Raw genomic sequence first — 47,783 nt, forward strand, 5'->3', positions numbered from 1 at the left:
TCACGCTGTGGCGTTACGTCATTGCCTCGACCGTCATCATCGGCGGGCTTTTCGCCGTTCACTACTGGCTGCCGGCCGGCAAGCGCCGTTTCGTCTCGCTGGTGCCGGGCATCATCTTCACGCTGGCGGCATGGCTTATCGGCTCGACGATGTTTGCCACCTATCTCGACCATTTCTCGTCCTATGTGACGACCTATGCCGGTCTCGCCTCGATCATGATCGCGGTGGTTTTCCTCTACATCGTCTCGGCGATCTTCATCCTCGGCGGCGAGCTCAACGCCGCGATCAGCCGCTATCTGGAGGCGCGTGCCCGGGTGGGTTGACCGGCGGAATTGAAGAACGGAGGAATTGAAGGAATGAGGAATTGAGGAGTTGAAGAACTGAGGAATTGGAGAAAAAGGCGCCATATCCGGCGCCGTGCACTTCTTCTTCAATTCTTCAATTCCTCAGTTCTGCAATTCCTCAATTCCTCCCCTGGCCGGTCGCGCCGTTGCCAGGCCCACGCCAAAGGTGGTGATCGCCATGCCGGCGATCTGAAGTGCGTTGAGTTGTTCGTTGAACAGAGCCCAGGCGATGATGGCCGTCACCGCCGGCACAAGGTAGAACAACGACGCCACTTTCGACATCTCGCCGTCGCGGATCATCACCATCAACAGGAAGATTGCGCCGAGCGACAGCACCAGCACCAACCAGGCCATGGCGAAGATCAGTTCGCCGTTGATGACGACGGCGTGCGTTTCGAAGGCGAGCGCGGCCACGATCATCAGCGAGGCGCCGCCGATATATTGCCACATGGTGGCCGCGACGAGGTCGCCGCCGGAGGCAAAGCGCTTCTGCCAGATGGTTCCGGCGCTCATGCCGAGCACCGAGACCAGCGAGGCGGTCAGCGTCGCCACCGTTACGCCGCCGCCGAGCGCGCCGAGTTTTGGCCACAGCACAATGACGATGCCGACCAGGCCGATGCCAAGGCCAAGCCAGTGGCGCGGCAGGATGGCCTCGCCCAGGAACTTGCCGGCAAGCACTGCAGTGATCAGCGGCTGCAAGCCGACGATAAGGGCCGAAAATCCGGCCGGCATACCCCTGTGGATGGCCCAGAAGACGGCGCCGAGATAGACGCCATGCATCAGCACGCCGGCACCGGTGGCATGCAGCGCCTCCTCGCGGGTGGCTCGCTTCGAGCCCAGCACAAGCATCAGCACTGCCAGCAGGATGGCGGCTATGACGAAACGCGCCGCGAGGAAGGTGAATGGCTCCGCCCACGGCATGGCGTAGCGGGCGCCGATGAAGCCGGTTGCCCACAAGACAACGAAGGTGGCGGGGATGAACCGCTTGATGCTGTGCATTTTTCCGGAGACCGCCGTACTGGTGAGAATTGACCGTGGCGATGCTCTAACCCTGTTCAACCTGGCGCGCAAAACCAAACCGTTGATCCATACATCACCGGAATTCAACGGGTGAAGGGCTCAAAAAGGTGTCTCCCAAGGATTGCTGGGCTCAGAGCCCGATCGTCCGCCTGATGTCGTCTGGCGTCGTGCCGGCATCACGCAAGGCGGCAAGTCCGGTATCGCCAAGGCTCTTCGACAGTTTTCGGCCGTCCGGCCCTAGGACCAGCCGATGGTGGAAATAGGCGGGTGGCTGCAATCCCAGAATCTCCTGAAGCAGTCGCTGCACGCCGGTCGCGGAAAACAGGTCCTGTCCGCGCACGACATGGCTGACGCCTTGCAGCGCGTCGTCGACGATGACGGCGAGGTGGTAGCTGGTCGGGATGTCGCGGCGCGCCACGATCACGTCGCCCCAGTCCTGCGGACGGGCCTCGACCAGGTGCGTCGCGGATAGCGTCTCATCGCTGAATTCGGCCCATGCGAGGTCGTTGCCGGCACGCGCCATGGCGGCGCCGACGTCCAGCCGCCAGGCGAAGGGTGTATTCTCGGCAATCCGCCGCCTGCGTTCTTTCATCGGCAATGCCTTGTCGGCTGGCGGATAGAGCGGCACACCGTCGGGATCGCGCGGCCAGTCGCGCCCGCGCATTTCGCTGTCGGCGATGAAAGCCCTGATCTCGCCACGGCTCATGAAGGCGGGATAGACCAGTTCCTCGCGGATCAGGCGCTCGAGCACCGTCCGGTATTCCGCGAAATGCTCGGACTGGCGGCGCACCGGCTCTTGCCAGCCAAGCCCCAGCCATTTCAGGTCGGCAAGCATGCCCGCCTCGAACTCCGGCGTGCAGCGTGTGGTGTCGATATCCTCGATGCGCAGCAGCAGACGGCCGCCTGACGCCTTTGCGAGCTTCTGGTTGAGCAACGCCGAATAGGCGTGGCCCAGATGCAGTTCGCCATTGGGGCTGGGCGCGAAGCGGAATGTCAGGAGCGTCATGTCTCGGGCGGCAATCGGGTTGTGCTGCGGTTTTGGCGGTTGCTACTTTGCGGCACATTCGCGGACAAGGATACCATGCAGCGCATCGCGACACTGGATGACGTTGAACGGGGACTGGATGCGCTTTGCATCATCGATCCGCGCCTGGAAAAAGTGCGCGGCATGGCCGGCGAGGTGCCGCTCAGGCTTTCGGAGCCCGGGTTCAGGAGCCTCGCCTCGATCATCGTGTCGCAGCAAGTTTCCCGGGCGAGTGCCGATGCCATCTTCGGCCGGCTGACGAAACTGGTCGATCCGCTAACGCCGCGGGCTATCCTTGCCGCCGGCGAGGACATGTTCCGCGAGGCCGGCCTGTCGCGGCCCAAGCAGCGTGGTCTTGTCGCGGCCGCCCAAGCGGTGGCCGACGGCCTCGACCTGCATCATCTCTGTTCGCTCGACGCCGGGGAAGCGATCGCGGCAATGACAGCGGTGCCTGGTATCGGCCCCTGGACGGCGGAAGTGTATCTGTTGTTTGCCGCCGGACACCCCGATATTTTCCCGGCGCGTGACGTCGCCCTGCAGAGCGCCGTCGGCCACGCGCTCGGCATCGACCCGCGCCCGCCTGAGAAAGCACTGATCGCCTTGGCCGAATCATGGAGCCCGTGGCGAGGTGTCGCATCGCGGCTTTTCTGGTCCTATTATCGCGAAACCAGGGGCCGAGACGCCGCACCGCCGGCCTGAATCCGCAAAAAAGCATAAAAATCATGTGTTTTTGGCACGCCGCGCCCGCGACAATCCGCTTCACATCCCTGTCATGTCAGGCTTACAGTATCCGCGCCGAACGGTCGGGCTTTTGAAGCAGCACGTGACCCTTTCCGAAAGTCGAATTCGATTTTCGGGATCATGTGCGAACCAAGGAGGTCAACAAGGTGACGGTTGCCGTATCTCCGGATGGGCTTCCAGCGCTGGTGCTGAATGCGGATTACCGTCCGCTCAGCTATTACCCCTTGTCGCTCTGGTCCTGGCAGGACGCCATCAAGGCGGTATTCCTCGACCGGGTGAACATCGTCGCCGAATACGAGCATGCGGTGTCCTCGCCGACCTTCTCGATGAAGCTGCCGAGCGTGGTCAGCCTGAAGGCCTATGTGAAGCCGTCGAGGCACCCGGCGTTCACCCGCTTCAACGTCTTCCTGCGCGACCGCTTCCAGTGCCAGTATTGCGGCACGCCCGAGGACCTGACCTTCGACCACGTCATCCCCCGTCATCGCGGCGGCGCGACGACATGGGAGAACGTCGTCGCCGCCTGTTCGCCTTGCAATCTGAGGAAGGGCGGCATGATGCCGGCGCATGCCAAGATGTTTCCTCTGCAGAAGCCCTACCAGCCGACGGTGCATGATCTGCACAACAACGGCCGGCTGTTCCCGCCCAACCATCTGCATGAAAGCTGGATGGATTATCTCTACTGGGACGTCGAACTGGAGCCTTGAGTTTTCGACATTCGGATGGCTGGCCGCCCCGATTTTGGGGTCTGAGTAGCTACTGGCGTGTCTACCGAGCGCCGCATCGTGTCATGGGCGTTCAATCCTGAGCGGTCGGCCGGATGACGATGCTGCCCACATCCACGTCATCAGGTTGATCGATGGTGTATGCGATGCCCCGCGCGATCGCGGCAGGCGGGATGGCGATAGCCCCGATCCGCGCCGCCACGGTCTCCTTGACCGCCATGTCGGTGAACGAGTCGGCGAGATTGGTCGCGATCATACCAGGCGACACCTCGGTCACTCGCAGATGCGGTCCTGCTTCCTGCCGCAGGGTCTCGCTGACTGTCCGAACGGCATTCTTGGTCGCGGCATAGACACCCATCGTCGGCACGATCTTGATGCCGGCCGTCGATACCACGTTGATGACATGTCCGCTGCGCTGGCGTGCGAAGATCGGCAGCGCAGCGGCGATCCCGTACAGCGTGCCACGCAAGTTTACGTCGATCATCGCGTCCCAATCTTCGACCCTCAGGGCATCAAAGCGCGAAATAGGGCTGATACCGGCATTGTTGACTATGACATCCAGCCCGCCTTCACGGTCCACCGCGAGTCCCACGAGGGCCTCAAGATCGGCACGAACGGTCACGTCGGTGACCTTGTAGGCCACCTTGCCTCCGACCGCGGCAATATCCCGGGCGACCTCCGCCAGGGCGTCCTCGCGCCGTGCGCCGAGCACCACCGTCGCACCCGCTTCCGCTAGGAGAATTGCGGTCGCGCGGCCGATGCCGCTGCTCGCCCCGGTGATCGCCACCACTTTGCCAACAATGCTCATGTTCATCTCCTTTTCACCAGAGATGGGTAAAGCGCGCTGGACGTGCTATGCTTGAATGGCCATGAGTTTGTCGCAATCGTCTCGAACCTTCGATCCGCTATCGGATGTACTTACGGTGCTCGATGCGCGGGCGACCCGGAGGACGCGCTTGGAGGGCTCCGGCGACTGGGCGTTGGCGTTTCCCGCGCGAGAGCGCCTGAAATTCGTCGCTGTTCTGCGTGGGGTGAGCTGGCTCCTGCTGCCCAATGTTGCTCCCCAGCGGATCGAGGCGGGCGACTGCTGCTTGATCGGCTTCACTGAATATGTGGTTGCGAGCAATCCCGCCCTGATGCCGATCGACGGTTCGTCACTGTACGCCGAAGGAAATGACCTTGTGCGCCTGGGGGGTGACGACGCGGTGGCGCTCGGCGGTGGAATTTCTTTTACGCGCGGGAATGCTGCCTTTCTCCTCGATATGCTGCCGGCGTTCATGCACATCCCCAGCACGTCGACTGGAGCCGCGGCGATCACGGCGGTCCTGGGTCTGTTGGACGCGGAAGCAGGGCAGCCCGCGATGGGAAACGACGTCGTCACGGCCAGGTTGGCCGAAGTTCTTATGATCCAGGCGATCCGCACTTTCGCATCGGCTTCGGACACGACCCACGGTTGGCTTGCTGCGTTGGTGGATCCACGCATTGGCCGAGCGATCCAATGTTTTCATGCCGATATCGCACGGCCGTGGACCGTTGCCGATCTGGCCGGCGTGGCCGGGATGTCGCGGGCCGCCTTCTCGGCGGCCTTTACCCATCGCGTAGGACAGGCACCACTCGCCTATGTCCGCGGGTGGCGAATGACGCGCGCACGGGCCGCGCTGGCCGAACGTTATTCGAGCGTTAGCAAGGTGGCGGCGAGTGTCGGCTACACCTCTCAAAGCGCATTTGGCCACGCTTTTCGTCGAACCTTTGGTGCCGCACCACGACAGCACACGGCTTGAGGCGGGAGCCTATCTGGCAGACTTATCTCCGCTTATCTCCCGGTCCGCTATTGCCCTTGTCTCGACCAGGCCACGACGGCACTGACGTGTCAGTCGCGGGAAAATGCGCCGCGGAAGGCGACGGCGGCGAGGATCAAGCTGGCGATGGCGTTCCAGCCGGCCAGTGACAGGCCAAGGATGCGCAGCGCCGCCTTGTCGCAAGAGGGCGGCACGAACTTGTCGAGCGCGTCGAGCACGCCTTTGCCGCCGGTGTCGACCGGGCCGGCGCCCGCCGTGCAATCGGCCGGACCCTGCCACCAGCCCCATTCGACGCCGGAGTGATAGACGCCAAGATAAAGGCCGTAGAGCATCAGGAGGCCGCCGAAGGCCAGCAGGCCGCGCGTCACCCATGCCGGTGCGCGCAGCATCGATGCGATCACCGCCAGCACCATCAAGGGCACGCCGATGTAGTATGGCGTGCGCTGTTCCAGACAGAGATGGCAGGGGATGTAGCCGCCAATGTGCTGGAAGCCGAGCGCCGAGCCAACGGTCGCGGCCATCGCGACCGCGAGAAACAGGGCAGCGCGTGTCCGCTGGCGTCCGGTATCGGCATTCATGGTCGCTGTCATGGTTCTATCGTCCGTTGTGTTCGCCGCCCGCAGGTCCGCCTGCCGCTTTCGCGAAACCGTTACGCGATTCGAGAGAGATGCTTCAGAGGGCGTATTTGATCAGGATATAGAGCAAAATCAGGGCAACCGCGGCGGCGCCGGCGATCAGGCCCAGTCGCTTTTCGATGAATTCGCGGATTGGCTCGCCATAGCGGCGCAAAAGCCACGCCAGGAGCAGGAAGCGGCCGCCACGCGCGATAATGGCCAGCACGATGAACAGCGCCAGGTTGACGCCCAGGGCGCCGGACAGGATCGTCACCACCTTGATCGGCGGCAGATGCGCCGCACCCGAGGTGACCAGCATCAGGGCGATGAACTCGATGCTTACGCCCGCGGAGGAGCGCAACTGTTCGAACTCGTCATACTTGCCGTAGAATTCGAGGATAGGCCGCGCCACCGCGTCATAGGCGTAGTGGCCGATGAACCAGCCCGCAATGCCGCCCAGCACCGAAGCGACGGTGGCGATGAAGGCATAGCGATAGGCCCGGTCCGGCCGCGACAATGCCATCGGCAGATAGAGCACATCGGCCGGCACCAGGAATACCGAGCTTTCGACGAAAGCGATGAAGGCCAGCCACCATTCGGCGGATTTGCGGGCCGCCAGTGACAAGGTCCAGTCGTACAGTCCGCGAAGCATCGGCTCTCCTAGTGGATGTCGTGCGTGCTGCGGTTCTCGGATACCGGCATGCATGAGACAAGGGCCTAAAGCGCCGCAGCCATCGCTTTCGCCGACATTTGAACGCGAGCCTGTCTAGAAAGATTTTCCGTGCCGCACAATGGCGGCGCTGTTTACGAAATCGTAAGGCGCGGGTTCAAGCGCGCCGACATCGGCAAATCTGCAACAGGCCAGTTGACGAACAGGCCTCCGACCGTATAGTCCGCGCCCATCCAGGCCGCCCGGCCTGAGCCCCTATGGCGGAATTGGTAGACGCGCTCGACTCAAAATCGAGTTCCGCAAGGAGTGCTGGTTCGATCCCGGCTAGGGGCACCATTCCATGTTCAGCTGCTGATTCGCCTTTGCTTGCCCGCGGATGGTCCAGGCGAACCCGGTGAGACCATGGCTGTTGACAGCAGGCGCAGGCGGTATTTCGCCGAATCTCATGCTTGCGGCTCATCCGGGACAAATTCAGAGCAGCAGGCTGGCGCCGTTGCGGCAACCTGCTCCCGCTATGTGATGTTCCATTCGGTCGTCATGATGTTTGGGGTCGAAATGCTGCCGAGACAACTTCGATCAGAGCGCTCTGCGAAGTATCCATCGAGAGGCCAGGAAATTGAGACTCGTCGTGATGGCGAGGGTGGCGAGGTATGCGGCCAGCGCGTTTTCGAGGATGTCTCGTAGAAAATGAAGGCTTGCCAATCCGATCAGGAACACGACGACCACCAGGCCGCCCATCGCCAGCCGGTCCGCAAGGGCGGTGCGGCCGCCTGGGAAAACGCGTTTCGGATAGAGCACCATGACGAACAACAGACCTGTCAGCCAGGCAATGGCATAGGAAAGACCTGAAGGCAGGACAGCGAGGGCGGCAAAATAGATGAGGCTGGTGAAGGCTGTGTTGAGACCACCGGCGACGAGGAAGCGGACAGCGTCTGCGCGCATTCGGTCAACGGCCGTCCTGTCCGACCACGCTGAGGAAATCCGTATAGTCCCTGATGTAGTCGCCCGCATCATAGTGATGCGAAGCCATGACCAGCAGGACCGTGTCCGGCTGGAATTTGTACTGGATTCCCCAGATGCCCGGCGGCATGTAGAGCCCGATCGACGGTTCGGCCAGAGAAACCTCTTTTCTGTCATGGCCGTTGTCGAGGACAACGGAAAGCCGCCCATGGGCCGCGATCAGGAATTGATGGCATTCGCGATGCGCGTGCTCGCCCCTGACCTTGTCGGAAGGCACACCGTAGACCAAGAAGGAGCGCGCCGGTTTGAAGGGCAGGTTCGAACCGAACTCCAGCGGTGCGATCTCGCCGCGCAGGTCGCCAAAATGCGGCAGCCTCCAGAGTTCGCTGCCGCCGATGCCAAGCGGCATTCTTTCGCCGGGCGTATCGGGGAATGTCTGCGTCACTGTCGGCTGGATTTGCGGACCGGTCTGGTAGCCGATGATGATGGCTGGATTTCCGACCACCACGGCATTGGCGGGAACATTCTTGGTCACCACCGCGCCGGCGCCGATCATCGCCTGACGTCCGATGACTATGCCTGGCAGGATGGTCGCATTGGCGCCTATTGACGCGCCGTCCTCCACCGTCGTCAGAAGAAATGCCTCGGGATACTCTTTCGAGCGCGGGAAACGATCGTTGGTGAATGTCGCGTTTGGACCGACGAACACGCGGTTCCCAAGGCGGAGGCCGTCCCACAATTGAACGCCGCTTTTTATGGTCACGTCATTACCGATCACCACGTCATTCTCGATGAAGACATGATCACAGATGTTGCAGTCCGCACCGATCACGGCGCCCTTCAGAACATGGGCAAACGCCCAGATGCGTGTTCCCTGGCCGATATGCGGACTTTCGCAGATGCCCTGCTCATGAACAAAAAATGCCTTGTCGGTCATTTCGATGTCCCCTCGACGACGCGGCTGATCACTCGCAGGGGCCGTGACTTGGTGTTTTCAACCGCCCGCCAGAGATAGCAGCCCAGAATGCCCTGGACCATCAGACTGGCCGATCCGAAGCCCACGATCAGCAGCACCAGCGTTGTGTAGCCGGCCGCGTCAATGTTGCCGAGCAACCGCGCCATGACGGTAACGGCTGCAAACAGCAGGCTGAGCAGGCAGCCCGCGAAGCCCACCCAAAGGGTCAGAATTATCGGGAAATCGGAGAACGAAAAGATGCTGTCCATCATGTATCTGAACCGACGGGCCATGCTCCACGCACTCGTCCCATGCTCCCGTTCGCGGCGGCGATAGGGCACGAATTCCCGCCTGAAGCCGACCCAGAACAATTGCACGACAAGCGAGCTGTTGGGCTCCTCGATGGACAGGATCGCTTCCAGCACCTGGCGGTTGCAGGCAAAGATATCGACCCCACCGCTCGGCATGCTGGGCAGGACGAGCCTGCGGTAGGCCGCCCAGAACGCTTTCGACAAAAACCGCGTTACCGGCGGATCATTGCGGCCCGTCCTGCGCCCGAATACGACGTCGGCGCCATCCTTCTCCAGGATCGAGAAGAACTCCACGATCAGTTCCGGCGGCTCTTGCAGGTCGGCGGCCATGGCGGCGACATGCTCGCCAGAAGCATGTTCGAGACCTGTTCGAATGGCGGTGAAAGAGCCGAAATTCCGGCTGTGAAAGATGATTTTATAGTCGAAGCCGGAGGTCTTCAGCGCATTGAGAAGCAAAGGCCCCGATTCATCCGGCGACCCATCGATGACAAAGACGAACTCGATATCGCCCGCATACCTGGCGTGAAAATTGGCGACCGCCTGCATCAGGGAGGGGATATTCGCCTGATTGCGGTAGATCGGAAAAACGATCGTGCGTGTCGTCACATTGCCTCCCATTGGGCGAGTGCCAGACAGACTTGGCCGACCTCGTCATTCGTCATGTCGGGATAGCATGGCACGGTGCAGAGACGGTTGACGCTGGCCCGTGTGACCACCAGATCTTCGGTTCGTTTCATCGGCAGTCCTGCCCAGCCGACCTGATCGCAGTCAAGGACGGGGTAATGGACCTCGGTATCGACGCCATGCTCCTTCATGAAAATCCTGAACGCATCGCGCTCGTCGCACAAGGCGACGGCAAGATGCGCGACCGCGCCGTCACCGCCTTCCACGAATTGCAGCCGCCGCCTGGCCGCCGACTTGTAGCGGCCCAGAATAGCACGGCGTCGTTCGTTTCTATCGCCCAGATCACGCAGAAAGACATCAAGAACGGCCGCCTGGACCTCATCCATGCGGGAATTCCGGCCATGGGGTACGCCGACATGATATTTTGCCACCCAGCCATATTGCTGCAGCCGCCGCACCTGTTCGGCGATCGTCGGGTCCGACGTCAGAACGGCGCCTCCGTCACCCGTCGCGCCAAGGTTCTTGGTTGGGTAGAAGCTGAAAGTGGACACGTCCGCGAGCGAACCCGCCACGCGCCCGCCGATGCGTGCGCCATGTGCCTGCGCACAATCCTCCACGATCGGAATATGTGAGAGGCCGGCCTCGGCAAGTGCGCTTTTGAGGGCGCCGACATCGACGACGCCGCCATAAAGATGCGTGACGACGATGGCGGCGGTGTCCGTGCTGGCCGCGGCCAGCACCGATGAAACGCTGATCAACTGGCTGGCTGCATCGATGTCGACATAGTGGGGGACAAGGTCGTTGTGCCAGCAGGCGCAACTTGCGTAGCCGCCGGCATTGGCAGCCGTGATGACTTCGCGTCCCCGAGCGCCATTGCGCCCGACAGCCGCGGCCAAGGCCAGTTCGAGAGCGTCCGTTCCGTTGGCCACAAGGACGCAATCCGAGACGCCGATGAAACCTGCGAAGTTGGCGGCGAATTTCTTGCCCATCGCGCCATTGAGCCACCATCCGGAGCGCAGTGTGCTTGTTACTTCACGTTCAATTTCGACCTGGTATCGTTGATACAGCCGCTTGAGGTCGTTCATCGGGACGGAATCTTGTTTCGTCATCGGCGACTCAATGGCTGAATCTGTTTTTCACTTCGAGAGTGGTCGCTGGACACAACTCTTGGCAAGCTGAATTAATGCTGCTGCCGAGAACCGCGACCTTCATTGCGGAACGCGATACGCCGGCTGTGGGACAAGCTGATTGAACGCAGCCGAGCTCGTCTCGACGGACCCCTACCGCCGCCGCAGCAAGCTCTTCATCCGGTTGCGCAGCAGGCGCGCCATGTTGCGGGTCTCGCGGTAGAGATGCAGTTGCGAGGCGGCCTGGCGGGCGAGACGGTCGGCATCCCTGGTCAACCCGATCACCAATGTGCCGACCGGCTTGCGCTCGCTCCATAGCCGGCTCATCACCGGGTGATCGGGCACGGCGCAGGAATCGGTCATCATGATGTTGGGGTCGTCGAGATGCTGCCTGGTGACTTCGATCATCAGCAGCGTGCCGGGCGAATAGACGGCCAGCGTCTCGTCATAGGCGGTCTTCCAGGTGTAGGCGACGCCGGCCTCGACGAAGACGATCAGGCAAGCGATGGTGCGGCCGTCCAGCGTCAGCGAATGGATGCGGCACATGTCCTGTTCGGCCAGCCGGTGCACCGCCTCGCGGGCAAAGGCGGCGCGGAAGCGGTCGATCGCCATGGCGGTGCGCTCGCGGCCTTTCCAGCCGGACGCTTCCAGCGTCAGGAAGTGCTCGATGGCGTGACGGATCTCCTCGGGGCCGCGTGCCACGACATGTTCGAGCTTGCCGAGATCGCCGAGGCGCCGCTTCAGGCGGCGGAACTCGCGGTAATGGTGCGCGCTCAGCGAAGCCTTCAGATAATCGTCGCCGTCGAGTTCGCTCTCCAGCACGGGGCGTGAGATCTGGCCCGTGGTGACCAGCATCAGGCCGCGCGTCTCGGCCACGGTGCCGATCAGGCTCGCCACCGGACCGTCGAGCCTGATGTCAGGCAGGACCAGGACTTTCGGCAGCTTCAGATGCGGGCGCGACAGCATCGAGAAGAAATCCTCGACCACGCCGACCGGATCGTCGCGGTCGATCAGCGGCGTGCCGAGCGGGCCGAACGGGCTCGACCATGTGCGCATGACCGGCACGCCGAGCGGCACCACCGGCCGTTCCACCGAGATCGGCACCAGCAGGCGCAGCCGGTTGCGGTATTCATCACCGTCGCGGATCACGGCAAGACGCACCTCGCGGTCTTCCAGGCGGGGCATGGCCGGCGCCAGGAAGCGCGGGTTGAAGAAGACGTTCGGCTCGATCGTGCGGGCGCAGAGATAGTCCAGTTCCTCGACCAGGTCGAAGCCGGCCGATGCCGGGTAGATGGCGAGTTTGCGCTCGGGCCGGTTGTTGGCGAGGATCTCGATATGGGCGGGATCAGCGTCGCGCGCCAGCCCGGCAAGGCCGGACACCATGGCGCCGGCGGGGCCGCCGCTGGTTTCCTCGAGCAAGGGGATGGCGGCCATCAGGCGGCTCCTTTGGCTGGCACGAAGATCGCCATGACGATGCCGAGCTTGCGCCAGACCGTGAAGGACAGCGCGCTGGCCTCGAAGATCATGGCAAAGGCGGTGGCCATGGCCGCGCCCCACAAGCCAAAAAGCGGGATCAGCACCACGTTGAGCCCGATGTTGAAGGCCAGGGTCATGGCATAGACGGCGGCGCAGACATTCTGGTTGCCGCTCATGGTGAGCAGGCTTTCGCAGGGACCCACGGCGGCCCGCGCCACGACGCCGAAGACAAGCAGGAACAGGAGCGGATAGCCAGAGGTGAATTCCGGGCCGAACAGCACCAGCATCGGTTCGCCCAGCGCCAGCACCAGGAACGCCATCAGCAGCGAGGGCCAGAAGGTCCACGATACCGTCTCGCGGGCGAAGGCGGCAAGTTTTTCCGGCTCGCCATGGGTGAACTGCGCGTAGCGCTGGGCGACGCCGGCCTTGACCGCGAAATAGACGAAATGCACCAGCGCCAGCGTCTTGACCGTGGCGAAATAGACGGCGACGTCGTTGGGATCCATATAGGCGCCGACCATCAGCACATCGGCATTGGTGAGCAGGAAGAAGAAGCTCTCGACCAGGAAGATCGGCAGCGAGACGATGAACCATTGTGCGAAATGCACTTTCATCGGGCCGGCCGGAATCTGCCTTTCCATGCGCTGGGTGACGCCGATCAACTGAGACAGCGTGGTGACGTAGGTGGCCGCGATCGAGGCGAAGATCGCCGTCCGCGCGTCGGGGGCGTAGCCTGCCCAAAGCATCAGCGCCATGAACAGCAGGATCAGCACCGGCCGTATCAGGTAGGTCGGCGACAGCGCAAACAATGCCCATGAATTGGCACGCGCCAGCCCCTGCAGCAAATCCGACAGCGCAATCATCGGCAGACAGATGACACCGAGGATGAACGGTATCATGTAGTAGTTTTCAATCCAGGGTGCGGCCAGCCAGACACCGAGGGCGCCAAGGCCCGCGATCAGTGTCGAGGCGATCAGCACGAACAGACGGCTGGCCACGACGATGCCGCGCAATTCGTCCATCAGGCCGCGCTCGCGGTATTCGGGAATGAAGCGGATGACCGATGTGTGAAAGCCGAGGCAGGCGAGGTTGCCGACGATGACCATCGTCACCCAGACCAGGACGAAAATGCCGTACTCGAACGAGCCCATCCAGCGCGCCATCAGCACCTGGCTGATGAAGGCGATGACGGCGCTGACGATGCGGATGGAGAAGGCGATGACCGACATGCGGCCGGCTTCGCCGCGCTCATCGGCGGTGAACAGCACGGCGTCGATGCGGTCAAGCAGCGGCCCCACGCGCAGCGCCAAACGCTGCGGCAAGAACCGCCCAGCAGTCGTGGCCGCGGAAAAGCGCACCCCGATTTCTCTCCGTTTTCCGCCTCTTTTCACGCTTTGGTGTAGCGAAGACACCTTAAGAAAGCGTGGGTGGGGGCGCTTCCTTCTCCCCGTTCAAGGGGAGAAGGTGCCGGCAGGCGGATGAGGGGCGGCGCCGGCTTTGGAGTTTGCACTGTGGATGCGGGAAGAAGAAAAGCCATCCGCAAAACGAATCGGCACGCCGGGAGCGGGCGAGGCATTGTTTTTGGTCGCAGACAAACGCCAATCTCGAACGTCAGCGCTGCCCCTCATCCGCCCTTCGGGCACCTTCTCCCCGTATAGTGACGGGGAGAAGGCAAGAGCGCGCTCTTACGCAAACGCGCCGTGGCAGTGCTTGTATTTCTTGCCGGAGCCGCAGGGGCAGGCTTCGTTGCGGCCGACCTTGCCCCAGGTGGCCTGGTTGTTGGGGTCGCGATCCTCGGGAGCGACGATGGCGTTGCTTTCCTGGCGCACCAGAAGAGCCGTTTCGCCGCCTTCGAAATCATTCTCGCCGGTGGTGCCGTCAATATGCGTGCCGAACATGTCGGGCGCTTCCGGCGGCGGGGCTTCGGCGGCCTGGCGGACCAGTTCGACGCGCATCAGCTGCGCGGTGACGGCCTGGCGCAGATTGCCAAGCATGGCCTGGAACAGCTCGAACGCCTCGCCCTTGTATTCCTGCAGCGGATCGCGCTGGGCATAGCCGCGGAAGCCGACGACCGAGCGCAGGTGATCGAGATTGACGATGTGCTCGCGCCACAAATGGTCGAGCGTCTGCAGCACCACGGAGCGCTCGACATAGGTCATCACCTCGGGGCCGAAACGGTCGGCGCGTTCTTGTGCCGCGGCTTCGGCGGCTTGAGAGATGCGCTCGCGGATGTCGTCCTCGGCGATGCCTTCTTCCTTCACCCAGTCCTCGATCGGCAGGTCGAGGTTGAGGAATTCGGCGACCTCGGCCTTCAGGCCCGCGATGTCCCATTGTTCGGCATAGGCGTTTTCGGGAATGGCCTTGGCTACGACCTCGTCGATGACGCCTTCGCGCATCTCGGCAATGGTTTCCGATAGGCCTTCGCCGTCCATCAGTTCGATGCGCTGCTCGAACACCACCTTGCGCTGGTCGTTGGAGACGTCGTCATATTTCAACAGGTTCTTGCGGATGTCGAAGTTGCGGGCCTCGACCTTCTTCTGCGCCTTTTCCAGCGCCTTGTTGATCCAGGGATGGATGATGGCCTCGTCTTCCTTGAGGCCGAGCTTCTGCAGCATGCCGTCCATGCGCTCGGAACCGAAGATGCGCATCAGATCGTCCTGCAGCGACAGGAAGAATTTCGAGCGGCCCGGGTCGCCCTGGCGGCCGGAACGGCCTCTGAGCTGATTGTCGATGCGGCGTGACTCATGGCGCTCGGTGGCGAGCACGTAGAGGCCGCCGGCGGCCAGCGCCCTTTCCTTCAGGCGCTCGATGTCGGCATAAATCTCCTTTTCCCGCGCCTCGCGCTCGGGACCCTCCGGCATGTCGCCCAGTTCGTCGGCGATGCGCATCTCGGCATTGCCGCCGAGCTTGATGTCGGTGCCGCGGCCGGCCATGTTAGTGGCGATGGTGATGGCGCCGGGCTTGCCAGCCTGGGCGACGATCGCCGCCTCGCGCTCGTGGTGGCGGGCGTTCAGCACTTCGAAATCCTTGAAGCCTTCCTTGCGCAGGCGCTCGGCCAACTGCTCGGACTTTTCGATCGAGGTGGTGCCGACCAACGTCGGCTGGCCCTTGGCGCTGGCTTCGCGGATCTCCCTGACGATCGCCTTGTACTTCTCCTCGACCGTCCGGTAGACCTCGTCGTCCTCGTCCTTGCGGATAACGGGCAGGTTGGTCGGGATCTCGGTGACTTCTAGGCCGTAGATGTTGCCGAATTCCTCGGCTTCGGTCAGCGCCGTGCCGGTCATGCCGGAAAGCTTCTTGTAGAGGCGGAAGTAGTTCTGGAAGGTGACGGAGGCCAGCGTCTGGTTCTCCGGCTGGATCGCCACATGTTCCTTGGCTTCGAGCGCCTGGTGCAGGCCTTCCGAATAGCGGCGGCCGGGCATCATGCGGCCGGTGAACTCGTCGATGATGACGATCTCGCCGTTGCGCACGATGTAGTCCTTGTCGCGCTGGAACAGCCGGTGCGCCTTCAGCGCGTTGTTGACGTGATGGACGATGGCGACGTTCTCGACGTCGTACAGCGACTCGCCCTTGAGCAGGTCGGCATCGCGCAGCATACTCTCGAGCTTCTCGGTGCCTTCCTCGGTGAAGATCGAGGTCTTCTGCTTCTCATCGATCTCGTAATCCTGCGGCTGCAGCTTGATGATGAAGGTGTCGATGGTGTTGTACATTTCCGAACGGTCCTCTAGCGGACCGGAAATGATCAGCGGCGTGCGCGCCTCGTCGACCAGGATGGAATCGACCTCGTCGACGATCGCGTAATTGTGACCGCGCTGCACCATCTGGGCGCGCTCGTACTTCATGTTGTCGCGCAGATAGTCGAAGCCGAGCTCGTTGTTGGTGGCGTAGGTGACGTCGGAGGCGTAGGCGACGCGACGCTCCTCGTCCGACAGGCCGTGGACGATGACGCCGACCGACAGGCCGAGGAATTTGTAGACGCGGCCCATCCATTCGGAGTCGCGGGTGGCGAGGTAGTCGTTGACGGTGACGACATGGACGCCGTTGCCGGCGAGTGCATTGAGATAGACCGGCAGCGTCGCGACCAGGGTCTTGCCCTCGCCGGTGCGCATCTCGGCAATGCCGCCATTGTGCAGCACCATGCCGCCGATCAGCTGGACGTCGAAGGGACGCATGCCAAGCACACGGCGCGCCGCCTCGCGGGCGGTCGCGAAGGCTGGGATCAGCAGATCGTCAAGGCTGGCGCCGTTGGCGATGTCCTGGCGGAATTTTTCCGTGCGGCCGGCAAGCTCGGCGTCGGAGAGCGCCCGCATCTCGTTTTCCATGGCGTTGATCGCCTCGACACGGGGGCGGGTCGATTTGACCCGACGGTCGTTGGAGGAACCGAAAACCTTACGGGCGAGACCGCCGAGACTGACCATCCAATGGTCCTTTCGATAGAATTCTCAATCTTGAGACAGGCGCCGGCCGGCCCCATCACATCCACGTGAACGCACCGCTTGAATGCGGGCAAACACAAAAAGCGCCCGGAAAACGGTTCTGGACGCCAAGTCGATGGACAGATAAGAGGGGGCTCAACTGATGTCAACGCCGCGCTGGCCCTGCCGGTCGCGCCAAATTCCGCCATAATCTGGCTGATCTGGAAGCCGCCCTCCTTACAATCCCTCACCGGAGTCATCCTTATGTCCTTGTTGTTCAGCCGTGCGTCGCTTGCCAGCCTTGGCCTGGCCCTCGGCCTGTCGGCTCTTTGCCTGTCGCCATCGATGGCGCAGGAGACCGCTCCCGCACCGGCCGCCCCGGCGGATGCGGCCGCACCGGCCGCGGCGCCGGTCGATCCGAACACCGTGATCGCCACCGTCAACGGCCAGCCCTTGACCGAAGCCGATCTGATGCTTGCCGAGGGCGAGCTGTCGCAGCAGTTCGCGCAGTTGCCGCCTGAACAGCGCCGCGCCGCCGCCCTTTCGGCGGCGATCGAAATCCGTGTCATGGCCGCCAAGGCCGTTACCGACGGTCTTGACAAGGATCCCGATTTCCAGCGCCGCATGGCCTTCCTGCAGCAGCGCGCGCTGCATGGCGAGATGGTCGAAAAGGGCGTCGTCGACAAGGTCACCGATGCCGAGGTTCGCGCCCGCTACGACCAAGAAATCGCCAACACCCCGCCGGTCAACGAGGTGCATGCCCGTCACATCCTCGTGAAGACCAAGGAAGAGGCCGAGGCGATCATCAAGCAGCTCGACGGCGGCGCCGACTTCCAGAAGCTCGCCAACGAACACACCTCGGATCCGAGCGGCAAGTCCAATGGCGGCGACCTCGGCTGGTTCGGGCCTGGCCAGATGGTGCCGGAGTTCGACAAGGCGGCCTTCGCGCTCGATGTCGGCAAGTACACCGAGCAGCCGGTGCAGTCGCAGTTTGGCTGGCACGTCATCAAGCTCGAGGACAAGCGCGCCAAGCAGCCGCCGGCCTTCGACGACGTCAAGGACCAGGCCAAGCAGGCCGTCATCCGCGACAAGTATTTCGCGCTGGTCAAATCGCTGCGCGCCGGTGCCAAGGTCGAGATCCCCGACGCCAACCTCAAGAAGGCCGTCGATACGCTGGAAAGCGCCAAGTAAGCCCGAACAGCTTCGAAAAGGGCGCGGCAGCCGGAAGGTGCCGCGCCCTTTTTGTTGGCACGTGCCAGCGGGCGCCTATCTGCCGGGCGCTGCTATGCCTTGCAGGAGATAGCGGACCACCTTGCGGATCGTCGCTTCGGGCTCGTCGAGCCGGTTGGTCAGGAGATGCCGCCACGCGTAGGAAGCCAGGAGGTCGGCGACCACGGCCGGATCGATATCGCTGGCGATTTCGCCCCTTGCCTTGGCACGTTCGATGATCTGGGTGGTGTGGGCGCGGCGTCCGCTGGCGTAACCGGCAAGAGCCTCGGCCGCGGTCTCATCCGACTGCGCCTCGGCGATCAGCGACCTGAACACGCTTCCCGACGATGTCTCGCGCCAGTGGAAGAACAGGTTCTCCAGGAAGCCGACGAGATCTTCTTCCAGTTTTCCCGTATCGGGAACGTCGACGCGTTTCTGGCGCTGGTAGACTTCCAGCAGCAGCGCCGCCTTGCTCGGCCACCAGCGATAGATGGTCGGCTTGCCGGCGCGCGCTCGCCGCGCCACCGCCTCGATCGAAAAGCCGGCATAGCCGGCCTCGACGAGCACGGCCTCGGCTGCCTCCAGAATGGCGTCCGCACTGTCGGGATTGCGCCGCGCCCCGATCGATCTGCGCGCCGTATCCGCCGCCTCGGCCATTCCTGTCGTCCTCGTTCAATTCGCCGGCATGATAAGTGATCCGGTGATGAAACGAAACGATCCGTTTTTGGATGCAGAGGCGCCGTCATCAGGCGGTGGTCGTCACATCGGCTGCGACGTCTCGGACACGATGCGCCATCCCTTATCGGTCTTGATCAATTCCAGCGTCACCCGCGCCTTGCCGGCCACGCGCGCCGCCGACTTGTCCTTTGGCGTGTAGTCGTAGCTCATGGCAAAGACGGCCTGGGCGCTGCCCTCGCCGTGCGGTGTAACCTCCAGGCTGCCGGGGTCGAGGCCAAGCGACCAGGAAGCCCATTGCGCGAACCAGTCGCTTTTCACCTTCACAAGGGTCTCGGCATCGTAAGGCGTGCCGAAGATGGTGGCGGATGCGCCATAGAGCCGCTTGACGGCCGCGCGCATGTCCTTGACGTCCGGCGACAGGTAGTCGTCGCGCAGGAACTTCTCGATCGCGCTTTTGTCGTCGCCGACCGAACGCTCGAGCGCAGCCACTTGCGTCGAGGGCGCGGGCGCGGCCGTCGGTTCCGGGGCCTTCACCGGCCGTTCGCCCGGCACGAATTCGAAACGCTCGAGCAGCGATCCCTGTTCCCAGGGTCGCTGGGCCTCGCGGGTTTGCGAAACCACGTCGCGGCGCACCGCGATCATCATGTCGTTGATGCTCTGGCCGGGTTCGGCGATATGGCGCAGCAGGGCCTGGGCGAAGGGCGAGTTGCGCTCGCTGCCGTCCATGGCGACAGCACCTGGCGCGGTCGAAAAGGCGATGAAGGAACCGCGCGTCGAATCGAACTGCGCCAGACCCGCCAGCGCCGTCGCCGAGCGGGTGGTGGCGGTGCGGCTCAGGCTGCGGGCAAACGGGTTGTTGCGGCAGGCATCGAGGAAGACCAGGCTGACCTTGGTCTGCTGTTCCATGATGTCGAGGACTTCGTCGATCGGCACGGCTTCGAGCTGCAGCTTCACCGGCATGTCGAGCCTGGCGTCGACCGGCACGATGTAATTGCGGCCGTCGACCTGAAGGCCGTGGCCGGCATAGTAGAAAAGCCCGACGCCGGCACCTTCGAGCGCGTCGGAGAACTCGCCGATGCTGCGTTCAAGCTCGCGCTTGCCGAGGTCGTTGCCTTCGATGACCTCGAAGCCGATGGAACGCAGCTTGTCGGCGGTGTCGAGCGCGTCGTTGACCGGATTGGCCAGCGTGCCGGCCTCGGCATAGGTACCGTTGCCGATGACGAGCGCGACGCGCCGCCCCGGCTCGGCGTCGGCGCGCAGCAGCAGAAGTCCGAGAAATGCCCAAGCGAGGATCGCAAGCCTGCCCATGGGGAAGATCATAGCGCCACGGACCCCGGCGATGCCAACGGATTTGAAATGCAAGCTTAATCCTGACCGGGTTTGTCCCTGGCCGGAGCGACGAAACGCGCTTGCGCCCGCGCGCCGTATCGGGCAAACCGGCCTTCCCCTTGCGATTTTCCCGCCCGAGGTCTCCATGTCCACGACGATTTCGCCGCTCGCGCCGAAGAAATACCCCAAAATGCCGGAAATCGAAGGGGTGCGCATCGCCACCGCCGAAGCGGGGATAAAGTACAAGAACCGCACCGATCTGCTGGCCATGGTGTTCGACGCCGGTACCGCGGTCGCCGGCGTGTTCACCAAGTCGAAATGCCCCTCGGCGCCGGTCGATTTCTGCCGCCAGAACCTTGGCGCCGGCCAGGCGCGGGTGCTGGTCGTCAATTCCGGCAACGCCAACGCCTTCACCGGCAAGAAGGGCCGCGAGTCCACCGCGATGACGGGCGAAGCGGCGGCGAAGGCCGCGGGCTGCACGCCAGGTGAGGTTTTCCTGGCTTCGACCGGCGTCATCGGCGAGCCGCTCGACACATCCAAGTTCAGCCATCTGCTCGCCGGGCTGGTCAGCGATGGCAAGCCGAACCTGTGGACCGAGGCTGCAAGGGCCATCATGACCACGGACACCTATCCGAAAGTGGCGACGCAGACGGTGAAGCTCGGCGACGCAGATGTCACCATCAACGGCATTTCCAAGGGTGCCGGCATGATCGCGCCAGACATGGCGACGATGCTCTCCTTCATCGCCACCGACGCGCCGATCGCGGCACCGGTCCTGCAGGACCTTTTGTCGCGCGGCACTGCCAAGACATTTAACGCGGTGACCGTCGACAGCGACACCTCGACCAGCGACACGCTGTTGTTGTTCGCCACCGGCAAGGCGGCAAAGCGCGGCGCGCCTGAAATCACCGATCCCAGGGATGCCCGCCTTGGTCAGTTCCGCCGGGCGCTCGGCAAGGTGCTGAAGTCGCTGGCGCTGCAAGTGGTGCGTGACGGCGAGGGCGCGCGCAAGCAGGTCGAAGTCACCGTCACCGGGGCCAAGTCGGCCCGCTCGGCCAAGCGCATCGCGCTGTCGATCGCCAATTCGCCGCTGGTCAAGACAGCGGTCGCCGGCGAGGACGCCAATTGGGGCCGCGTCGTCATGGCCGTCGGCAAGGCCGGCGAGCCCGCCGACCGCGACCGGCTGTCGATCTGGTTCGGCGACAACCGGCTGGCGCATGAGGGCGAGCGCGACCCGGCCTACTCGGAGGAAGCGACCTCGGCCTACATGAAGCGCGATGACATCCGCATCCGCGCCGATATCGGCATCGGCCGCGGCAAGGCGACGGTGTGGACCTGCGATCTCACCAAGGAATATGTCGCCATCAACGGCGACTACAGGAGCTGATCGCGTTGGTTTCGCGTCATCCGGCAAGCATGCTCGCGACCGTGCGCCGCTACGAGGCGGCCGGCTTTCGCGCCTGGCCCGCGGCCGCCGTCCATTATGACGGCACGTGGGTGGTGCGCCTGACCGCGGGACATCCGGCCAAGCGGCTGAACTCGGTCAATCCACTCGATCCCGGCGACATCCAGCACATCGCCGACCGCATTGGCCGCGCCAGCCGCCGCTTCGACGCCTATGGCCGGCCATTGACGTTCCGCATGTCGCCACTGTCGGGCCCCGATCTTGCCGGCCATCTCGACAGGGAAGGCTGGAGCCGGTTCGACGAATCGCTCGTCATGCGGCTGCAGTTGGCGGACGCGCGGCTCGACGACGCCATGGACCAGATTCCGCTCAAGGACATCAGCCGCTTCATCGGCGCATTGCTCAAGGTCAGCGGCTCGGACATATCGCTGCGGCCGGGCCTGTCGGAGATCATCGGCGCTATCCAGCCCGAAGCCGGGCTGTTCGCGCTCGAGGATGGGGCGGAGCCGCTGGCGACGTTGATCTGCGTGCATGACGGCGATCTTGCCGGCCTGTTCGAGGTCGCCACCGACAAGGCGGCGCGCAACAAGGGGCACGGCCGCAACCTGATCCTGTCGGCGTTGAAATGGGCGCGGCTGCGCGGCGCGCGGGAGGCCTGGCTGCAGGTCGAGGCCGGCAACGCGCCGGCGCTGGCGCTCTACCGCGCGCTCGGCTTCGAGGAAGTCTACCGCTACCACTACCGCCGGCCGCCCGGCCATGAATGATCTGACATCCAGCGGCAAGCGCCTGCTCCTGGTCGCCGCTTGCGCGCTGGTCGATGCCGATGGCCGCGTGCTGCTGGCGCAGCGGCCTGAAGGCAAGCAGCTTGCCGGCCTGTGGGAGTTTCCCGGCGGCAAGGTCGAGCCTGGCGAGACGCCGGAACAATGCCTCATCCGTGAACTGCATGAGGAGATCGGCATCGAAACCGAGATCCCATGCCTGGCGCCACTGACCTTTGCGAGCCATTCCTATGACGATTTCCATCTCTTGATGCCGCTGTTTGTCTGCCGCCGCTTCCGCGGCATCGCCCAGCCGAGGGAAGGGCAGGCGCTGAAATGGGTGCGGCCGAAACAGATGCGCGACTATCCGATGCCGCCGGCCGATGCGCCGTTGATCCCGTTCCTGATCGATCTCCTCTGACGATCGAAGGCTGATTGGACCACGGTCCATCAGCCAGCGTTAATGGAAGATTTATCTCATCATGAAAAATTGATGCATGGCCGTTTTTCGGGTGGCCGCCACAATTTCGCTGGGGAGCGAGGAATGAGCCTGGACAGGGAGTGGGATTCGATCCGGCCCGAGCGCGGTTTTCGTGCCGCCGATGCCGGCATGGGCGTGCTGCGGGTCGCGCTGCTGTTCGGATCGGCCGCGGTGGCGTTGGCACTGATCGCGACCCCGTTCCTCGACAGCCAGACGCGTTCGCAGACGACTCGCGATGGTTTTCCCGGCCTCGACATGACGGCTACCGGTTCGATCAGCCACCGCAGCACCTATACAGTGCGCCGCAGCGTGCTGCAGGCCGACCCCGGCGCGGTCTGCATTATCCGCTCCGATGGCAAAAGCAGTGGCGACTGCTGACAAGGTTAAGACATTGCCGAATGGCGGCGATTTCATCCCCTGTTAAGCCTTTGCCGTTAACCTTTCTTAACAGATCGGCCGTAAGATCGTGGCAAGGGGGAAATGAGGTGATGAAAACAGTGCTGCTGCGCTTTCTGAAGGACGAAAACGGCGCCACGGCCGTCGAATACGGCCTGATTGTCTGCGTACTGTCGCTGACGATCATCGGCGGTATCGGCCAGGTCTTCAACTCGATCACCTGGCTGTTCAGCGACAACGGCAGCAGGCTTGCGAACGCTTTCGCGCACTAGAGCCTGCGAACAGGTCAATGCCCTTCAGGCCCCTCCAGTATAGTCTTTAGCGAAACCTTGGCCGAACCGGGCTTCAGCGGCTTTTGCTGCGACGCGTCGGGCGCCCAGCCGGACATCCAGACAATCGAAAAGCTTGCCCTGACGCGACCGTCGGGGTCGGAGAAGCGTTCGGCGTAGATTTCCGCGGCGCGGGCAAACAGTCTGCGCGAGCCCGGCCGCCGGCTGCGGTCGGCAAGCGCGCTGGTTTCGCCCATGGAACGCAGGTCGGCCATAAGCGCAAACAGATTGGCATAGCGCACCGTCACCGTCTCGACGTCGGCGACCGGCAACGCGAAACCGGCGCGCTGCAGCAGTGCGCCAGCATCGCGCACATCGGTGAACGGGATGACGCGCGGGCTGGCGCCACCGTAGATATCGGTCTCCGCGGCAAGCAGGCTTTCGCGCAGTTCCGACAGGGTGCCGGCGCCCGCGAAGGCGCCGAGGAAAAGTCCGTCCGGCCGCAGGGCGCGGCGGATCTGGATCAGCATGCCCGGGATGTCGTTCATGGTTTGCAGCGACAAAAGCGACACCACCAGATCGAGACCCTGCGGCTCGAACGGCACGGTCTCGAGCGGTGCAATCACGCCGGCGGCACCATTCAGGAAAGCCGCGTCCGTCTCGACACGGGCGATATCGGCTACCTTGCCGCTCTGCGCAAGGACATCGGCCGCGGCCGAGGTCTGGCAAAACAGCACCGCCGCCTTGGCGAACCTGCGCTCGACGGCACCCAGCCGGTCGGCAAGATCCTCGGCGGCGCGATGCATGAGGAAGTCGGCACCGTCAACCGGATGGATGAGCGCGCGCCGCTTGTGCGCCAGCCACAGAGAGGTATCCATTATAGGCTGCAAGGGATGGTCCTTGTATGTCCGCGCCCTGATATGGTTCGTATGGTGGGCGACGAGAAACCAACCACGTGGCCGATCCGATGCCCAAGATCAAGTCCGACGAGATCAGGAAGCTGGCCGGGTCGGCAGCCTGGTCGGCTCTGGGCTGGCCGGCGCGCATCCTGTTTCCGCCGGTCTGCGCCGGTTGCCGCCGGCAAGTCTCGCAGCCCGGTGTGCTGTGCGGCGCCTGCTGGCCGAAGCTGCGGCTGTTGGAGCGGCCCTGGTGCCCGGTGATGGGCACGCCGTTCACCCATCACATGGGGGATGGTTTTCTGTCGGCGGAGGCGATCGCCGATCCGCCGCCCTTCGAACGGGCGCGGGCAGCGGTCGCCTATTCCGGCGTGGCCCGCCAGATGGTGCAAGGGCTGAAATACCAGGACCGCACCGATCTCGCTCCCTGGATGGCGCGCTGGATGGTTCGCGTGGGCGCCGACCTTATCGCCGACGCGGATGTGGTGGTGCCTGTGCCGCTGCATTGGCGCCGTTTTTTCAGGCGGCGGTTCAACCAGTCGGCGGAACTGGCGCGCTCGGTTTGCGAGCTCAGCGGGCTGTCTTTCGCGCCTTCCGCCATGCGTCGTGTCAAACTCACCCGCCAGCAGGTCGGGCTGGAGCGGCAGGAGCGCGAGGAGAACGTGCGCGCCGCCTTTCGCGTGCCCGCCGAGGCGGAGATTGAGATTGCAGGCCGCAGGGTGCTTCTGATCGATGATGTCTACACCACCGGCGCCACCGTGCGTGCCGCCACCAAGGCGCTGAAAAAGGGAGGCGCTGCCGCCGTCGACGTGCTGACCTTTGCCCGCGTGTTGCCTGGGGACTTCCGGGCGGACGAGTCCACGACTATATAAGTCGGCAACGGAAACGGAATTCGTCATGGTCGATGTCACGATCTATACGCGCATGATGTGCGGCTACTGCACGGCGGCCAAGCGGCTGCTGGAGCGCAAGGGTGTCGCCTATACCGAGCACGACGCCTCGTTTTCGCCGGAGCTGCGCCAGGAAATGATGTCGCGCGCCCACGGGCGCACCACCTTTCCGCAGATTTTCATCGGCGACACGCATGTCGGCGGTTGCGACGACCTCCATGATCTGGAGGCGGAGGGTCGACTGGACAAACTGCTCGCCAACGGCTCGTCGATTTGAGGTGTGACAATGGGTGTTTTCAAGGCAGCGGCAATCCAGATGCGTTCAGGCGAGAGCCCCGAGCGCAATGCGGTCGATCTCGAACGATTGGTGCGTGAGGCCGCGGCCCAAGGCGCAACCTACATCCAGACGCCGGAAATGACCGGAGCGCTGATCCGCGACAGGCAAGCGCGCGCCGCTTCCTTCACCTCCGAAGACAAGGACATCATCGTCGCGACCGCGCGCAGGCTGGCGCGCGAACTCGGCGTGTTCCTGCATATCGGCTCGACCGCTATCCTGCGCGCCGACGGCAAGCTCGCCAACCGCGCGCTCCTGTTCGGCCCCGATGGCGTGACGCTCGCCAGCTACGACAAGATCCACATGTTCGACGTCGATCTCGACAATGGCGAGAGCTGGCGTGAATCGGCCGCCTACGAGCCTGGCACGGAGGCCGTCGTCACCGGGGTCGGCGGCGCGAAGCTCGGCTTCGCCGTCTGCTACGACCTGCGCTTTCCGCAACTGTTCCGCGCCGAGGCGATGGCCGGCGCCGACCTGCTTTCCGTGCCTGCCGCCTTCACCCGCCAGACCGGCGAGGCGCATTGGCACGTGTTGCTCAGGGCACGCGCCATCGAGAACGGCGCCTTCGTCGTTGCCGCCGCGCAAGGTGGCCTGCACGAGGATGGCCGCGAGACCTATGGGCATTCTCTGATCGTCGATCCCTGGGGCCGCATCATCGCGGAAGCCGCGCATGACGAGCCTGGGGTGATCGTCGCCGAGATCGACCCGGCGCAATCGCTTGCGGCGCGCAAGAAGATCCCCAATTTGAAGAATGCGCGGGATTTCACAATCAATGCCGGCGAGGTTGACGCGCCACGTCTCAGGGGTGCCGCCTCTTGATCCGCTTTTCCCTGATCTGCGAAAACGAGCACGAGTTCGAGGGCTGGTTTCGCAGCAATGACGATTTCGACACCCAGAAGAAGCGCGGCTTCGTCGATTGCCCCAGCTGCGGTTCGCACAAGGTCGAGAAAGCGCTGATGGCGCCCGCCGTGTCCACGGCCCGCAAGCAGGAAACCATAGCGCTTGCCATGGGCGAGGCGCAGAAGCAGGCGCTGGCGCAACTGAAGGCGATGGCCGAGAAAGTGCGCGAGAACGCCGACTATGTCGGCGACAAGTTCGCCGAGGAAGCGCGAAAGATCCACTTCGGCGAAACCGATGCGCGCGGCATCTATGGCGAGGCGACGCTGGAAGAGGCCAAGGGCCTTGCCGAGGACGGCGTCGATTTCATGCCGATTCCAGTGTTTCCGGACGACCGGAACTGAGCACTTAGCTCACGCTGCTGATCAGTTTTTCCAGCAGACGCGAAAGTGTTTCTCTTTCGGTCAGCGTCAGGCCGGACAGGATCTGATGCTCGTTCGCCACATGGGCGGTGACAGCCTCGTCGATCAGCGCAAGGCCCTTGTCGCTCAGCCGCACGATGATGCCGCGCCGGTCGTTGGGGTGTGGCGCGCGCTGGATCAGGCCGGATGTTTCGAGCCGATCCAGTCTGTTGGTCATGGCCCCGGAGGTCACCATCGTCGCCTCGTAAAGCGCCGTCGGCGTCAGCGCGTAAGGCGAGCCTGAGCGGCGCAGCGTCGCCAGCACATCGAACTCTCCCGCCTGCAATCCGAAACGGGCAAAGAGCGGCGCAAGGCGGTCGCGGGCGATCAGCGAGGAGACCTCATTCAAGCGCCCGATCACGGCCATCGGTGATACGTCTAGGTCCGGCCGCTCCCACTTCCACTGCTCGATGGCTTTCCCTGCACGGTCCATCTATCTCACCGTAATGTATCTTGACGTTAAGAATCTTTCCATTATCTTATCCCAAGATGCAATGCCGGCCAAGGGCCGTGCGGACAGGGATCGATCATGAAACTTCTCTGGGATTCGGCGCTCGGCCTGCTGATCGTCACCGGGGGGCTGCTTGGCCTGACGCTGCCTTTCGGCAAGCTCGCCACGGCGGCCGGCGTGCCGGCCATGGTCTGGGCCTTCGTCATCTCGCTCGGCGCCGGCGGCGTGCTTCTCGTCGTATTGCTGCTGCGCGGCCAGCGCATCCGGCTCACGGCGCACAAGCTTCGCTATTTCTTCGTCACCGCCGCAGTGTCTTATGCCGTGCCAAACCTTTTGATGTTCTCGGCCATACCGCATCTGGGCGCCGGCTACACCGGCATCATGTTCACGCTGTCGCCCGTCGTCACGCTGGTGTTGTCGATCCTGCTCGGCGTGCGGCGGCCCAACATGCTGGGCATATCAGGCATCGCCGTCGGTTTCGTCGGCGCGGTCATGGTGGCGGTGACGCGTGGCGAGGCCGGCCAGCCGGCCGATGTCTTCTGGGTCATCATGGGCCTGCTCATTCCCGTCAGCCTTGCCGCCGGCAACATCTATCGCACCATCGACTGGCCGGAAGGAACCGGTCCTATCGAACTCGCGGTCGGCAGCCATCTGGCGTCCGCGGCGATGCTGCTCGTCGGCATCCTGACCTTGCTTGGAGGCAAGGCCTTCGCCCAGCTCGGCACCGTGCCGCTCATCCTCGTGGCACAGATGGCCTCGGCATCGGCGATGTTTGCTTTCTTCTTCCGGCTGCAGGCGGTGGGCGGTCCGGTCTATCTCAGCCAGATCGGCTATGTCGCTGCGGCCGTCGGGCTGTTTGCCGGTACGATCTTCCTTGGCGAGCACTATCAACTGCTGACCTGGGTCGGCGCGGTCATCATCACCGCCGGCGTGTTCATCACCACCAAGGCGCAGAGCCAGACCGCTACGAGGGCGCAGAGCCAGGCCGCCTAAGTTTCTTTAGCCCCGCCGCCGGCTCCGGCAGTGGGTATCGGCGGCGGCTGAGGCTGAGGATTTGGCTGATCAGACCGATCCCTTTTCCGCCAGCACCATGTAGTTGACGTCCATGTCCTTCGACCGCGCCCAGCGGTCGGCAAGCGGATTGTAGGTGACGCCGGTGCGGTCGATGATGGTCAGGCCGGCGCCGTCCAGCGCCTTTTCCAGCTCCTCCGGGCGCACCAGCTTGCCGAACTGATGAGTGCCGCGCGGCAGCCAGCGCAACACATACTCGGCGCCGATGATGGCGAGGCCGAGCGCCTTCAGCGTGCGGTTGATGGTGGCCACGAACATGATGCCGCCGGGCTTGACCATCTCGCCGCATTTGGCGACGAACAGGTCGATGTCGGCGACATGTTCGACCACTTCCATGTTGAGGACGACATCGAATTTTTCGCCGGCCTCGGCGAGATCTTCCGCCGTCGTGGCGCGATAGTCGATGCTCACATTGCCCTCGGCGGCATGCAGTTTCGCCACTTCGATGTTCGTTTCGGAGGCGTCCGCTCCGATCACCTCGGCGCCGAGCCGCGCCATCGGCTCGCACAAAAGGCCACCGCCGCAGCCAATGTCGAGGATACGCAGGCCTTCGAACGGCCGCGCCGCGCGCGGGTCGCGACCGAAGCGCGCCGCGATCTGGTCGCGGATATAGGAAAGCCGGACCGGATTGAATTTGTGCAGCGGACGAAACTTGCCGTTCGGGTTCCACCATTCGGCGGCAAGGGCGGAAAAGCGTTCCACTTCTCCGGCATCGATCGTCGATCGTCGGGGCTCAGGCATAGGTTGGTCTCCTCGGACGCTACGAAGTCGGGCGTGAGGCATCGAATGTCAAGGCAACAATTTTCAATGCTGACAAAGTGACTGGCCGACGAAAGGCCAGCCTATTTCGAGTCCAGCACGTCGCGCAGCTTGGCCGCCAGCTGCTCGATGGTGAACGGCTTGGCCAGGAAGTGCACGTCATGGTCGAGCACGCCGTTGTGGACCACGGCGTTCCTGGTGAAGCCGGTGGTGAAGACGACTTTCAATCCGGGCTGGCGCGCGAGCGCTTCTTCGGCGAGCTTGCGACCATTCATCACCGGCATGACGATGTCGGTGAAAAGCAGGGCGATGCCGGGTGTCGCGGCGAGCTTCTCAAGGGCCTCCGGTCCACCTGCCGCATGGATGACGGTGTAGCCGAGTTCGCGCATGACGTCGGTCGTGGCAGCCCGCACGCGGGCGTCGTCCTCGACGACGAGGATCGTCTCGGTGACTTTGGCGGCGCTCTTGCCGCGCCCGGTGGGCGATGCCGGCTCCTCTGGTCCGAAAAACCGGGGCAGATAGATCTTGATCGTCGTGCCTTCGCCGGGCTCGGAGTAGATCTTGACGTGACCGCCCGACTGTTTGACGAAGCCGAACACCTGGCTCAGCCCAAGTCCCGTGCCCTTGTTGGCCGGCTTCGTCGTGAAGAAGGGCTCGAAGGCCTTGGCGATGACCTCGGGCGACATGCCCGCACCGGTGTCGGTTACCGCGATCATCACATATTGGCCAGGCGCGAGCTCGGCATGCGTCGATGCATAAGCCTCGTCGAGGTGGCTGTTGACGGTCTCGATGGTCAGCTTGCCGTCATTATCCATGGCATCGCGGGCATTGACGGCCAGATTGAGGATCGCGTTCTCGAGCTGGTTGGGATCGGCGTGGATTTTCCACAGGCCACCCGCCAGCACGGTTTCGATGCGGATGCCTTCACCCAGGGCCCGGCGCAGAAGATCGGACATGCCGGTCAACAGCCGGTTGGTGGCGACAACCTGCGGCGCCAAAGGCTGCAGGCGGGAGAAGGCAAGCAAGCGGGAGGTCAGATTGGCGGCACGGCTGGCCGCGTCCGTCGCGGCCTCGACAAGCTTTTCAATGTCATGTTCGCCCCGTTTCAGCTTGCGCTGGGCAAGGTTCATCGCGCTGAGGATGACCGCCAGCATGTTGTTGAAGTCGTGAGCGATCCCACCGGTCAACTGCCCGACGGCTTCCATCTTCTGCATCTGGCGCATCTGGGATTCGGCATTTTCCCGCGTCTGGATCTCGTTGCCGAGCTCGATGTTCTTGCGCATCAGCTCTTCCTGGACGACGAGCACATCGCGGAAGCGGCGGCGGGATTGACGGATGGTGCAGACGCCAAGCAGGAAAATCGCCAGCAACGCAGCCAGCGAGCCGATGCGCAACCAGGCCTCGACCCGGTCGGTTTGCTCGTCTCGCGCGGCCACGGCGGCGGCGCCAATACGCCGGATCGTGTCCATGCTGGCCCGGATTTCGTCCATGGCCGCCTTGCCCTGGCCGCTGCGGACCAGTTGCAGGGCCTTTGCCGCATCGCCTCGATCATAGAGGGCGATCGTCTGGGACAACTCAGCCTGCTCTTGCGAAAGCGCTTCCTTGATGTGGCTGATCTGCTGGACGATCTGGTCGTCGGGAGTGGCCGCGCTCTCGATCCGCGCCAATTGTCCCGGAATTGCCTCGACGGCCTTCCGATAAGGCTCCAGATAGGATTTTTCACCGGTCAACAGGTAGCCGCGCTGACTACCCTCGGCGTCTTGCGCCAGTGAAAGCAGCCCGGAAAGCTGCTCCTGGTATTCGATTGTTTCGCGCGCGGCGGCACGATTGGCCCTTTGGCTCTCGACGAGCACGGCTCGGGCGCCGACGATCAGCGCCAGCGCGGCGAAGCCGGCGACAATCGGGAGCGGTTGCAATCGCATGGCGCGCCGAAGACGAGCAATCATCAGTTATGCCGAACCAAAGGAATTCCCCGCAAGCAGCATTTGGTAAGCGGCGCCGGCCTGGAAGGCAATATTCCGTGTTGCTGCGGTCAGCCTTGCGAAACCTTCCTCATTTGGCTAAGGAGGCCGCGCATCCAGCAGCCGGCGCCAGCCGGGCGCTTTTCTTCCGTTTTCGGCTCCGGGCCGGCTCCAGTCAAAGGCATTTCGCTTCCATGGCGCGTATCGTGATGAAATTCGGCGGAACCTCCGTCGCCGACATCGCCCGCATCCGCAACGTGGCGCGTCACGTCAAACGCGAAGTCGATGCCGGCCACGAGGTGGCGGTGGTGGTTTCGGCGATGGCCGGCAAGACCAATGAACTGGTCGGCTGGACGCGCGAGGCCTCGCCAATGCACGACGCACGCGAATATGACGCGGTCGTCGCTTCCGGCGAACAGGTCACGGCCGGCCTGCTTGCCATCACCTTGCAGAACATGGGCGTGCACGCGCGTTCCTGGCAGGGCTGGCAGATCCCGATCAAGACCGACAACGCGCATGGCGCGGCGCGCATCCTCGACATCGACGGCGCCTTCCTGGTCAAGCGCTTCGGCGAGGGGCAGGTGGCGGTCGTCGCCGGCTTCCAGGGCATCGGACCGGACAACCGCATCGCAACGCTTGGCCGCGGCGGCTCCGACACCAGCGCCGTGGCGATCGCCGCCGCGGTCAAGGCTGACCGCTGCGACATCTACACCGACGTCGACGGGGTCTACACCACCGACCCGCGCATCGAGCCGAAGGCGCGCCGGCTGGCCAAGATCTCCTTCGAGGAAATGCTTGAAATGGCCTCGCTCGGCGCCAAGGTTCTACAGGTGCGTTCGGTCGAGCTTGCCATGGTGCACAGGGTGCGTACCTTCGTGCGGTCGTCCTTCGACGATCCCGATGCGCCCGGAATGGGGGATTTGCTCAATCCTCCGGGAACGCTCATTTGCGACGAGGAAGAGATCGTGGAACAGCAGGTCGTCACCGGAATTGCCTACGCCAAGGACGAGGCGCAGATTTCGCTGCGCCGTGTCGGCGACCGGCCAGGCGTCGCCGCCGGCATCTTCGGCCCGCTGGCCGAGGCCAACATCAATGTCGACATGATCGTCCAGAACATCTCCGAGGACGGCAAGCTGACCGACATGACCTTCACCGTGCCGTCGGGCGATGTCGACAAGGCGCTGGCCGTGCTCGACCGGCTGAAGGCCGAGATCGGCTACGATGTCGTGCAGTCGGAAGCCGGCATGTCGAAGGTTTCGGTCATCGGCATCGGCATGAGGAGCCATGCGGGTGTTGCCGCCACCGCCTTCAAGGCGCTGGCCGACAAGGCGATCAACATCCGCGCCATCACCACCTCCGAGATCAAGATTTCGATACTGATCGACGGTCCTTATACCGAACTGGCGGTTCGCACTTTGCATTCCGTCTACGGTCTGGATAAGCAGTAGCAAGACTGAATCAGTTGTTGCGCGCATGCCGGCCGCGGCGGAAACTGCGGCGGCAAGTGTTTCATTGGAGAAGAAGCCGCGATGCGTGACCAGGCCAGCGGCCCGCGCGTTTTGCTGAAACGGCTCCGCGAGCTCATGCAGGAGCCGCTGGAGCCGCAGGAGCGGCTTGACCGCATCGTGCGCGACATCGCCTCCAACATGGTCGCCGAAGTGTGCTCGCTCTATGTGCTGCGCGCCGATTCGGTGCTCGAACTCTACGCCACCGAAGGCCTGAACCCGAACGCTGTCCACCTGGCGCAACTGCGGCTGGGACAAGGCCTGGTTGGTACGATCGCGGCGAGTGCCAGGCCACTCAACCTGTCCAACGCACAGGAACATCCGGCCTTCGCCTACCTGCCGGAGACCGGGGAGGAGATCTACAATTCCTTCCTCGGCGTCCCGGTGCTTAGGGCAGGGCGTACGCTCGGCGTCCTGGTTGTCCAGAACAAGACCATGCGCCACTACCGCGACGACGAGGTCGAGGCGCTGGAAACCACCGCCATGGTCATCGCCGAGATGATCGCCACCGGCGATCTGGCGCGGCTGACCCGGCCGGGCCTCGAACTCGACCTGCGCCGGCCCGTCAGCTTCACCGGCCTGTCCTTCAACGACGGCGTCGGGCTTGGCCATGTCGTGCTGCACGAGCCGCGCATCGTCGTCACCAATCTGTTCAACGAGGACAGCGAGGAAGAGGTCCGCCGGCTCGAAGCCTCGCTCGGTTCGCTCAGGCTCTCGATCGACGACATGCTGGAGCGCCGCGATGTCGCCTTCGAGGGCGAGCATCGCCAGGTGCTGGAAGCCTATCGCATGTTCGCCAATGACCGCGGTTGGGTACGCCGGCTGGAAGAGGCGATCCGCAACGGCCTGACAGCGGAAGCGGCGGTGGAAAAGGTGCAGAGCGACATGCGTGCCCGCATGCTGCACATGACCGATCCCTACCTGCGCGAGCGGATGAGCGATTTCGACGATCTCGCCAACCGGCTGCTGCGCCAGCTGATGGGGCGTGGACCGGAAGATGTCGCGGCCTCGCTGCCGAAGGACGCCATCATCGTCGCCCGCTCGATGGGCGCTGCCGAACTGCTCGACTATCCGCGTGACAAGCTGCGTGGCCTGGTGCTCGAGGATGGCGCGGCGACCAGCCACGTCGTCATCGTCGCGCGCGCCATGGGTATTCCGGTCGCCGGCCAGATGAAGGGCGCCGTTTCCATGGCGGAAAACGGCGACCCCATCATCGTCGACGGCGAGGAAGGCGCGATCCATCTGCGGCCGCAGTCCGATCTCGAAGCCGCCTATGCCGAAAAGGTGCGGTTCCGGGCGCGTCGGCAGGAAGTCTACCGTGAACTGCGCAAGAAGCCGTCGACGACCAGGGACGGTGTCCAGGTCGATCTCTTGATGAATGCCGGGCTTGCCGTCGATCTGCCGCAGCTCGCCGAGGCGGGCGCCGCCGGCATCGGCCTGTTCCGCACCGAACTGCAGTTCATGGTCGCCTCGACCTTTCCGCGCGCCGAGGCCCAGGAGAAACTATACCGCGACGTGTTAGAGGCGGCGCGTGGCAAGCCTGTCACCTTCCGCACCATCGATATTGGTGGCGACAAGGTGCTGCCCTATTTCAAGGGCGCGATCCAGGAGGAGAACCCCGCGCTCGGCTGGCGGGCCATCCGGCTGACGCTTGACCGGCCCGGCTTGCTGCGCACCCAGATCCGCGCCTTGCTCAAGGCCAGTGGCGGGCGTGAACTCAAGTTGATGCTGCCGATGGTGACCGAGCTTGGCGAAATCGCCCAGGCGCGCGAAATCATCGACCGCGAGGTGCGGCATCTCTCACGCTTCGCCCACCACCTGCCGACCAGTCTCAAGCTGGGCGCCATGCTGGAAGTGCCGTCGCTTCTGTTCCAGCTCGACGAACTAATGAAGGCGGTCGACTTCGTCTCGGTCGGGTCGAACGACCTGTTCCAGTTCGTCATGGCGGTCGACCGCGGCAATACGCAACTGGCCAATCGCTTCGACACGCTCTCGGCGCCATTCCTGCGCGTGCTCAAGCAGATCGCCGACGCCGGCGCACGCAATCATACGCCCGTCACCCTGTGCGGTGAACTCGCCGGCAAGCCGATCTCGGCGATGGCGCTGATCGGCCTCGGTTTCCGCTCGATCTCGATGTCGCCAGCCTCGATCGGCCCGGTCAAGGCGATGCTGACGGAGCTGCCGCTGGAGGAGCTGAAGGCTTTCTTCGACGACAATCTGATGGCGCCGGCGCAAGGGCTGCCGATGCGGGCGTTGCTGCAGGCCTTCGCCGACGACCGCTCGATCCCGTTGTAGCACCCGCATCATGGTCAATTTGCCCCGCGATCGTATGGATCAAGTCGTTAAGCGTTTCGAGATGCTCGAAGCGCAGATGTCGGCCGGACCGGCGCCGGATGCCTATGTGAAGATGGCATCGGAATATGCCGAGTTGCAGGACATGGTGGCCAAGGTCAGGGAATTGCGCTCGGCCGAGCATGAGCAGGCCGACCTCGAAGCGATGCTCGCCGACAAGGGCACAGACGCCGAGATGCGGGCGCTCGCCGAAGCCGATCTGCCTGGAGTGGAAGATCGCATCGAGGCGCTGCAGAAGGACATCCAGATCCTGCTTCTGCCCAGGGATGCCGCCGACGACAAGAACGCCATCCTCGAAATCCGCGCCGGCACCGGTGGCGATGAGGCGGCGCTCTTCGCCGGCGACCTGTTTCGCATGTATGAGCGCTACGCCGCCGAACGCGGCTGGCGGTTCGAAACGGTATCGGCGAGCGACGGCGATGCCGGCGGCTTCAAGGAAATCATCGCCACGATCTCGGGCAAGGGTGTGTTCGCCCATCTGAAATTCGAGTCCGGGGTGCATCGCGTCCAGCGTGTGCCTGCAACCGAGGCCAGCGGGCGCATCCACACGTCCGCCGCCACCGTCGCCGTGCTGCCGGAAGCGGAAGAGGTCGACATCGACATCAGGGCCGAGGACATCCGCATCGACACGATGCGTGCCTCGGGCTCCGGCGGCCAGCACGTCAACACCACCGATTCGGCGGTCCGCATCACCCATCTGCCGACCGGTATCATGGTGGTGCAGGCGGAGAAGTCGCAGCACCAGAATCGGGCCAAGGCCATGCAGATCCTGCGGGCCCGGCTCTATGACATGGAGCGCAGCAAGGCGGATGAGGAGCGTTCCGAATCGCGCAAGTCGCAGGTCGGCTCCGGTGACCGCTCGGAGCGCATCCGCACCTACAATTTTCCGCAAGGCCGCGTCACCGACCACCGCATCAACCTGACGCTCTACAAGCTCGACCGGGTGATGATGGGTGAACTCGACGAAATCGTCGAGGCGCTGATCGCCGATCACCAATCGAAGCTGCTGGCCGATATCGGCCTCGATGGCTGAGCATTCGCCCGAGGCGCTGGGGCCGCTGCTGCGGAAAGCGCGGGCCAGGCTTGCCGCGGCCGGTGTCGATGATCCCGCGCTCGATGCGCGGCTGATCGTCGAGCACTATTCCGGCACGACGCGTACGCAGGCCATCGCCGACCCCGAACGCATGATCGAAGCAAACGCCATCGCCGCGATCGATGACGCTCTGAGACGGCGAGCCGGTGGCGAGCCGGTGCATCGCATCCTGGGCTATCGCGAATTCTACGGTTTGCGCCTGATGCTGTCACCGGAGACGCTGGAACCGCGGCCGGACACCGAAACACTGGTCGAGGCGGTGCTGCCCTTCGTCAAGGCGGTGGCCGCACGGGAGGGGGTATGCCGCATCCTCGACCTCGGCACCGGCACGGGCGCCATCGCCTTGGCGCTGCTGAGCGTCGTGCCGGCGGCGACCGCCACCGGAGTCGACATTTCCGCCGGCGCGCTGGCAATGGCGGCCTGCAATGCCGTGCAGTTCGGGCTCGGCGGCCGGTTCACGACGGTTCAGTCGGACTGGTTCGAAAAAGTTTCCGGCCGATACCATGTAATTGCCGCAAACCCTCCCTATATACCTTCGCAAGACATTGGAAATCTGCAGGACGAAGTCCGCGATTTCGACCCGCGCCTGGCCTTGGATGGCGGCGTGGATGGGTTGAACCCCTACAGGATCATCGCCGCCGAGGCGGCAAGGTTTCTGGAAGCCGAAGGCAGGATTGCGGTCGAGATCGGCCACACGCAAAGCAACGACGTCAACGATATATTTGGCGCGGAGGGTTACGCGGGCGGCGAGCTGTTTAGCGATCTCGGCGGAAACGACAGGGTTCTTGTTTTTCAACGCGCAACACCTTGACGCAGTGCGAAAAAACCGCTTGGCAATGCCGGGGAATGCAGCTAGGGTCGCCTTACCGGATGAGACGAAGCAGGCAGTGCTCTTAGCGATTCGGTTTCCTTGGAAATAGCTGCCTTCTTGCGCAAACGACGCCCAAGCTTCGTGCGGGAATCGTCCGGCAAGTGATGTAACCGGAACAGGATGGCACGTGGCGCCAACGCAATCGATGCGGGCGAACGCCGGTGAAGAAACGAAACGGCTGGCCGCATGAGCGCCTCCGTTCGTGAAGAGTTTTTCGAAATTTCACTATGAAGAGAGTCTAATGAGGCCACAACAGCAGAACAGGCGCATGCGCGGTCGCAACAACAATGGCGGCGGCGGTGGCAATAACAATAACAATAACAACAACCGCAAGGGACCAAATCCCCTGACGCGCAACTACGAGAGCAACGGCCCGGACGTGAAGATCCGTGGCTCGGCTCAGCAGATCGCCGAAAAATACGCCACCTTGGCCCGCGATGCGCAAAGTTCCGGCGACCGGGTCATGGCGGAGAACTATCTCCAGCACGCCGAGCACTACAATCGCATCATTGCCGCCGCGCAGGCACAGATGCCGATCCAGAACGTCCAGCAGAACCGCGACGAGTTCGACGAGGACGGCGACGAGGATCGCGACGAGTTCGACAATGCTGGCAACAGCGGGGCCGGCAACAGTGGGGCGTCCAATAGCACCGGCAATGCTGGTTCCGATCCACAGATTCCCGTGGTCAACCACGGCGCTGGCCCGCAGCCGGTGATCGAGGGCATGCCGGCCGAGGTTGCGCTAAACCGGGACGGTCGCGACAATCGTGACAATAGCGGGCGCGACAATGGCGGGCGTGACAATGGCGGGCGCAACAACAGCGGCCGCGACAACAACAATGGCGGGCGCCATCGCGATCGTCGCCCTAACGGCGGCTACGGCCAGAACGGCCAGCGCGACTATGCTTCGGCCGAACAAGGCGGCCAGCAGCAGCGCAACGAGGCCTCGGGACAGACTGAAGTGCAGGCAGAGCCCGCTTCGCCGTCCGAGACCGTGGCGGCAGCCGAGCCGGCTCCACGGTTCGAGAATTTCTCACCGGCAGGTCTGGCCGCTCAAGCCGAACTCAACGAGGCGGCCGAGAGCGGTGCTGCTCGCCGCCCACGGCGTCCGCGCCGTCCGCGCACCAATCCCGACCAGGTCGAGGGTGGCGGCGACAATGCGGATGCGGGCGAGACGGCCGCGGCTCCGGTCGACGGCGGCAGCGCCGAACCCGTGATCACCGACATCGACAACTGATCGAACGGCACCGCAAGACATTGAACGGCGGGGAGAAATCCCCGCCGTTTTCGTTTGGGCTGACGTGGAATATTATCGATTGACAGACATCAATGCGTCTTGAGACAGCATGCCCCATGCACCATATCTCGGCTGAACGGGATCCGGCTCGAATGGGCGGGTCCGTCACCGCAATCTGATCCTGTGCCGCAAAGCGGGCTGGTGATGGAAGGAGACAGATATGAACCTTGAGAAATACTCAGAGCGCGTGCGCGGCTTTATCCAGTCCGCGCAGACGATGGCGCTCTCCCGCAACCATCAGCAATTCACCCCCGAACACATTCTGAATGTCCTCGTCGACGATGACGAGGGCTTGGCCGCGTCGCTGATCGAGCGTGCCGGCGGCAATGTCCGCGACGTCAAGCTCGGCGTCGAGACGGCGCTCGAGGCGATGCCCAAGGTGGAGGGTGGCAATGGCCAGCTCTATCTGGCTCAGCCGCTGGCCAAGGTGTTCTCGACCGCCGAGGACCTGGCCAAGAAGGCCGGTGACAGTTTTGTCACCGTCGAGCGGCTGCTGCAGGCGCTTACCATGGAGAAATCGGCAAAGACGGCCGAAATCCTGGCCAAGGCCGGCGTCACCGCGCAGGCGCTGAACCAGGTCATAAACGACGTCCGCAAGGGGCGCACCGCCGATTCGGCCAGTGCCGAACAGGGCTATGACGCGTTGAAGAAGTACGCGCGCGATCTGACCGCCGACGCACGCGCGGGCAAGCTCGATCCGGTCATCGGCCGCGACGACGAGATCCGCCGCACCATCCAGGTGCTGTCACGCCGCACCAAGAACAACCCGGTGCTGATCGGCGAGCCGGGCGTCGGCAAGACGGCGATCGCCGAAGGCTTGGCGTTGCGCATCGTCAATGGCGACGTGCCGGAATCGCTGAAGGACAAGCAGTTGATGGCGCTCGACATGGGCGCGTTGATTGCCGGCGCCAAATATCGCGGCGAGTTCGAGGAGCGGCTGAAGGCAGTGCTCTCCGAAGTCACCTCGGCCAGTGGCAATATCATCCTGTTCATCGACGAGATGCACACGCTGGTCGGCGCCGGCAAGGCCGATGGCGCCATGGATGCGTCGAACCTGCTGAAGCCGGCGCTGGCGCGCGGCGAACTGCACTGCGTCGGCGCGACCACGCTCGATGAATACCGCAAGCATGTCGAAAAGGATCCAGCCCTTGCCCGCCGTTTCCAGCCCGTCTTCGTCGACGAGCCGACGGTGGAGGACACGGTTTCGATCCTGCGCGGCCTGAAGGAGAAATATGAGCAGCACCACAAGGTGCGTATCTCCGATTCGGCGCTGGTGGCGGCGGCGACGCTGTCCAACCGCTACATCGCCGACCGCTTCCTGCCGGACAAGGCGATCGACCTGGTCGACGAAGCCGCCTCGCGGCTCAGGATGCAGGTCGATTCCAAGCCTGAGGCGCTGGATGAGATCGACCGCCGCATCATGCAGCTCAAGATCGAACGCGAGGCGCTGAAGGTCGAGACGGACGAAGCCTCGAAGGACCGGCTCGCCCGCCTGGAAAAGGAACTTGTCGGCCTTGAGGAGGAATCGAGCGAGATTACTTCGAAGTGGCAGGCCGAGAAGCAGAAGCTTGGGCTTGCCGCCGATCTGAAGAAGCAGCTCGACGAGGCGCGCAACGACCTTGCCATTGCCCAGCGCAAGGGTGAGTTCCAGCGCGCCGGGGAGCTTGCCTATGGCAAGATCCCCGAGTTGGAAAAGAAGCTGAAGGAGGCCGAAGCCCAGGACGGCAAGGCCGGCATGGTCGAGGAAGTGGTCACGCCCGACCACGTCGCCCATATCGTGTCGCGCTGGACCGGAATTCCGGTCGACAAGATGCTCCAGGGCGAGCGCGACAAGCTGTTGCGCATGGAAGACGAGATCGGCAAGCGTGTTGTCGGCCAGGGCGAGGCGGTGCAAGCCGTTTCCAAGGCGGTGCGGCGCGCGCGTGCAGGCCTGCAGGATCCGAACCGGCCTATCGGCTCGTTCATGTTCCTTGGCCCGACCGGCGTCGGCAAGACCGAGCTCACCAAGGCTTTGGCCAACTTCCTGTTTGACGATGAAACGGCGCTGGTGCGCCTCGACATGTCCGAGTACATGGAGAAGCACTCCGTCGCCCGGCTGATCGGCGCGCCGCCCGGCTATGTCGGTTATGAGGAAGGCGGCGCGCTGACCGAAGCGGTGCGGCGCCGGCCCTATCAGGTCGTGCTGTTCGACGAGATCGAGAAGGCGCATCCCGATGTCTTCAACGTGCTTTTGCAGGTGCTCGATGACGGCCGGCTCACCGACGGGCAGGGGCGTACCGTCGATTTCCGCAACACGCTGATCATCATGACGTCGAATCTCGGCGCGGAATATCTGGTCAATCTCGGCGAGGACCAGGATGTCGATGCCGTACGGGACGAGGTGATGGGCGTGGTGAGGGCATCGTTCCGGCCCGAGTTCCTCAATCGTGTCGACGAGGTGATCCTGTTCCACCGGCTGCGCCGCAAGGACATGGACCGCATCGTCGAAATCCAGCTCAAGCGGCTGGAGAGCTTGCTGACCGATCGCAAGATCACGCTGTCGCTGGATCCCGAGGCGGTCGAGTGGCTGGCGGCCAAGGGTTACGACCCCGCTTATGGTGCCAGGCCGCTGAAGCGCGTGATGCAGAAGGAGCTGCAGGATCCGCTGGCGGAAAAGATCCTGCTTGGTGAGATTCTCGACGGCTCGACGGTCAAGGTTACGGCCGGTTCCGACCGGCTGAATTTCCGCTCCAGGCCGACGATCGTCGCCGCCGAGGCGGCGGCCTGATCCAACGCCGCGTGTCCAGTATGGGCGCGCGGCGTCTTCATATATCATGGGGGGGCCGGATGACGCTGGACGACTACAACGGCTTCTGCGGCTCGCTGCCGGCAACGATCCACGTGGTGCAATGGGGCGGCGCCCATGTCTGGAAGGTTGGGACCAAGGTGTTTGCGATCGGTGGCTGGGATCAGGGTGAGCAGCTTTTCGTCACCTTCAAATGCTCCGATGTTGCCTATGACGTGCTCAAGGAGCAGCCCGGCCTGCGCCCCGCGCCCTATCTTGCCTCCCGCGGCATGACGTGGATCCAGCGTCAGACAAGCCAGAGCATGGATGATGGTGCGCTGAAGGACTATTTGCGCGAGAGTCATCGCCTGGTTGCTCTGAAGCTGACGAAGCAGGCGCGCAAGGAATTGGGGCTTGGCGTGGGCTAGCTAATATTCCTCGAGGCGTCGGAAGACCGCCATCTTCATGCCCGGTTCATGATGGAACCATATGGTGGGTAACTGGTTTGCTGGCGAAGGGGTTCGCCGAACTGCACAATGCCGGGCGGCGGCACATACGGACCGGAGAGTTTCGCTACTATGCTGCGCACTATCTTCACCCTTTCGGCGCTTGCTGCGGGACTGGTGTTTTCCAACGCGTTCGCGGCGCCGACGCATGACGGCGCGGCCCAGCGTGTTCGCGCGGCCGAGAGTGGCGGCATTCTGCTCGCCCAGGACGGCAGTCTCGACATTTATTACGATGCCAGGGGCAACCGCGTCATCGTCGATGCCGATACCGGCAAGGTGATCGCCATCCAGCCGCCGCAGACCAGGCTCGACCGGCGGGCGCTGCGCCGCGAGACGCGGATGCGAGAACTCGGCCGTGCCCCCGCCGACGATGATCGCTACTATCTCGACGATCCCCAGGACATGGCACGCTTCCGCCGCAAGCAACTGGAAGAAGAGGGCCGGGTCATCCCGCCACCAGCCGACGAATACGACCCTGACGGAAGCAATTCAGTCGATGCCTATCCGCCGGCACCGCAGGACGAAGGCAATTACGATAACAATTATCCCGATGCGCCGCAGCCGGCAGAGCCGGGCACCATCAAGCGCCAACCGCTGAACGAGGCGTCGATAGACCCTCTCCAGCCGGCAGATCCGACGGAACAGGCGCCCTCCGACCAGGCGGCATTGCCGCCAAACGCTGGCAGCAAGACGTCGGTCGACCCGTCGCTTTCGCTGGGCGCACGCCAGGATGTGGCAGCGCTGCAGGTGCTGCTCGACCGTGGCGGTGCTTCGCCTGGCGTCATCGACGGGCGCTTCGGCTCGAATGTCGACAAGGCGCTCGCCGCCTACAACGAGATCAACGGCAGCAACCTCAAATCGACCGATGCGGTCGGCATCCAGTCAGCACTCTCGCAATCCGGCGGCGATGCCTTCGCCAACTACACCATCACGGCGGAGGACGCAGCCGGGCCGTATGTCGCCTCCATCCCGGAAGACTACAGTCAGAAGGCGCAGCTCAACTGCATGTGCTACACCTCTGTCACCGAGGCGCTGGCGGAGCGCTTCCACATGGACGAGAACTATCTGAAGTCGATCAACAAGGGCCTCGACTTCAACCGCCCCGGCACGATCATCAAGGTCGCCAATTTCGGCAAGCTGGTGTCTACGCCGGTCGTGCGCATCGTCGCCGACAAGACCAAGAAAGAGGTGTACGCCTACGATGGTGGCGGCAAGCTGGTAGCAGCCTATCCGGCCACCATCGGCTCGGCGGACACGCCGTCGCCCACCGGCATCCACGCCGTGTCGCGCATCGCGCTCGACCCGAACTACACCTACAATCCGAACATCAATTTCAAGCAAGGCGAGAACGACAAGATTCTTACCGTTCCGCCAGGCCCCAACGGACCTGTCGGGTCGGTCTGGATCGCCTTGGACAAACCGACCTACGGCATCCACGGAACGCCCGAGCCGTCGAAGATAGGCAAGACCGAAAGCCATGGCTGCGTGCGCCTGACGAACTGGGACGCGCGCGAGCTCGCCAAGCTGGTGTCGCCAGGCGTTACCGTGGAATTCCTTGGCGGACCTTCAGCCGATGACGTTGCGCAGCAATGAGCCGCGTGGCGCCGCGGCATAGATCAACTGCACGACCAGAATGAAGCCGACGCTTAGCAGCGGGCTGATCAGGCAGAGTGCGCCGCCGACCGCCCACAGGATCTGGGCCTTGACGATGCGCAGATAGACCGTGCGCCTCGTCTGCGCGTCAACATCTTCCGCGACAAAGCCGTTCTTATCCGCGTAGCGCCAGCTGGCGAACAGCGTGACGCCGAGCATCAGCAGGTTGACCCAGTAGACCAGCACCGCGGTCTTGAATTCGAGGAAATCAGCCAGCAAGTCGGTCGAGAACGGCAAGAGCGCGATGAAGGCGAGAAAGCACAGGTTCAGCGTGGCCAGCCGCCTGTCGGATTTGGCGATCAAACCATGCTGCGCCTGCTGGCCGAACCAGAAGATGGTCAGGGTCAGGAAGCTTAAGGCATAGGTCAGAAAGCGGGGCGCCAGTGCGGCGATGGTGACAAGCAGATCGTGTTCGGAATGAATCGCCTCATGCACCGGCACCCTGATCTCGAGCACGATCAGGGTAAGCGCGATGGCGAACACGCCATCGGTGATACCGACAATACGGCCGCGCCCCTCAACGGAGGCTTCGAGTGGACGCTTCATCGAATTCTCCTGCCCCCGGCTGTTGGGAAAAACCTAGCATGACTGCCGCGGTTTGCATCGGGGCAGATGCGATCCCTGGCAATGGCAATATGGCTGGTTTCAAGGGCAACCAGTCTCTGGCTGGTTGTTGCCGGTGCGCCGCCGGTCTAATCAGAGCGGCATGCATTCACCCAATGAAGCCGCCGCCGTTCCGCTGACCGCTCCGGTCGCGAATGGCACGTTCTGCCCGCAATCGCAGCGGCGTTATGTGCTGGTCGCGGCGATCCTGGCCTCGGCGCTCGGCTTCATCGACGGGTCGATCCTGGCGATCGCCATGCCGGCGATCCGCGTCAACCTCGGCGCCAGCCTTGCCGAGGCGCAGTGGATCTCCAATGCCTATGCGCTGACGCTCTCGGCGCTGATCCTCGCCGGCGGTGCCGCGGGCGACCGGTTCGGGCTTCGCCGTGCGTTCGTGGCCGGCATCGCGCTATTCATCGCGGCCTCGCTTGCCTGTGCGCTGGCGCCGAACGCAGTCGTGCTGATCGCGTTTCGCGCTCTCCAGGGGATTGGTGCCGCGATCATGGTGCCGGGCAGTCTCGCCATCATCGCCAAGGCCTATCCGAAGAAGGAACGCGGCCGCGCGATCGGCATCTGGGCGGCGGCCTCGGCGCTGACCACCGCTCTCGGCCCCGTGCTCGGCGGCCTGGTGCTGTCGGCTTTCGGCGATGGCATCTGGCGGGCGATCTTTGCCGTCAACCTGCCACTCGGCCTGATCTCGATCTATCTGCTGCTCGCCAAGATTCCCGCCGATGCGCCAACGCAGAAACGCAGCCTTGACCTTGCCGGTGGTGCGCTTGCGACGCTGGCCTTCGGCGCGCTCGCTTATGGGCTGACTTCAATGAGCGCCAGCGGCGAGAGCCACATGGCCGGTCCAAGCATTGCCGCCGGCGCCGTGCTGCTTGTTGTCTTCATCCTGTTCGAGCGGCGGCAGCGCGAGCCGATGATCGACCTCAGCCTGTTTCGCATCGGTGCTTTCGCCGGCGCCAATGCCGCGACTTTCTTCCTCTATTTCGCGCTGTCGGCCAATCTTTTTTACCTGCCGATGCTGCTGATCGCCGGCTGGGGGCTGAGCACGGCCGAGGTCGGCTTCATCTTCCTGCCGCTGTCCGCAGCGATCGCGCTTTTGTCAGGACCCGTCGGCAAGCTCTCGGACCGGATCGGGCCACGTCTTCCAATTGCCTGCGGCAGTCTGATCGTGGCGATTGCCTTCGCCGGGCTGGCCTTGCTCACCCATGCCGGCTTTCACCATTTCTGGACTGGCATCTTCCCGTTGATGGCGCTGATGGGACTCGGCATGGCGTTGGTCGTGTCGCCATTGTCGACCGCGATCATGACGGCGGTGGAAGACAAGGACACCGGCGCGGCTTCCGGCATCAACAACGCCGTCTCACGCATCGGCGGTCTGATCGCGGTGGCGGCGATGGGGTCGCTTGCTGCCTGGATCTACGCCAATGCCCTGGAGGGAAACGCCGCGCCCGGCGTGCCTGGCTTCGGGGAACCGCCGCCAACGGGACTTTCGCCGGCACTCGATGCTGCAAGAATCGCCGCCAGCGACGCCGCTTTTTCCGCCGTCTCCTTGGTGACGGCGCTGCTATGCCTGCTTTCCGCTATCATCGCGTGGATGACGATTTCCGGCGAGGCGCTGCCGTGGCCGCGGCGCGCCGAGCCTCGGCAGGACGAAGGCTAAGACTCAGCCTTCGATCTTGGCGCTGGCGACCTTCAGCGAGTTGCCGTCTTCCTGCTTCAGGAGATCGTCGATGCGTTCACGCTCGCGCTTGAAGGCGACGAGGTCGTCGCCCTTCAGCACCTTGCCGACCGGCAAGCGCACACGCATTGAATCGACCTTGGTGCCGTTGACGATCAACTCGTAGTGAAGATGTGGTCCGGTGGACAGGCCAGTCTGACCGAGATAGCCGATAACCTGGCCCTGGCGGACGCGTACGCCCTCAGTGATGCCCTTGGCGAAGGCGCTCTGGTGATTGTAGGAGGTCTCGTAGCCATTGGCGTGGCGGATGATGATCTGCTTGCCATAGCCGCCGGCCCAGCCGGCCTTCTCGATGACGCCATTGCCCGCTGCGATGATCGGCGTTCCGATGGGCGCTGCCCAGTCCGTGCCGGTGTGCATGCGGACATAGCCAAGGATCGGGTGCTTGCGAGCGCCAAATCCGGAGGTAAATCTGCCGTTGGGCAGTGGGTTGCGCAGCAGGAACTGCTGGGCGCTGCTGCCATTCTCGTCGAAATAATCCGTGCTGCCGTCCTGCATTTGAAAACGGTAGAAATTGCGTGTCGTTCCGCCGAACGTCGCCGAGACATAGAGGAGCTCGGAATTGTCGGAGGTCTGGTCATCTCCATCGGGCTGCGAGAACAGCACTTCGAGGCGATCGGCGGGATTGAGCCGCGACTGGAAGTCGACATCGGACGCAAGCAGCTTGATCAGCCGCTGAGTCATCGCCTTGGACATGCCGTAGGAGTAGGCGGTCCGATAGATGCCGTCATAAATGTTCGGCAGGTTGCCGCGCACCACCACCGGAGCCGACGAGTCATCGAACGCCGTCAGCAATTCGGGATTGGGTTCCGGCTCCTGCGCGGGCACATACTGACCGCGATCGTCGAGCGCGATGGTGACGATGTGCGTGGCCTTGTCGTAGACGCTGGTGCGAACCACCTTGGCGGCGTCGCCATGGACCTCGAGACCGACGCGCAACACGGTTCCGGCCTTGAGCGCCGGGGCGTTGAGCAGCTTGGCAATCGCTTCGGCCATGCCGGTGGCATCGTCGCCCGTGTAGCCCGAATCGGCAAAGGCCTCGGTGAGGTCCGTGTCTTTGGTGAAAGGGATGATTTCTTCGGCGAAAGCCGGCGCCTGGTCGTCAGCGTTGGCGCGCGGCGCCACGGAGACGTTTTCGGGGACGATCTTGACGTCGTAGGAGCCGGCCATGCTTTCGGCAAAGGCATCGCCGAAGCGTTGCGGGTCGACATAATGGAGCGAAGCGACCTGCACGGCGCCGTCGCTGAGGTCGGTGCCGGCTTCGCGCACGACTTTTTCAACTTCGTCGGCGGAAAGGTCGCCCTTTTCGTCGAAGGAGGCCGTCTCGATCGGGAAATCGACGGTCTTCAGGCTCATCTCGCTTTCGACCTTGGCGCCGTAGATCTGGCCGGAAGCGGCGGAGGCCGCCGCCGCCGGCTGTGCGGCGGCGCCGTCGTCGCTATCGTTGCCGAACACCTGCATCGGGTCGAAGGGCGGGTAGGGCCGGCTGGTGGTGTGGCCGGCGGCGAGCGCCATCTTGATCTGCACGAAAGGCATGGTGTGGATGACATCGCGGTCGCCGACCTTGGTGACCATCGACACTTCCATGCGACGACGGTCCTTGGCCTTGGCAATCTGGCGCGGCGCCACCAGTCTGGTGGTCTTGGCCACTTCGCCGGAATCGCCATTGCTGGCGAGGCCAATCAGTTCGGCGATCTCTGGTGGGGTCGCCAGTTGCTGGCGCCCGTCTAGGGCGGCAAACAGCGCCACGCCCATCAGCACGCTCGAGGTCACGCCGGTGAGGAATGTTCCCGACAGCCAGCGCGCGGAAACCTCACGCCGATCGGGCGGGCCGCTGCGGCCATCCGCGATAAGCGGCGGCTCATTGCCGAGTTCGGCTATGACATCTTCCGTATCTGGCATCCAGAAAGGCTGCTTCTTCCCCAGGCGGGACGGCTTGTCGCTTTTGTTGTGGCCATGACATTTGCCTGTCACGGCAGGTTAAGTCAACGAAGCCTCGGGCCCCTGTCGAATTCCCCTCGTGCACTTCTCTTATAGAGCGCTCCGAAAAGCGGGCGGCGTGCCTTCATTCATAAGACTCCCGCGCGCGCCCCTTCGAGGCTCAATAAAGAGGCCATTGCAAGGCTGTGATTGCGCCTCTCTTGTTGGCCTTGGTGTCGAACGGCAATGCGGCGGCAATAGGGCTCCTTCGTGGCCGTGGCCTCCTGTTATCCCCTGTTCCCCTGGGGCAGTCGGCTATCCACAAAGCGTGCCCAAAATTTCTGTCGCAAAAAGTTCAAAAACTTTGCGAAGGTGTGTTGACAGTTTTGGTAGGTGGCGACTATATACGCCTCACGAACGAGGGCGGTGCGCCGCTGGCGACGAAGAAGTTTGCTTCTAAGACTGCCCTCAGCGAAATTCAAGAG

At 63.6% G+C, this 47,783-nt stretch carries 45 protein-coding genes and 1 tRNA gene (1 of these 46 running past the window's edge); 26 read left to right on the forward strand and 20 right to left on the reverse strand.

Features of this window, described 5'->3' with window-relative positions; all coding sequences use genetic code 11:
* Positions 1-323 carry the end of a YihY/virulence factor BrkB family protein gene (locus EN850_RS05405; protein WP_127277868.1) on the forward strand. 529 nt of this gene lie to the left of the window's left edge, so only the last 323 of its 852 coding nucleotides appear in the window; its start codon lies beyond the left edge, outside the window; the stop codon is at positions 321-323.
* Positions 324-446: 123 nt separating this feature from the next.
* On the opposite strand, the gene EN850_RS05410 is transcribed toward EN850_RS05405, so the two are convergent.
* Both EN850_RS05410 and gluQRS read right to left on the reverse strand, forming a co-directional pair.
* Positions 447-1,343: a DMT family transporter gene (locus tag EN850_RS05410; protein WP_135867537.1), complete on the reverse strand. Its 897-nt coding sequence runs from the start codon at positions 1,341-1,343 to the stop codon at positions 447-449.
* 151 nt (positions 1,344-1,494) lie between these two features.
* Positions 1,495-2,370 (reverse strand): tRNA glutamyl-Q(34) synthetase GluQRS, encoded by an 876-nt coding sequence (gluQRS, locus tag EN850_RS05415; RefSeq protein ID WP_136090789.1) that lies wholly within the window; start codon positions 2,368-2,370, stop codon positions 1,495-1,497.
* Positions 2,371-2,445: 75 nt separating this feature from the next.
* On the opposite strand from gluQRS, the gene EN850_RS05420 reads away from it, so the two are divergent.
* Together EN850_RS05420 and EN850_RS05425 are read left to right on the forward strand one after the other, a co-directional pair.
* Positions 2,446-3,087, forward strand: coding sequence for a DNA-3-methyladenine glycosylase (locus EN850_RS05420; protein ID WP_136090790.1), 642 nt, complete (start codon positions 2,446-2,448; stop codon positions 3,085-3,087).
* Positions 3,088-3,275: 188 nt separating this feature from the next.
* The gene (locus EN850_RS05425) at positions 3,276-3,833 is read left to right on the forward strand and encodes an HNH endonuclease (RefSeq protein WP_027031236.1); all 558 of its coding nucleotides are present in this window, start codon (positions 3,276-3,278) and stop codon (positions 3,831-3,833) included.
* A 91-nt stretch (positions 3,834-3,924) separates the two neighbouring features.
* On the opposite strand, the gene EN850_RS05430 is transcribed toward EN850_RS05425, so the two are convergent.
* Positions 3,925-4,659: an SDR family oxidoreductase gene (locus EN850_RS05430; protein WP_136090791.1), complete on the reverse strand. Its 735-nt coding sequence runs from the start codon at positions 4,657-4,659 to the stop codon at positions 3,925-3,927.
* Positions 4,660-4,714: 55 nt separating this feature from the next.
* On the opposite strand from EN850_RS05430, the gene EN850_RS05435 reads away from it, so the two are divergent.
* Positions 4,715-5,632 carry an AraC family transcriptional regulator gene (locus EN850_RS05435; RefSeq protein ID WP_246689148.1) on the forward strand — a complete coding sequence of 306 codons (918 nt, stop codon included), beginning with the start codon at positions 4,715-4,717 and terminating at the stop codon, positions 5,630-5,632.
* A gap of 89 nt (positions 5,633-5,721) precedes the next feature.
* Here EN850_RS05435 and EN850_RS05440 read toward each other — a convergent pair whose 3' ends face one another.
* Positions 5,722-6,240 carry a disulfide bond formation protein B gene (locus tag EN850_RS05440; protein ID WP_136090793.1) on the reverse strand — a complete coding sequence of 173 codons (519 nt, stop codon included), beginning with the start codon at positions 6,238-6,240 and terminating at the stop codon, positions 5,722-5,724.
* Positions 6,241-6,322: 82 nt separating this feature from the next.
* A complete protein-coding gene (locus EN850_RS05445; RefSeq protein WP_135867533.1) occupies positions 6,323-6,916 on the reverse strand; it encodes a YqaA family protein in 594 nt (197 codons plus the stop codon).
* Between the two features lie 269 nt (positions 6,917-7,185).
* On the opposite strand from EN850_RS05445, the gene EN850_RS05450 reads away from it, so the two are divergent.
* A tRNA-Leu gene (locus EN850_RS05450) sits at positions 7,186-7,270 on the forward strand.
* 240 nt (positions 7,271-7,510) lie between these two features.
* Here EN850_RS05450 and EN850_RS05455 read toward each other — a convergent pair.
* The 7 genes from EN850_RS05455 to secA all read right to left on the reverse strand — a co-directional run bounded on the left by EN850_RS05455 (position 7,511) and on the right by secA (position 16,805).
* Complete coding sequence (locus EN850_RS05455; protein ID WP_135867532.1) at positions 7,511-7,876, reverse strand: GtrA family protein; 366 nt, start codon at positions 7,874-7,876, stop codon at positions 7,511-7,513.
* Positions 7,877-7,880: 4 nt separating this feature from the next.
* Entirely contained in the window at positions 7,881-8,831 is a 951-nt protein-coding gene (locus tag EN850_RS05460) for a WxcM-like domain-containing protein (protein WP_135929428.1), read from the reverse strand.
* Positions 8,828-9,778, reverse strand: coding sequence for a glycosyltransferase family 2 protein (locus EN850_RS05465; RefSeq protein WP_135929427.1), 951 nt, complete (start codon positions 9,776-9,778; stop codon positions 8,828-8,830). The genes EN850_RS05460 and EN850_RS05465 overlap by 4 nt, the downstream gene beginning before the upstream one ends.
* Complete coding sequence (locus tag EN850_RS05470; RefSeq protein WP_135929426.1) at positions 9,763-10,893, reverse strand: DegT/DnrJ/EryC1/StrS family aminotransferase; 1,131 nt, start codon at positions 10,891-10,893, stop codon at positions 9,763-9,765. The genes EN850_RS05465 and EN850_RS05470 overlap by 16 nt, the downstream gene beginning before the upstream one ends.
* 171 nt (positions 10,894-11,064) lie before the next feature.
* Positions 11,065-12,345 carry a GNAT family N-acetyltransferase gene (locus EN850_RS05475; RefSeq protein ID WP_127872277.1) on the reverse strand — a complete coding sequence of 427 codons (1,281 nt, stop codon included), beginning with the start codon at positions 12,343-12,345 and terminating at the stop codon, positions 11,065-11,067.
* Positions 12,345-13,745 carry a lipopolysaccharide biosynthesis protein gene (locus EN850_RS05480; protein ID WP_136090794.1) on the reverse strand — a complete coding sequence of 467 codons (1,401 nt, stop codon included), beginning with the start codon at positions 13,743-13,745 and terminating at the stop codon, positions 12,345-12,347. Before EN850_RS05480 ends, EN850_RS05475 begins: the two co-directional genes overlap by 1 nt.
* Positions 13,746-14,072: 327 nt before the next feature.
* Positions 14,073-16,805: a preprotein translocase subunit SecA gene (secA, locus tag EN850_RS05485; protein WP_136090795.1), complete on the reverse strand. Its 2,733-nt coding sequence runs from the start codon at positions 16,803-16,805 to the stop codon at positions 14,073-14,075.
* 261 nt (positions 16,806-17,066) lie between these two features.
* On the opposite strand from secA, the gene EN850_RS05490 reads away from it, so the two are divergent.
* Complete coding sequence (locus EN850_RS05490) at positions 17,067-17,993, forward strand: peptidylprolyl isomerase (protein ID WP_135920226.1); 927 nt, start codon at positions 17,067-17,069, stop codon at positions 17,991-17,993.
* 75 nt (positions 17,994-18,068) lie between these two features.
* Here the strand turns inward: EN850_RS05490 and EN850_RS05495 are convergent, their stop codons facing one another.
* A complete protein-coding gene (locus EN850_RS05495) occupies positions 18,069-18,668 on the reverse strand; it encodes a TetR/AcrR family transcriptional regulator (protein WP_135883459.1) in 600 nt (199 codons plus the stop codon).
* A 102-nt stretch (positions 18,669-18,770) separates the two neighbouring features.
* Positions 18,771-20,051 carry a caspase domain-containing protein gene (locus EN850_RS05500; RefSeq protein ID WP_246689149.1) on the reverse strand — a complete coding sequence of 427 codons (1,281 nt, stop codon included), beginning with the start codon at positions 20,049-20,051 and terminating at the stop codon, positions 18,771-18,773.
* Positions 20,052-20,163: 112 nt separating this feature from the next.
* On the opposite strand from EN850_RS05500, the gene argJ reads away from it, so the two are divergent.
* From argJ to EN850_RS05525, 5 genes are all read left to right on the forward strand, one after another.
* Positions 20,164-21,405, forward strand: a complete 1,242-nt coding sequence (argJ, locus tag EN850_RS05505) for a bifunctional glutamate N-acetyltransferase/amino-acid acetyltransferase ArgJ (RefSeq protein WP_127872283.1) — start codon at positions 20,164-20,166, stop codon at positions 21,403-21,405.
* 29 nt (positions 21,406-21,434) lie between these two features.
* The gene (locus EN850_RS05510) at positions 21,435-22,187 is read left to right on the forward strand and encodes a GNAT family N-acetyltransferase (protein WP_135883543.1); all 753 of its coding nucleotides are present in this window, start codon (positions 21,435-21,437) and stop codon (positions 22,185-22,187) included.
* Positions 22,180-22,602: a (deoxy)nucleoside triphosphate pyrophosphohydrolase gene (locus EN850_RS05515; protein WP_127280915.1), complete on the forward strand. Its 423-nt coding sequence runs from the start codon at positions 22,180-22,182 to the stop codon at positions 22,600-22,602. Before EN850_RS05510 ends, EN850_RS05515 begins: the two co-directional genes overlap by 8 nt.
* Positions 22,603-22,725: 123 nt before the next feature.
* Positions 22,726-23,040 carry a hypothetical protein gene (locus tag EN850_RS05520; protein ID WP_136090796.1) on the forward strand — a complete coding sequence of 105 codons (315 nt, stop codon included), beginning with the start codon at positions 22,726-22,728 and terminating at the stop codon, positions 23,038-23,040.
* A gap of 110 nt (positions 23,041-23,150) precedes the next feature.
* Positions 23,151-23,330, forward strand: a complete 180-nt coding sequence (locus tag EN850_RS05525) for a Flp family type IVb pilin (protein WP_127280913.1) — start codon at positions 23,151-23,153, stop codon at positions 23,328-23,330.
* A 14-nt stretch (positions 23,331-23,344) separates the two neighbouring features.
* Here EN850_RS05525 and EN850_RS05530 read toward each other — a convergent pair whose 3' ends face one another.
* Positions 23,345-24,217, reverse strand: coding sequence for a methyltransferase domain-containing protein (locus EN850_RS05530; protein WP_136090797.1), 873 nt, complete (start codon positions 24,215-24,217; stop codon positions 23,345-23,347).
* A 65-nt stretch (positions 24,218-24,282) separates the two neighbouring features.
* Between EN850_RS05530 and EN850_RS05535 the strand changes: the two genes are divergently transcribed.
* From EN850_RS05535 to EN850_RS05550, 4 genes are read left to right on the forward strand one after another with little or no spacing between them, the layout of a single operon-like run.
* Positions 24,283-25,095, forward strand: a complete 813-nt coding sequence (locus EN850_RS05535; RefSeq protein ID WP_136090798.1) for a ComF family protein — start codon at positions 24,283-24,285, stop codon at positions 25,093-25,095.
* A 25-nt stretch (positions 25,096-25,120) separates the two neighbouring features.
* Positions 25,121-25,390: a glutaredoxin 3 gene (gene grxC, locus EN850_RS05540; protein ID WP_127280365.1), complete on the forward strand. Its 270-nt coding sequence runs from the start codon at positions 25,121-25,123 to the stop codon at positions 25,388-25,390.
* A 9-nt stretch (positions 25,391-25,399) separates the two neighbouring features.
* Positions 25,400-26,266: a carbon-nitrogen hydrolase family protein gene (locus EN850_RS05545; RefSeq protein ID WP_136090799.1), complete on the forward strand. Its 867-nt coding sequence runs from the start codon at positions 25,400-25,402 to the stop codon at positions 26,264-26,266.
* Positions 26,263-26,688, forward strand: coding sequence for a DUF1178 family protein (locus EN850_RS05550; RefSeq protein ID WP_127280367.1), 426 nt, complete (start codon positions 26,263-26,265; stop codon positions 26,686-26,688). The genes EN850_RS05545 and EN850_RS05550 overlap by 4 nt, the downstream gene beginning before the upstream one ends.
* Positions 26,689-26,692: 4 nt before the next feature.
* Here EN850_RS05550 and EN850_RS05555 read toward each other — a convergent pair whose 3' ends face one another.
* On the reverse strand, positions 26,693-27,178 hold the full coding sequence (locus EN850_RS05555; protein ID WP_136090800.1) for a MarR family transcriptional regulator: 486 nt from the start codon (positions 27,176-27,178) through the stop codon (positions 26,693-26,695).
* A gap of 96 nt (positions 27,179-27,274) precedes the next feature.
* Between EN850_RS05555 and EN850_RS05560 the strand changes: the two genes are divergently transcribed.
* Positions 27,275-28,189 carry a DMT family transporter gene (locus EN850_RS05560; protein ID WP_136090801.1) on the forward strand — a complete coding sequence of 305 codons (915 nt, stop codon included), beginning with the start codon at positions 27,275-27,277 and terminating at the stop codon, positions 28,187-28,189.
* A gap of 69 nt (positions 28,190-28,258) precedes the next feature.
* Here EN850_RS05560 and ubiG read toward each other — a convergent pair whose 3' ends face one another.
* Positions 28,259-29,008 (reverse strand): bifunctional 2-polyprenyl-6-hydroxyphenol methylase/3-demethylubiquinol 3-O-methyltransferase UbiG, encoded by a 750-nt coding sequence (gene ubiG, locus EN850_RS05565; protein WP_127278446.1) that lies wholly within the window; start codon positions 29,006-29,008, stop codon positions 28,259-28,261.
* Between the two features lie 101 nt (positions 29,009-29,109).
* Positions 29,110-30,948, reverse strand: coding sequence for a CHASE3 domain-containing protein (locus tag EN850_RS05570; protein WP_136090993.1), 1,839 nt, complete (start codon positions 30,946-30,948; stop codon positions 29,110-29,112).
* Between the two features lie 233 nt (positions 30,949-31,181).
* Here EN850_RS05570 and EN850_RS05575 point away from each other — a divergent pair, with 233 nt between their 5' ends.
* From EN850_RS05575 to EN850_RS05610, 8 genes are all read left to right on the forward strand, one after another.
* Positions 31,182-32,435 carry an aspartate kinase gene (locus EN850_RS05575; protein ID WP_127278445.1) on the forward strand — a complete coding sequence of 418 codons (1,254 nt, stop codon included), beginning with the start codon at positions 31,182-31,184 and terminating at the stop codon, positions 32,433-32,435.
* 81 nt (positions 32,436-32,516) lie between these two features.
* Positions 32,517-34,787 (forward strand): phosphoenolpyruvate--protein phosphotransferase, encoded by a 2,271-nt coding sequence (gene ptsP, locus EN850_RS05580; RefSeq protein ID WP_127278444.1) that lies wholly within the window; start codon positions 32,517-32,519, stop codon positions 34,785-34,787.
* Positions 34,788-34,797: 10 nt separating this feature from the next.
* The gene (gene prfA, locus EN850_RS05585) at positions 34,798-35,877 is read left to right on the forward strand and encodes a peptide chain release factor 1 (RefSeq protein ID WP_135914934.1); all 1,080 of its coding nucleotides are present in this window, start codon (positions 34,798-34,800) and stop codon (positions 35,875-35,877) included.
* Entirely contained in the window at positions 35,870-36,748 is an 879-nt protein-coding gene (gene prmC, locus EN850_RS05590; RefSeq protein WP_136090802.1) for a peptide chain release factor N(5)-glutamine methyltransferase, read from the forward strand. The genes prfA and prmC overlap by 8 nt, the downstream gene beginning before the upstream one ends.
* 301 nt (positions 36,749-37,049) lie before the next feature.
* Positions 37,050-38,045 (forward strand): DUF4167 domain-containing protein, encoded by a 996-nt coding sequence (locus EN850_RS05595; RefSeq protein ID WP_136090803.1) that lies wholly within the window; start codon positions 37,050-37,052, stop codon positions 38,043-38,045.
* A gap of 220 nt (positions 38,046-38,265) precedes the next feature.
* Complete coding sequence (gene clpB, locus EN850_RS05600) at positions 38,266-40,872, forward strand: ATP-dependent chaperone ClpB (RefSeq protein ID WP_136090804.1); 2,607 nt, start codon at positions 38,266-38,268, stop codon at positions 40,870-40,872.
* A gap of 59 nt (positions 40,873-40,931) precedes the next feature.
* Positions 40,932-41,297 (forward strand): MmcQ/YjbR family DNA-binding protein, encoded by a 366-nt coding sequence (locus tag EN850_RS05605; protein WP_136090805.1) that lies wholly within the window; start codon positions 40,932-40,934, stop codon positions 41,295-41,297.
* 150 nt (positions 41,298-41,447) lie between these two features.
* The gene (locus EN850_RS05610; protein WP_136090806.1) at positions 41,448-42,968 is read left to right on the forward strand and encodes a L,D-transpeptidase family protein; all 1,521 of its coding nucleotides are present in this window, start codon (positions 41,448-41,450) and stop codon (positions 42,966-42,968) included.
* Here the strand turns inward: EN850_RS05610 and EN850_RS05615 are convergent.
* Entirely contained in the window at positions 42,942-43,574 is a 633-nt protein-coding gene (locus tag EN850_RS05615; protein WP_127872297.1) for a TMEM175 family protein, read from the reverse strand. The genes EN850_RS05610 and EN850_RS05615 overlap by 27 nt on opposite strands.
* 160 nt (positions 43,575-43,734) lie before the next feature.
* Here EN850_RS05615 and EN850_RS05620 point away from each other — a divergent pair, with 160 nt between their 5' ends.
* On the forward strand, positions 43,735-45,300 hold the full coding sequence (locus EN850_RS05620) for an MFS transporter (RefSeq protein WP_136090807.1): 1,566 nt from the start codon (positions 43,735-43,737) through the stop codon (positions 45,298-45,300).
* 3 nt (positions 45,301-45,303) lie between these two features.
* Here the strand turns inward: EN850_RS05620 and EN850_RS05625 are convergent, their stop codons facing one another.
* A complete protein-coding gene (locus EN850_RS05625; RefSeq protein WP_189524521.1) occupies positions 45,304-47,280 on the reverse strand; it encodes a M23 family metallopeptidase in 1,977 nt (658 codons plus the stop codon).
* Positions 47,281-47,504: 224 nt separating this feature from the next.
* Between EN850_RS05625 and EN850_RS36820 the strand changes: the two genes are divergently transcribed.
* The coding region (locus EN850_RS36820) for a hypothetical protein (RefSeq protein ID WP_246689150.1) at positions 47,505-47,783 on the forward strand (279 nt) is incomplete at its 3' end.

The organism is Mesorhizobium sp. M8A.F.Ca.ET.207.01.1.1, assembly GCF_004794715.1.
Taxonomy (GTDB): Bacteria; Pseudomonadota; Alphaproteobacteria; order Rhizobiales; family Rhizobiaceae; genus Mesorhizobium.

Bases quoted from the DNA above. Each gene is read 5' to 3' on its own strand.
- EN850_RS05410 (WP_135867537.1), bottom strand. From the start codon at position 1,343: ATGCACAGCATCAAGCGGTTCATCCCCGCCACCTTCGTTGTCTTGTGG.
- gluQRS (WP_136090789.1), bottom strand. From the start codon at position 2,370: ATGACGCTCCTGACATTCCGCTTCGCGCCCAGCCCCAATGGCGAACTG.
- EN850_RS05420 (WP_136090790.1), top strand. From the start codon at position 2,446: ATGCAGCGCATCGCGACACTGGATGACGTTGAACGGGGACTGGATGCG.
- EN850_RS05430 (WP_136090791.1), bottom strand. From the start codon at position 4,659: ATGAGCATTGTTGGCAAAGTGGTGGCGATCACCGGGGCGAGCAGCGGC.
- EN850_RS05435 (WP_246689148.1), top strand. From the start codon at position 4,715: ATGGCCATGAGTTTGTCGCAATCGTCTCGAACCTTCGATCCGCTATCG.
- EN850_RS05440 (WP_136090793.1), bottom strand. From the start codon at position 6,240: ATGACAGCGACCATGAATGCCGATACCGGACGCCAGCGGACACGCGCT.
- EN850_RS05445 (WP_135867533.1), bottom strand. From the start codon at position 6,916: ATGCTTCGCGGACTGTACGACTGGACCTTGTCACTGGCGGCCCGCAAA.
- EN850_RS05455 (WP_135867532.1), bottom strand. From the start codon at position 7,876: ATGCGCGCAGACGCTGTCCGCTTCCTCGTCGCCGGTGGTCTCAACACA.
- EN850_RS05460 (WP_135929428.1), bottom strand. From the start codon at position 8,831: ATGACCGACAAGGCATTTTTTGTTCATGAGCAGGGCATCTGCGAAAGT.
- EN850_RS05465 (WP_135929427.1), bottom strand. From the start codon at position 9,778: ATGGGAGGCAATGTGACGACACGCACGATCGTTTTTCCGATCTACCGC.
- EN850_RS05470 (WP_135929426.1), bottom strand. From the start codon at position 10,893: ATGACGAAACAAGATTCCGTCCCGATGAACGACCTCAAGCGGCTGTAT.
- EN850_RS05475 (WP_127872277.1), bottom strand. From the start codon at position 12,345: ATGGCCGCCATCCCCTTGCTCGAGGAAACCAGCGGCGGCCCCGCCGGC.
- secA (WP_136090795.1), bottom strand. From the start codon at position 16,805: ATGGTCAGTCTCGGCGGTCTCGCCCGTAAGGTTTTCGGTTCCTCCAAC.
- EN850_RS05490 (WP_135920226.1), top strand. From the start codon at position 17,067: ATGTCCTTGTTGTTCAGCCGTGCGTCGCTTGCCAGCCTTGGCCTGGCC.
- EN850_RS05495 (WP_135883459.1), bottom strand. From the start codon at position 18,668: ATGGCCGAGGCGGCGGATACGGCGCGCAGATCGATCGGGGCGCGGCGC.
- argJ (WP_127872283.1), top strand. From the start codon at position 20,164: ATGTCCACGACGATTTCGCCGCTCGCGCCGAAGAAATACCCCAAAATG.
- EN850_RS05510 (WP_135883543.1), top strand. From the start codon at position 21,435: ATGCTCGCGACCGTGCGCCGCTACGAGGCGGCCGGCTTTCGCGCCTGG.
- EN850_RS05515 (WP_127280915.1), top strand. From the start codon at position 22,180: ATGAATGATCTGACATCCAGCGGCAAGCGCCTGCTCCTGGTCGCCGCT.
- EN850_RS05520 (WP_136090796.1), top strand. From the start codon at position 22,726: ATGAGCCTGGACAGGGAGTGGGATTCGATCCGGCCCGAGCGCGGTTTT.
- EN850_RS05525 (WP_127280913.1), top strand. From the start codon at position 23,151: ATGAAAACAGTGCTGCTGCGCTTTCTGAAGGACGAAAACGGCGCCACG.
- grxC (WP_127280365.1), top strand. From the start codon at position 25,121: ATGGTCGATGTCACGATCTATACGCGCATGATGTGCGGCTACTGCACG.
- EN850_RS05545 (WP_136090799.1), top strand. From the start codon at position 25,400: ATGGGTGTTTTCAAGGCAGCGGCAATCCAGATGCGTTCAGGCGAGAGC.
- EN850_RS05555 (WP_136090800.1), bottom strand. From the start codon at position 27,178: ATGGACCGTGCAGGGAAAGCCATCGAGCAGTGGAAGTGGGAGCGGCCG.
- EN850_RS05560 (WP_136090801.1), top strand. From the start codon at position 27,275: ATGAAACTTCTCTGGGATTCGGCGCTCGGCCTGCTGATCGTCACCGGG.
- ubiG (WP_127278446.1), bottom strand. From the start codon at position 29,008: ATGCCTGAGCCCCGACGATCGACGATCGATGCCGGAGAAGTGGAACGC.
- EN850_RS05570 (WP_136090993.1), bottom strand. From the start codon at position 30,948: ATGCGATTGCAACCGCTCCCGATTGTCGCCGGCTTCGCCGCGCTGGCG.
- EN850_RS05575 (WP_127278445.1), top strand. From the start codon at position 31,182: ATGGCGCGTATCGTGATGAAATTCGGCGGAACCTCCGTCGCCGACATC.
- ptsP (WP_127278444.1), top strand. From the start codon at position 32,517: ATGCGTGACCAGGCCAGCGGCCCGCGCGTTTTGCTGAAACGGCTCCGC.
- prfA (WP_135914934.1), top strand. From the start codon at position 34,798: ATGGTCAATTTGCCCCGCGATCGTATGGATCAAGTCGTTAAGCGTTTC.
- prmC (WP_136090802.1), top strand. From the start codon at position 35,870: ATGGCTGAGCATTCGCCCGAGGCGCTGGGGCCGCTGCTGCGGAAAGCG.
- EN850_RS05595 (WP_136090803.1), top strand. From the start codon at position 37,050: ATGAGGCCACAACAGCAGAACAGGCGCATGCGCGGTCGCAACAACAAT.
- clpB (WP_136090804.1), top strand. From the start codon at position 38,266: ATGAACCTTGAGAAATACTCAGAGCGCGTGCGCGGCTTTATCCAGTCC.
- EN850_RS05605 (WP_136090805.1), top strand. From the start codon at position 40,932: ATGACGCTGGACGACTACAACGGCTTCTGCGGCTCGCTGCCGGCAACG.
- EN850_RS05610 (WP_136090806.1), top strand. From the start codon at position 41,448: ATGCTGCGCACTATCTTCACCCTTTCGGCGCTTGCTGCGGGACTGGTG.
- EN850_RS05615 (WP_127872297.1), bottom strand. From the start codon at position 43,574: ATGAAGCGTCCACTCGAAGCCTCCGTTGAGGGGCGCGGCCGTATTGTC.
- EN850_RS05620 (WP_136090807.1), top strand. From the start codon at position 43,735: ATGCATTCACCCAATGAAGCCGCCGCCGTTCCGCTGACCGCTCCGGTC.
- EN850_RS05625 (WP_189524521.1), bottom strand. From the start codon at position 47,280: ATGCCAGATACGGAAGATGTCATAGCCGAACTCGGCAATGAGCCGCCG.